This is a genomic window from Bradyrhizobium sp., assembly GCF_016213215.1.
Taxonomy (GTDB): domain Bacteria; phylum Pseudomonadota; class Alphaproteobacteria; order Rhizobiales; family Xanthobacteraceae; genus Bradyrhizobium.
Genome location: NZ_JACRAW010000058.1, coordinates 1 through 44,528 on the forward strand (window position 1 = coordinate 1; position 44,528 = coordinate 44,528).

A 44,528-nucleotide genomic window follows, 5' to 3' on the forward strand; every position below is an offset into this window, starting at 1 on the left:
ACCGCTGCGCGAGGCTCTGGAAGAGCGCTATCTCGCCTACGCGCTGTCCACCATCATGCACCGCGCGCTGCCGGATGCGCGCGATGGGCTCAAGCCGGTGCACCGCCGCATCCTTTACGGCATGCGCCTGTTGCGGCTCGACCCCGGCTCGGGGTTCAAGAAATCGGCCAAGATCGTCGGCGACGTGATGGGTTCGTTCCATCCGCACGGCGATCAGGCGATCTATGACGCCATGGTCCGCCTCGCGCAGGATTTCTCCTCGCGGTATCCGCTCGTCGACGGCCAGGGCAACTTCGGCAATATCGATGGCGATAACGCGGCGGCCTACCGCTACACCGAAGCGCGGATGACCGACGTCGCGCGGCTTCTGCTCGACGGCATCGACGAGGACGGAGTCGAGTTCCGTTCCAATTATGACGGGCAATCCAGGGAGCCGGTTGTCCTGCCCGGCGGATTCCCGAACCTGCTGGCCAACGGCGCCCAGGGCATCGCCGTCGGCATGGCGACCTCCATTCCGCCGCACAATGCCGCCGAACTGTGCGAGGCCGCGCTGCACCTGATCGAGAAGCCGGAAGCGAAGTCGAAGGCGCTCCTGAAATGGGTCAAGGGCCCGGACTTCCCGACCGGCGGCATCGTCGTCGATTCTAAAGAGGCGATCGCGGAGGCCTACACCACCGGCCGCGGCTCGTTCCGCGTCCGCGCCAAATGGAAACAGGAGGAGGGCGCACGGGGCACCTGGGTGGTGGTGATCACGGAGATCCCATGGCTGGTGCAGAAATCGCGGATGGTCGAGAAGATCCACGAGCTCCTCAATGAGAGAAAGTTGCCGCTGGTCGCCGACGTCAGAGATGAATCGGCGGAGGACGTCCGCCTGATTATCGAGCCGAAGTCGCGTTCGGTCGATCCCGGGCTGATGATGGAGTCGCTGTTCCGGCTGACCGAGCTCGAAAGCCGCATTCCCTTGAACCTCAACGTGCTGATGAAGGGCCGCGTGCCCAGGGTGGTGGGGCTTGCCGAGTGCTTGCGCGAATGGCTCGACCATCTGCGCGACGTGCTGGTACGCCGCACCAACTACCGCAAGGCCCAGATCGAGAACCGGCTGGAGGTGCTCGGCGGTTTCCTGATCGCCTATCTGAACATCGATAAGGTGATCAAGATCATCCGGACCGAGGACGAGCCGAAGCCGGCCCTGATGAAGGCGTTCAAGCTCACCGAAGTCCAGACCGAGGCCATCCTCAACATGCGCCTGCGGAGCTTGCGCAAGCTCGAGGAAATGGAGATCCGCACCGAGGACAAGAACCTTCGCAACGAATTGAAGGGCGTCAAGGCGGTGCTCGCCTCCGAGGCGGAGCAGTGGAAGAAGGTCGGCGAGCAGGTCGGCAAGGTGCGCGACATGTTCGGGCCCAAGACGCCGCTCGGCAAACGGCGCACCCAGTTCGCCGACGCGCCCGAGCATGATCTTGCCGCGATCGAGGAGGCCTTCGTCGAGCGCGAGCCGGTCACCGTCGTGGTCTCCGACAAGGGCTGGATTCGAACGCTCAAGGGGCAGGTTGCCGATCTCTCCGGCCTTGCTTTCAAGCAGGATGACAAGCTCGGATTCGCCTTCTTTGCGGAGACGACATCGAAGCTGCTGCTGTTCGCCACCAACGGCAAATTCTATTCGCTGGAGGTCGCCAAGCTGCCGGGCGGCCGTGGCCACGGCGAGCCCATCCGCATGTTCATCGACATGGAGCAGGAGGCTGCGCCCGTCGCGCTGTTCGTCAACAAAGGCGGGCGAAAGTTCCTGGTCGCGAGCCACGAGGGCCAGGGCTTCGTCGTCAACGAGGACGATTGCGTCGCCACGACAAAGAAGGGCAAGCAGGTCCTCAACGTCGAGATGCCGAACGAGGCGCGCGTGATCACGACCGTCGCCGGCGATACCGTCGCGGTGATCGGCGATAACCGCAAGATGCTGGTCTTCTCGCTCGACCAGGTGCCGGAGATGGCGCGAGGCCGCGGCGTGCGTCTGCAGAAATACCGCGATGGAGGACTTTCCGACGTCGCCGTGTTCGACTCCAAGGTCGGCCTGAGCTGGAAGGACTCGGCGGGGCGCGAGTTCAGCGCCACCATGAAGGAACTGGCCGACTGGCGCGGCAACCGCGCCGATGCCGGCCGGCTGCCTCCCAAGGGTTTCCCGAAGTCGAACAAGTTCGGGCGCGTGATCGAGTAGGGGAGTCATTTAGCTGGCGCCCCTTCAGATGGTGGGGATGAACACTGTCATTTCTGCCAACGGGTCGGCGCAAAGCGCCGCCCCCTGCATTCACATCGTCGTTGCGAGCGGAGCGAAAGATCTCGCCACTTCGTCGTTGCGAGCGAAGCGAAGCAATCCAGACTGCATCCGCGGATACGTTCTGGATTGCTTCGTCGCTTCGCTCCTCGCAATGACGTCATGAGACACGACTCCGCATTCTCGCGGCATGTTCTGTCCGAGCTTTGCGTGATCTCCTCACCCTCTTATCTGACAGAGGGTGCAGGGAAGACCGGGTGCCGGCTGGCACCCGTGGCCCGCTGTGCGCAGGCTCTGCGCAAAATGCACAGCGGGAAAACCACAGGGCAGCCGAGACATCCCGGCCTTCCCTGCGCAGTGGCTTTACGGCTTATGCCGAGCTCTCCCCGGAGACGAATTCCTCTTGCCTCCGTCGCTTGCGGATTGACGACGACATCGACCCGGTTGGGCGATGTCGCCTCCGCAAGCTTGACACCAGCAACGGGTGCCAGGACCACACGGTTTTGCCGTACGCTGCAGCGCCGTTCGTCCTGCGCGACGCAGATCGCTCACGGTTTGATCCGCCCTGCGATTGCCATGCGCGCCGACGCCCGCGTCCACCGCATCCCACACCGCGTTTCGTGACGACCGCGAACCGCCCCTTTGACGGGTGAGACACGAGGCCTATACGCCAATTCCGAATTCGGTAAAAGAGAAATATTTTTGCGGCGGGGGCTTGACGGGATTTGGAGCGATTTGCCTGTCGGGCAGAGGGCGGAGGCAACCGGGGCCAAATCGCTTTAGCCGAGGCATGTTCGCTTTCCAGGACAAAGCCGAAGTTCATGCTCAGGCGGAGGACTTCCGTGTTTGATCGGAGGCGGACTTCACCCCTCTGGTACTCCGGCTACGCGCATGCCTGAAGCGATAACGGCGGATCAGGCATTTCGGAATGAGGTCGAAGCGGTCTTGACTCACAGGCTCAAGAGCAAATTCAGGCAAAAATCAGCGGCCGCGCAAGGAGGGCGATGCCACAGACAACGAGGACGACGCCGGCAAACCGGGCGAGAGTAACTCCGCCTGGCAGCACCTTTTGCACAAGCACAATAGTCGCGAGGAACGCCACCCAGATCAGGTTCATGACGCCACCCACGAAAAGCAGGAGCATCAGCGCCCAGCAACAGCCGACGCAGTAGGCGCCGTGCTCCACGCCCATGCGGAACGCTCCCAATTGGCCCGGGCGCATGTGACGCGGGATCCACTCGAGCGGCGACCGGCAATGCACGAGGCAGCGCTCCTTCAGCGGCGTGAACTCGAAGAGCCCCGCCGCGATGAACACTGTGCCACCAAGCACGGCACTCGTCGTCGCCATCTGCATGGATATGAGGCCAGTGTGCGACAGCACCGTCTGCGCCGCCGCCGCGGCGATTGAGAATGCACTCCAGATGGCGAAGTAGCCGGCGACGAAGGAGGCGATCCGGTCCGTCGCAGTCCGCTTACGCTCCAACGCCGAGAAGAGCAGGATTGTCGGCGCCGCGCTCGGCATCATCATGCCGACCATCATCACCACCCACATCAGCGCGACCAGGAAGAAGTTGACTGTTGCATCCGCAAGCGCCGCCGCTCCCGGACTCAGAGCGGCGCCGAGCATCGTCGACGCGGCGTCCCCGACCGGCATCCCCATCATCCGCGCTGCCATACCCTCCATTGTCTCCATCTGCAGCGATAGATGGATCAAGAAGAGCCAAGACAGCAGGCAGAAGCCGGCAAGGCTCGCTGCAACGAGCCTGTCGCGCCTCAGGACGGATTCAAGCGCACTGCCTGTCAAAGCCTGTGCTCAGTGTATGACCCCGTTTGGCCCCATGTGCAGCATGCAGAAATGCGCGTGGCGGCCAGTCCAGTCATTTTCGATCGTGCCCATGGTCTTCGCCGTGCTACTCGCAAATTCCGCCTCGATATATTCGAAGCCGTGCGGCAGCACGACCCTGGCGCGATGCTCTTCGCCGGTGACAGGATTGCGGATCGGCTCGCTTTTGACGTCAATAATTCCGGCGACCGAGAAATGGCCTCTGCGCTTCTCTTGGTCGACTTCGAACTCGATCGGCGCGAACAGCGGCTCGTGGAAGGTCTCGGTCATTGCCGCGACAACGTTGAAGATAGTCGCGAACTGTTCGGTCTCCTGCCCGGTCAGGATCTTCAGGAGGGCTTCGCGCTGTTGTTTGTCGGCCCGCTCGTCGATGATGGCCAAGGCTTCGCCGTGCCCCTCATGGATCGCTCCCGGCCAGGCAAGGATCGTGGCGGTCTTCAGTCCGTCCAGCCGGACCTCGCCGAAATGACCCTCGTCGACGCGCAGGGCTACGACCGCGCGGCAGTTGCCTCTTGTCGGCCGCGCATCGAATTGGCAGGGGCATCCCCAGTCGCAGTTGCAGGTGCCTAGCTCCGGTCCCTTGATCATCCAATCGACGTAGGCCATGGCAATCCTCCAGTTCTGACGATAGCTGATGAAGGAGGTTCGATTTTGCCACAGGCGGTGGAAGTGATCCAGTGCGCGCACCAGCCCGTCGAACAGAGAGCGACAAAGAGTCCGCCACGTGGGCTGAAGTCGTTTTGAGCTTCGCGAAGTACCGCCGAAAACGTCTTGGCAATCTGTTAGGTCAACAATTCTGGCTTATGGTCGTCCGTCGGTCACGTACTTTTCGTGCGACGAACCTAGCATTGCGGCACCCAGTTTCCCACAGGACCGCATTGCGATGTGCATCGGTCATCCTGAAATGTCTGGTCTTGGGCCGATACCGACCAAGACCAATGCTTATCTGCGTGTCGGCTGTCTGAAGTGGACCGGAAGTGACCTGCATCGGCCAAGACCGGAGAGCGTGAGCCGAAGCGGACGAACTTGGAATTGCTGGTCGTCTCGACTTTCCCGAAAGTTTTCGACAGGCGCAGCGTCCGGGCTTCCGACCAACATAGTAGACGAGCGATAATTTCATCCTCCTACGCGGTTATGAGGGGCAATATCGTCGACGGATCAGAGGCTCGCGACATATCGCTCGCGGGCCTCTTTCCCAGCAGTGGAGGCCGGCGTTGCTGCTAGCCGGCACGCTGCTGCCGTCTACCCGACGATCTGGAACGCGTCAGCCGCACGCAACACGGTGCCGTCCTCCCAGTGCCGTCCGATCAGCATCACGCCGACAGGGAGCCCTGCCGACATGCCTGCCGAAAGCGAGACGGCAGGATGGCCGGTGACGTCGAACGGGCAAGTGTTGGAGATCATTTCGAGTGCCCGCGCAACGTACTCCTCGCGGCTTGCGTCCGGGGCCGGGAGCAGCGTGGCTTTCAAAGGTAGAGTGGGCATGAGCAGCAGATCTACGCCGCTTAGCGCCTCATCATAAGCGGCGCGCAGCACCCGCGCGAGGTTTTGAGCCTTGGCGTAGTAGCGCCCCTGGTAGTTGTCCTGCATGTACTGGCCGAGCAGGACAACGAGCTTGACGGTCTCCGAAAGGTCGTTGGCGCGCACCCGCCGGCTCCGGCCGTAGAAGTCCAGGAGCGAAGTTGTGTAGTGTCCCTGCCAGTTGGTTCCCATGCTGTTGCCGGCGACCATCAGCGCCGTGGCTCCCTCGACGGCGATAGCGTTCCAGATGTGGATGCCGTCGCGATGCAGGGGGATCGATACCTCGCTCACGGTCGCCCCCGCTCGCGCCAAGCGCTGCGCCGCCTCGCGTACCATGGCGTCGACGTCGGGCTCGGAATTGGGCCAGCCGAAGCCTTCCTTGACGATCCCGATCCGCAGCCCGCGCGCATGTCCGGTGAGTTGCTTTGTGTACGCCTCCGTACGCAGTCCCGCGGGTTGGCGCGGGTCGAGGCCATCGGCCCCGGCCAGTACCTCGAGAAGCTGGGCGGCATCGCCGGCGGTACGGGCAATGGGCCCGGTATGATCAAGCGTCAATTCAATCGGGAAGACGCCTGTGTATGGCACAAGCCCTCGAGTGGGCTTGTGGCCAACCGCTCCGCAGAAAGAACTGGGAATTCGGATCGACCCTCCCTGGTCGCCCCCGATGGCCATGTCGCACTCACCGGCGACGACGAGCGCGGCGCTGCCGCTGGAGGAGCCTCCGGCAGATCGCTTCGGATCGTGCGGATTGAGCACGGGCCCGGTGTCGGAGGTATGGCTTCCGCCCGAGAAGCAAAGATGCTCACACACGGCCTTGCCGATGATCTCCCCACCGGCGTCAAGGATGCGGGTCACGATGGTCGCGTCCACGTCGGGGACATAGCCCTCCAGCACGTTGGAACCGTTCATCATCGGGATGCCGGCGACGCACACATTGTCTTTGATGGCGATTTTCTTTCCCGCGAGAGGCCCCGACGTTGCGCCTTTGATCGAACACCTCCAGTACCAGGCGTTGAGCCGATTATCCGAGGCGGGTGGACGGAACCCCGCTTCCCGCGGGTACTTCACCGCCAACGTCGGCTCCGCGAACTGGTCCAGGCGACGGTACGACGCGAGCACGCCGTCCATGAGGTTGCGAAACGAGGTCAGATCGTCGCGGCTGAGATTCAAGTGGTAGGATCCGGCGATGCGCTCCAGCTCGGAGAGCGGTGGTTTGCGCAGAATTCGCGGCGCCGTTGCCGCTGGGGGTGGCGCCTGGACGCCCGGCGCGGCCGTCGCACGGACGGGCGTCGTCGCAGCGACGACTGTTGCCGCTACTCCGGTCGTGCCGGCATGAAGGAAGCGACGACGCGAATAGTTAAGCGATGCTCGCATAGCATATCCTCCCTCGACCTATTGGTTGACTTCTTGATCCACCGCTCGCCGTAAGTGTCGTGGACTGTCTGGTGGTCGGCAGCCGCACAATCCTAAGAGGGCCCTCGATGCTGCGGCCGGCGTGCCATGCCGCAAACATCACAATGAGCCCCTGCATCCGGACAAGCTGAAGCGCAGCAGCCGCATGAGGTCGTAAGGCGCGGCCGAACTGACCGATTGCGGCGATTAAGGCCGCTACGGGATGCCTCCGGCATCCTTGCGCGGACTGCGGAGCGACGTGCCGTCCAGCAACCAGATTATCGTGCAGCCACGGGCGATCTTCAAGAGCTTGCGTTGTTGCGGTCGCGCTCTGCGCTCATCAGCCACGTCGCGGAACACCTCGACCGTGGGGACGCACTCACGCTCAAACCACGCGGCTGATGACTCTTCTCGGCCCATCGCGTCAACAAAGCATGTTCACTCTTGCGCTGCCCTCGGGAGGCAAGTGAGCGAGCGCCGCAAGACATAGGGATGCCGCATAACAGCCTTTGTCGGTCATGCTTGCCACAGGGAACCCGCCCGCGCGTCAATAGCCGATCAACTATACCCTTGGAGTTTCGATCCAATTCGGCTCGGCTCGCAACTGCACTGCACCGCAGCCTGCGCGCCTTTATGAAATTCCTATAACTTTGCCGCAGCCACCCTCTCGAAAACCTACGTCATCAGTGGCACCTGAGCGCCGTGAAATCCGAGACGGGCGCTGAATTCACCAATGATCCGTCGCAAGTGGCTTTCCGGAAGTTGAGGAATGGTTGTGCCTCATTGGCGCAACGAGGAGCATCTCATGATGGACATTTTGATGCTGGCGCTTGCCTTCGGCTTCTTTGCGCTAGGGATCGCCTACACCTACGCCTGCGAACGGCTGTGAGGAGCAAGACAATGATGTTCGACTATTCGCTCGCGGGCGCCGTGTCGCTCGGTCTTCTCCTTTACCTGACCTACGCGCTGCTGCGCCCCGAGCGTTTCTGACGAAAGCGATGCTGCTGCTCGGCCAGCTGCTGCTGGCGGACGCGCTGCTCGTCGCGCTCCTGCTCGTAACGCTTCGCGCGGTGCTGCGCGCGGGACGCCGATCCAAGGATTGATGCCAAGGATAGAACAATGACCGTCATCGGCTGGTTCCAAATCATTCTCTATTGCGCCATCATCGTCGCGCTGACCAAGCCGCTCGGCTGGTACATGACGCGCGTCTTCAACGGCGAGCGCACGGTCCTGTCTCCCGTGCTGCGCCCGATCGAGGCAGCGCTGTACTGGATTTCCGGCGTCGACGAGAGGCGCGAGCAGCACTGGCTGACCTATACGATCGCGATGCTGCTGTTCCATGTCGGCGGCTTCGTCATCATCTATGGCTTGATGCGGCTGCAGGCGTTGCTGCCCTTCAACCCGGCCGGCATGTCTGCGGTGGCGGAGGACCTCTCCTTCAACACCGCGATCTCCTTCATCACCAACACCAACTGGCAGAACTACGGCGGCGAGAGCACGCTGTCCTATCTGACGCAGATGGTCGGCCTCACGCACCAGAACTTCCTGTCGGCGGCGACGGGCATCGTGCTGGCGGTGGCGCTGATCCGCGGCTTCGCGCGTGCTTCGATGCGCACCATCGGCAATTTCTGGGTCGACGTCACCCGCTGCACGCTCTACATCCTGCTGCCGATCTGCGTCGTCTATGCGCTGTTCCTCGTCTGGCAGGGCATGCCGCAGACGCTCGGCGACTATGTCGAGGCCACCACGCTCGAAGGCGCCAGGCAGACCATCGCGGTCGGCCCGGTGGCCTCGCAGGTCGCGATCAAGATGTTAGGGACCAATGGCGGCGGCTCCTTCAACGCCAACGCCGCGCATCCCTTCGAGAACCCAACGGCACTGTCGAATTTCGTGCAGATGCTCTCGATCTTCGTGCTGGGTGCTGCGCTGACCAACGTGTTCGGCCGCATGGTCGGCAACCAGCGCCAGGGCTGGGCAGTTCTCGCCGTGATGGGCGTCCTGTTCATCGCCGGCGTCACCGTCGCCTATTGGGCGGAAGCCAACGGCACGTCTACTCTGACGTCGCTCGGGCTCACGGGCGGCAACATGGAAGGCAAGGAAGTCCGCTTTGGCATCGTCGCTTCCTCGCTGTTTGCCGTGATCACCACGGCGGCCTCCTGCGGCGCCGTCAATGCCATGCATGACAGCTTCACCGCGCTCGGCGGCATGATCCCGCTGATCAACATTCAGCTCGGGGAGATCATCGTCGGCGGCGTCGGCGCCGGAATGTTCGGCATGCTGCTGTTCGTGATCCTCGCCATCTTCGTCGCGGGGCTGATGGTCGGCCGCACGCCGGAATACGTCGGCAAGAAGATCGAGGCGCGCGAGGTCAAGATGGCGATGCTCGCCATCCTGGTCCTGCCTCTGATGATCCTGGGCTGGACCGCGGTCGCCGTCGTGCTGCCGCCAGCGGTGGCCTCGATGGCCAATGCCGGCCCGCATGGCTTCTCGGAAGTGCTGTATGCGTATTCCTCGCAGGCCGGTAATAACGGCTCGGCCTTCGCAGGTCTCACCGGCAACATTCCCTTCTACAACGTCACTGGCGGCCTCGCGATGTTCGTCGGCCGCTTCCTCATGATCATTCCGGCGATGGCGATCGCGGGATCGCTGGCGGAGAAGAAGTCCATTCCGCCGTCGATGGGCACCTTCCCGACCACCGGCGGCCTTTTCGTCGGCCTCGTCGTCGGCGTGATCCTGATCATCGGCGGCCTGACATTCTTCCCGGCGCTCGCACTCGGCCCCATCGTCGAGCATCTCGCGATGAACGCCGGCGACCTGTTCTGATCGGGCCCTTTCGGAGTGACCTCCATGGAAATCGTCCATAAAGTCAACAAACGCATGCCGATGTCCGCGATGCTCGACCCCAAGATCGTGATGCCTGCGATCCGCGCGTCCTTCGTCAAGCTCGATCCGCGCCTCATGATCAAGAACCCGGTCATGTTCGTGGTCGAGATCGTGGCCGCGCTGACCACGGTGATCTTCCTGCGCGATCTCGTGACCGGCGGCGCCGGCCTTTTCTTCACCTTCCAGATCATCGTGTGGCTGTGGTTCACGGTGCTGTTCGCCAATTTCGCGGAAGCGGTAGCCGAAGGGCGGGGCAAGGCCCAGGCGGAGTCGCTGCGCAAGACGCGTACGGAAAGCCAGGCCAAGCTGCTCACCGGCTCCGGCCGCCAGTACAGGCTGGTGCCGGGCACCAGCCTCAAGGTTGGCGACGTGGTGCTCGTCGAGGCCGGCGACCTCATTCCGTCCGACGGCGAAGTGATCGAGGGCGTTGCCTCGGTCAACGAGGCGGCGATCACGGGCGAGTCCGCGCCGGTGATCCGCGAGTCCGGCGGCGACCGCTCGGCGGTCACCGGCGGAACGCAGGTGCTGTCCGACTGGATCCGCGTCCGCATCACCGCAGAGCAGGGCTCGACTTTCATCGATCGCATGATCAGGCTGGTCGAGGGCGCCGAGCGGCAGAAGACCCCGAACGAGATCGCGCTCAACATCCTGCTCGCCGGCCTCACCATCATCTTCGTGTTCGCCACTGTGACGATCCCGAGTTACGCGGCCTATGCCGGCGGCTCGATCTCGGTGATCGTGCTGGTCGCGCTGTTCGTGACGCTGATCCCGACCACCATCGGCGCGCTGCTCTCGGCGATCGGTATCGCCGGCATGGACCGCCTGGTGCGTTTCAACGTGCTCGCCATGTCCGGCCGCGCGGTCGAGGCCGCGGGCGACGTTGACACGCTGCTCTTGGACAAGACTGGCACCATCACGCTGGGCAACCGGCAGGCGACCGCATTCCGCCCGGTCCGGGGAGTGAACGAACAGGAACTCGCCGACGCCGCGCAGCTGGCGTCTCTTGCCGACGAGACCCCGGAAGGCCGCTCCATCGTCGTGCTGGCCAAGGAGAAACATGGCATCCGCGGCCGCGACATGGCGGAGCTGAGTGCCACCTTCATTCCATTCACGGCGCAGACCCGCATGAGCGGCGTCGATGCCGGCGGCACCTCGGTGCGCAAGGGCGCGGTCGATGCGATCCTGAACTACATCGCCGGCGGGCTCCCGCAGACGGTCGCGTCCGGCAATGCCGCGCGGACAATGCCGCCGCTTGGAAACTCGGACGTAGCGCGCGAGATCAACGCCATTGCCGACGAGATTGCCAAGGCCGGCGGCACGCCGCTGGCGGTGGCGAAGGATGGCCGGCTGCTCGGCGTCGTGCAGCTCAAGGATATCGTCAAGGGTGGCATCCGCGAGCGCTTCGCCGAACTGCGCCGCATGGGCATCCGCACCATCATGATCACCGGCGACAACCCCATGACCGCAGCGGCGATCGCGGCCGAAGCCGGCGTCGATGATTTCCTGGCGCAGGCCACGCCGGAGGACAAGCTCAAGCTGATCCGCAACGAGCAGGCCAAGGGCAAGCTGGTGGCGATGTGCGGGGACGGCACCAATGACGCCCCTGCGCTCGCCCAGGCCGACGTCGGCGTCGCCATGAACACGGGCACGCAGGCGGCGCGCGAGGCCGGCAATATGGTCGACCTCGATTCCAACCCGACCAAACTGATCGAGGTGGTCGAAATCGGCAAGCAGCTGTTGATGACCCGCGGCGCGCTGACGACGTTCTCGATTGCGAATGACGTCGCGAAGTATTTCGCGATCATCCCGGCGATGTTCCTGGCGTTCTACCCGCAGCTCAACGTCCTCAACATCATGCAGCTCGCGAGCCCGCAGAGCGCCATCCTGTCGGCGATCATCTTCAACGCGTTGATCATCATCGGGTTGATTCCGCTGGCGCTGAAAGGCGTTGCCTATCGCGCCATCGGTGCCGGCGCACTGCTAAGGCGCAACCTTTTGATCTATGGCCTGGGGGGCATCATCATTCCCTTCATCGGCATCAAGGCGATCGACACCGTCGTCACCGCCTTGCACTTGGCTTGAGAACGTCATTGCGAGGAGCGAAGCGACGAAGCAATCCAGTTCTTCTTTGCGGCTCCATGTCTGAAATGCTTCGCTTCGCTCGAAATGACGGGACAGATTAGGAGACACCATCATGCTCAGAGAAATTCGTCCCGCCATCGTGCTGCTGCTGGCGCTCACCGTCATCACTGGCCTGATCTATCCCTTGGCGATGACCGGGATTGCCGGCGTGATCTTTCCGAAGCAGGCACAGGGCAGCTTGATCGAGAGGGACGGCAAGGTCATCGGCTCCGCCCTGATCGGGCAGGAGTTCAAGGACGACAAATATTTCCATGGCCGGCCGTCGGCGACGACCGGGCCGGACCCGGCTGAGTCCGCCAAGACGGTATCCGCGCCCTACAACGCCGCGAACTCGATGGGCTCCAATCTCGGCCCGACCAGCACGGCGCTCAACGACCGCGTGAAGGAGGATGTGCAAAAGCTGAAAGCGGAAAATCCGTCCAGCCCCGTGCCGGTCGATCTCGTTACCACTTCCGCCAGCGGGCTCGATCCCGACATCTCGCCGGAAGCGGCGCTCTTCCAGATGCCGCGGGTGGCAAAGGCCCGGAATCTGCCCGAACAACAGGTCCGGGACCTCGTCACCAGGAACATCCAAGCCCGCTTCCTAGGTCTGCTCGGCGAGCCGCGGGTCAACGTCTTGGCGCTCAACCTTGCGCTCGACGCAGCTTCGAGATGAAGGCGAGCTAGGCGAGGCGGGCTAGCGGAGATTATAATGGATCATGGCAAATCAGCTGCGCGACCTTGAAAAGCGTCCCTCGCCGGAGGCCCTCCTGGAAGCGGCCCGGCGCGAGGAGGGCCACAAGGGCCGGCTGAAGATCTTTGTCGGCGCCGCACCCGGCGTCGGCAAGACCTATGAGATGCTGCAGAGCGCGCATGCCAAGAAGAAGACCGGCGTTGACGTCGTGGTCGGCGTTGTCGAGACCCATGGCCGCGCCGAGACCGAGGCGCTGCTCCGCGGGCTCGAAGTCGTCCCGCGCAAGAAGCTCGAATACCGCGACCAGACCATCGAGGAGATGGACCTCGACGCGCTGATCGCGCGGCGTCCACAGCTTGCTCTCGTGGACGAACTCGCCCACACCAATGCGCCGGGCAGCCGCCACCCGAAGCGCTATCTTGACGTCGAGGAGCTGCTCGACCGCGGCATCGACGTCTATACTGCCGTCAACATCCAGCACATCGAAAGCCTCAACGACGTGGTCGCGCAGATCACGCATGTACGGGTGCGCGAGACCGTGCCGGATTCAATCTTCGATCGCGCCGACGCCATCGAGCTGATCGACCTTACGCCGGACGACCTGATCCAGCGCCTGAAGGAAGGCAAGGTCTATGTGCCCAAGCAGGCCGAGCGGGCGCTGGAGCATTATTTCTCGCCAGGAAACTTGACTGCGCTGCGCGAGCTCGCACTTAGGCGCACCGCCGAGCGGGTCGACGAGCAATTGCTGACGCACATGCAGGCCAATGCAATCGCGGGCCCGTGGGCGGCGGGCGAGCGCATCCTGGTTTGCGTGTCCGAAGATCCGCGCGCAACGGGGCTCGTGCGCTACACCAAGCGGCTCGCCGACCGCCTGCACGCGCCGTGGACCGCGATCAGCATCGAGACGCGGCGCAGCCTGCAATTCTCCGACGAGCAGCGCGATCGGCTGGCCGACACGCTGCGGCTGGCCGAATCCCTCGGTGCGGAGGCACTGACCATTCCCGGCGTCGGTCGCCGCATCGCCGACGACGTCGTCAGTTTCGCGCAAGCCAACAACGTCACGCAGATCGTCCTCGGCAAGTCGACGCGCTCGCGCTGGTTCGAATTGACGCGCGGCTCCGTCGTGCATGACCTGGTGCGCCGGGCGGGCAACATCACCGTGCACGTGATTTCCGGCGACGAGTTGTCTGGCGGGCCGGCTCCGAAGACCGCGCTGCAGACCGCGGCGCGGCCCGAGCCGTTCGACGTGCGGCTCTATCTCAAGGCGCTTGGGATCGTAACGGTCGGTCTCGGCGTCGCCCAACTGATTCAACCTTGGTTCGGCATCGAGAACGTCGATCTCGTGCTCTTGACCGCCGTGGTGGCGGTCGCGGTGCGCTATGGTTTGTGGCCGTCGCTGCTGGCCACGGTCGCGGCATCGCTCTGCTACAACTTCTTCTTCATGCCGCCGATCTACACTTTCACCATCGCCGACCCGACCAATATCGCCGCCTTTGTCTTGTTCATGGTGGTCGCGATGCTGGTTTCGAACGTGGCGGGACGGGTGCGCACCCAGGCCGATACCGCGATCAGCCGCATCCGCACGACCGAGCAGCTCTATGCCTTCAGCCGCAAGCTGGCGGGCACCGCCACGCTGGATGACGTGCTGTGGGCGACGGCCTACCAGATCGCTTTGATGCTGAAGGTGCGCGTCGTGCTGCTGCTGCCGGAAGACGGCGTGCTGACTGTGAAGGCCGGCTACCCGCCGGAGGACCAACTCGACGAGGCCGATCTTGCCGCGGCCAACTGGGCCGGGAACAATGATCGTCCGGCCGGGCGCGGCTCGGATACGCTGCCCGGCGCCAAGCGGCTGTTCCTGCCCATGCGCACCGGCAGAGGCGCCATCGGCGTGATCGGCATCGACAACGACCGCACCGGGCCGCTATTGACGCCGGACCAGCGGCGCCTGCTCGACGCGCTGGTCGACCAGGGCGCGCTTGCGATCGAGCGCGTGCTGCTGGTCGAGGACATGGATCGGGTCAGGCGCACGGTGGAGTCGGAACGGCTGCGCTCGGCGCTCTTGACCTCGATCTCGCACGACCTCAAGACGCCGCTCGCTTCCGTGTTAGGGGCGGCCTCGACCATGCGTGATCTTTCCGGCGCGCTGTCGGATACCGAGAAGCGCGACCTGCTCGCCACCGTGATCGAGGAGTCCGAGCGTCTCAACCGCTTCATCGCCAACCTCCTCGACATGACCAGGCTCGAATCGGGCGCGATCGTGCCGAAGACGGCGCTGCACGATCTGTCCGAGATCGTCGGCAGCGCGCTGCGGCGGGCCGGAAAGATCCTCATCCGCCACAAGATCTCCCTCGAGCTTGCCGCCGACCTGCCGATGCTCGAGGTCGATGCCGTGCTGTCCGAGCAGGTGCTGTTCAACCTTCTGGACAACGCTGCGAAATATTCTCCGCCCGACTCCACGATCTCGATCCGCAGCCTGCGCGATGGCAATCACGTGGTATTGCAGGTGGCGGACGAGGGCGAGGGCATTCCACCGGCGGAGCTGGAAAGCGTGTTCGACAAGTTCTACCGCGTGCAGAAGGGCGACCATGTCCGCCCGGGAACCGGCCTTGGGCTGGCGATCTCGCGCGGGTTCGTCGAGGCGATGGGTGGCACGATCATGGCCGCCAACCGCGTCGACCGCAGTGGCGCGGTGCTGACCATCCGCTTACCGGTGCCAGTGCAAACCAGCGCCTTGGATACCGCCGCATGACCGCAACGCCGATCAAGGTTCTGGTCATCGACGACGAGCCCCCGATCCGCAAACTGCTGCGGATGGGGCTCACCACGCAGGGCTACGAGATCCTCGAAGCGTCGAACGGCAAACTCGCACTGGAAAAGCTCGCCGAGGATCCGGCGCTGATCATCCTCGATCTCGGCCTGCCGGACATTCAGGGGCACGAGCTGTTGCGCATGATCCGGGCGCGGAACGAGAGCGTGCCGATCGTGGTGCTGTCGAGCCGCGGCGACGAGGTCGGCAAGGTCCAGGCGCTCGACTTGGGGGCCGACGATTACCTGACCAAGCCGTTCGGCATGGACGAACTGCTGGCGAGGATGCGCGCGGCGCTGCGGCACCAGCTGCAGGTCAAGGGCGAGCGCCCGGTATTTCGCACTGGCGATCTCTCGGTCGACCTGGTGCGTCGCATCGTCAAAGTTGGCGAGCGCGAAGTGAAATTGTCACCGAAGGAATATGAGCTCTTGCGCGTGCTGGTACAGCACGCCGGCAAGGTGCTGACCCATCGCTTCCTATTGAAGGAACTCTGGGACGAATTGACTGATGCGCAATATCTGCGCGTCTACGTGCGCCAGCTCCGCCAGAAGATCGAAACCGATCCCGAACGACCTCAATTCATCCTGACCGAGACCGGGGTGGGCTACCGTCTGCGCAGCCCAGATTGAGTGCAGTCTCCCCAGCAGAAATTGGCAGACGAGGTGACTCCACCTTTGGCCAATCGGTCGATGCCCGATCTGCTGTTCCGGCGCGACATCCCGCACGAAAAGGATAGCCTGCCGCTTCACAGTTCAGATCAGGCCGAGGAGTCGCAACGCGATGCCGGCCGCGCACGAGCCCGCCAGTACCGTGAGCATGCCGAGCTTGAAGCGGAAGATCGCCGTCGCTGCGGCAACTGCCAGGGCGAGCGCGGCAGCGTCGACACTGGAATAAACGGGCATATCGAACGAGAACGGGAAGGTTCGCACCGGAAACGTCTCGCGGAACAGCGTGTGCAGCGCGAACCAGACCGAGAGATTGAGGATCACGCCGACAACCGCCGCGGTAATGGCCGTCAGAGCGCCCGCCAGTCCCTTGTTGCCGCGCAGCCGCTCGACATAGGGCGCGCCGAGGAAGATCCACAGGAAGCACGGCGTGAACGTCACCCAGGTCGCGAGCAGTCCGCCCAGCGTGCCGGCGAGCATCGGCGACAGTCCGCCAGGGTCGCGGTAGGCAGCCATGAAGCCGACGAACTGCAGGACCATGATCAACGGCCCCGGCGTGGTCTCGGCCATGCCGAGGCCGTCCAGCATCTCGCGCGCGTCGAGCCAATGATAATGCTCGACCGCCTGCTGGGCGACATAGGCCAGCACGGCATAGGCACCGCCGAAGGTCACCATCGCCATCTTGCTGAAGAACAGAGCGATCTGGCTGAAGACGTTGGTGGGACCGAAAGCGACCAGGAGCGCGACGACCGGCACCAGCCAGAGCGTCAGCCACATGGCGCCGACCCGAAACGCGCGCGCCGTATCGGGACGCACATGGGCCGGTACGGCCTCGCCGAGCATGCTGTCGATCGCCGCGGTGTCGTTGCCGCCGTGGCCGACCGCAGCAAATTCGGGCCGGCCGCTCCTGGCGCCGAAATAGCCGATGAGAGCCGCGCCGATGATGATCGCCGGGAAGGGCACGTCGAAGAAGAAGATGCCCACGAAGGCGAGGGCGGCGAGCGCAACCATGAGGCGGTTGCGCAGCGCACGCTTTCCGACCCGCACCACCGCCTCGACAACGATGGCGAGCACGGCCGCCTTGAGGCCGAAGAACAGTGCTTCGACAAAGCTGACATTGCCATAGGCAGCGTAGACGTAGCTCAGGCCCATGATGGCGATGACGCCCGGCAGGATGAAAAGCCCGCCGGCCATCAGCCCGCCTGCGGTCCGGTGCAGGAGCCAGCCGATATAGGTCGCGAGCTGCTGTGCCTCGGGGCCGGGCAGGAGCATGCAGTAGTTCAGCGCATGCAGGAACCGGCCCTCGGAGATCCAGTTTTTCTCCTCGACCAGGATACGGTGCATCACGGCAATCTGGCCGGCCGGACCGCCGAAGCTCAAGGTCGCGACCCGCAGCCAGACCCGAAAAGCCTCGCCGAAGCCGATGCCGTGACCGGCTTCGGTCGTGTCCGTCCTGGTGTCCATCATCCCTTCGCCTTGTTGGTCGGCCAATTGTGAGTCTCGGTCGTGGCGTCGCGGCACCAGCGATAGAAGGCGTCGTATAGCATCATGCCGGCCTCGAGCTGTTCGAGGTCATCATCATACATGCGCGACAGCCCGAGCGAAGCGGCGAGCAGGCCCGGTGCTTCCGGCGACAGGTCGAGCTGCGCGGTATCGGCCCCGCGGACCATGGTCGCGAGCCGCAGCAGTGCCGGAGTCGCCAACCCGAATTCCTCGACCATAACGTCGAAGGTGCAGAGCGCGCCGCGGTGGCTCCAGAACACGTTTTCGATGTCGAACGGCACGGCGCCAAAGCGCTCGCTGACGCCGACGACCTCGGACGGCGCAACGAACAGGAACACCGCATTCGGATCGACGAAGCGGCGGATCAGCCAGGGGCAGGCGATGCGGTCGATCTTGGGCCGTGAGCGCGTCACCCATACCGTGCGGCCCTGGGCATCCCGCGGCGGCAGCTTCGTGGTGTCGAGCAGCGGCAGCTTCGCGGCTCGCCACGCCTCAAAACCGCCCTCCAGCGTTTCGGCGTTCACTCCCATGTGCCGCAGCCAGGCCGCGGTACCCTGGGCGAGCTTTTCGCCGCGCAGGCAAACCACGATCGCCGAGCGTGTTGCGAAATCGCCGCCCCATTCGGGGACGCGTGCGTGGTCGCGCCTCAAGGCGCCAGGGATCAACCGCCGGTCGGCGGCGAAATCCTCATCGGTGCGTACGTCGATCAGGGCAGGGGCGTTTGCCGTGCCGATCAACCGTGCCAGCTTGTCGGAAGATATCGTCGTGAAGGAAGACATGATGCGCCCTCGTGCAAAGAAACGGGACGCGATACTTGGGCATGTCGCCTCGTGGGGAGATCGCTCCAATCCCCATGAACTGTATTACAGCGAAACCGGCCGAGCCTGTCAATCCGCCGCTTTCCTCCTGCGCGGTGGAACTGCGCCACCGCAAGCCTATATTGTGGGCGACGTTGGCGGAGGAACGGGCCGATGCACTCACAGTCGATTGATCCGTGGACGCATGATCACGTGTTCCTGGGTCCCAGGCACGAGCGGAACGAGCGCCGGACCTGGTTCGTCGTCGCCCTGACGCTCGTGATGATGGTGGCTGAGATCATCGCCGGGATGCTGTTCGGCTCGATGGCCTTGCTCGCGGATGGCTGGCACATGGCCACCCATGCCGCTGCACTGGGAATCGCGGCCTTCGCCTATCGCTTTGCGCGCCGGCACATCGGCAATTCGCACTTCACTTTCGGCACCGGCAAGTTCGGCGACCTCGCCGCGTTTTCCAGCGCCATCATCCTGGGGATCATTGCGATCCAGATCGCGTATGAGAGCGTGATGCGACTGATCTCTCCCGTTCCGATCGCCTTTGGCGAGGCGATTGCGGTGGCGACGCTGGGTCTTGCCGTCAATCTCGTCAGTGCCTGGCTGCTGCGCGAAAGCCACGATCACCACCACGGCCATGCGCAGGACCACGATCATGATGAAGAGAAGGGCGATCATCATCACCGCCACCATCATCACCGCGACAACAACCTTCGCGCCGCCTATGTCCATGTGATGTCGGATGCCGCCACCTCGGTGCTCGCGATCGCGGCCCTCCTCCTGGCGATGCATTCGGGCTGGGTCTGGGCCGACCCGGCCGTCGGCCTCGTCGGCAGCGTGCTCATTGCGGGCTGGGCCGTCGGCCTGATCAGGGCGGCCGGCGCCGTTTTGCTCGACGTCAGGGCCGACGAGAAACTGGAAAACGTCATTCGCGCCCGGCTCGAGGCCGGCGAGGAGCGTGTCACCGACCTGCATCTGTGGCAGGTCGGCCCCGGCCACCGCGCCGCGGTGATCTCGCTTGTCTCCGATCACCCGAAGGAACCTGCCGTCTACAAGAGGCGCCTGCGCGGGCTGAAAGGCCTCAGCCACGTCACGGTTGAGGTGGAGAAGTGCTCGGATTAGGGAGTGGGGCTAGTCTGACGTGCTTTCCCCTGCAGCGTGCCAACTACTCTGCGCACAAGAGGAACTCGATAGGAGGCGCCTGGCTGCGGGTAGTCCGACGTTTCTTATGCGCGACCTTATTCGGTCATCGCATCGCTCCAACACTTCAGCGCCTTCAGGACCTCGATCTCGGGTAGATCCTGAATCGCCATACGTGGAGAAATCCCGAGCGGGTCCAATTCAAGCACGTCTCTAAAGAAAAGCGCCGGGACCAACTGTAGTCCCAGCTTGCGCAGACACGCTCCAGCCATATACCGCCCGACCGCACTCGCTGGAGGCCCGAGCATCGCTGCAACCGCATAGGCTTCGGACGCGTCGCGCCACTCTTCCCTCAAGTATCTTACCTGGCCAACCTCGGTCCATGCTTTCGAATCGAAGGGGTCGATTTCCACGAGTTGCAAAGCTCTTGAGAGAGCCAAGTCTCCGTGGCCCACCCATAGGGCCTCCTTGGTTCGGCTCTCAAGGAGGGCATGCATATTCTCCCGGAACAAAACCGATTGAGCGGTGGTCGTCGGCCTCATGCTTCTTGCATGAACCTCGGCGAGGTCCATTAACCGGCCCACTTCGCGCTTGTCGTTCTGCCGCTGCGGCAGAAAACCCATCCCTCGGTAGAAACGACTTGTGTAAAGATGCCGATCAAATTCATCCATTCCGGCCGACGCCGTTGAGATGGCTCTTTCGAATAAAGTCCCCCATTCCATCAGTTCGGAAACCGTCGCGCCCGTCTTGGCCTTTTGAACGAATACCTTTGCGACCGCGTTGAACCCGACAGGAACGACTTCGAGAGCATTGAGGGCGATATGCTGAAACGGCACCATATCCTCCACCTGATAGGTGGAGGCGCGTTTCAGCTGCTTGCCCAGAAAATTGGCTGACGCTCGCCAGAACATCAGGTGAATGTCGTTGGCGTCGGTCGAGTTCGCCGTACCCCCCGACTCGGGAATCAAGGTGAGCAAGAGGGGATACAGGCACATGGAATGCAGAAAAGAGGCGAGGCGAGATTGGCGATCGCGGCCAAGGTCGCGCCAATTGTCAAGTGCTCCGCAGAGCAGCGTCCAGCGGTCGCTGCGAAATCGTCCAGGCAGTTCGCGTGGATCGCTCAGCGCATAAGGTGCGCCAGCCTCTTCGCCCAACTGGATGCGAAATCCCGGTGGCATCGCGCGCTGCGGCAGAAAGTACGGCCTGCCTTCACTGGCAAATGCGCTCCACCCCTCTTCGATGCATTGGACGTGAAGCGGCCCTATCTCGACCGCGGTCAGATCGAGATAGGGACGCAGCATCCACAGCGAGAGACGCGAATCGAGTCTCTTCTCCGACGTCAGCCTATCCGAAGCATGCATACATGCCGTCACAGGCGCCGCTAATGTACTGTGCGCTCTTTTGCTTCTCTAAGAGCCAGTTGTCATAGTCATTGGCCAACTTTGAAAACTTTGCGCCGTAGCCCCCATTGGGGACATTGAACTCATCTGCAGATCTGAGCCTTGCGTGCTTGAGGCCGAGCTCGGAAAACGAATCCTTCAGATTCCTGTGCATGTGGCAGACCGGAGTAACTTCGAAAATCCGGTCCTTGTTTTCGACGCCTTCCAGAATCGTGGCGATCGTCTCCCATGTGCTCACCAGAAGGTGAAGGGCGGCAGCCTCATCCGTGTCGTCCGCAGCCTTGGCCATCGTTGCGGCTCCGCCATCGGTCTTCCGTCGTATTCTCTCTGCCTGCTGGTAGACCGGACTGGTTCGTAGGGTGTGGATCGCGATAAGCGCAGCAGCCTCATCCATGATCAATCTCCCATATTCATTCAGTCAAAATCGCTAAGCCCGCTGCCCCTGTAAAATCTACTCGCTCGTGCTGGAGTCCACAAGCGGCTCCCCCCAGAAGTGCATGCTCATCGCGCGAGCCAACGTCGTCGCCCTTTCGCGAAAAGCCTCGGCAGCTTCGTGCTGCCGTTCTGCTTCGAGAATCTGGCCTAAAGCGCGGTCGCAATGCGCTTCGAGCGGCCGCATCCCCATCTCCCGCGAAAGCCTCAGGGCGGCATCGAACCGCGACCTGGACTCGACCATCCTTCCATTCCGCCTTTCGATCTCGCCAAGAACCCTTAACGCATAAGCCTCGTTGGCGCTTTCCTCATGCGCGCGTGCGAGTGCAAGTGCTCGCGAGCCGGCAGCCAGAGCATCCTCAATTCGGTTTGCAAGAAGGTAAGCCTCGCTGACATACGCGAGTCGAAGCGAATGCCGGGCGGCGAAGCCTCTTGTCTCTGCGATCCTGATGCTTTCCTCAAGAATCGAGATTCCCTCACTCGGTCGGCCGTTAAACGTAAGCGCATAGCCAAGATGAAGGGATACGTAGGCAAACCCCACGGGGCTGTCCGCAAATGCGCCGGCCGCCAATGAGCGTTCAAACGATCGAACTGCACGTCTGAAGCGGCCTTGACGCAAGGCGACCACACCCAGACCAAGGTGCGCGTAGCCGATGCTGAATGGGTGATTGTGGTCTTCCGAAATTTGCAGCGCCTGCTCTCCAACGGTGTAGGCCTCCGCAAATTCACCGGTTTCGGCCAAGCCCCAGGCGATAAAGCTGCGCGCGAAGGCTGATGGCAGGACGAACATGCCGAAGCGCTCGCCAGCCAGTTCACCCTTCAAGTTCTCGGCGTTCCATCCGAAATATCTGTTCGCAGCCGCATAGTTGCCGCGCGTGTGGTACGCCAGTCCCAGGGGCAGATTCGTAACCACATGAAGCGGCACATCGTTGAGCTCCCTTGCGGCGTTTAGTGCTCGCTCGCCGGCCGCAGCGGACTCCGCGTAGCGACCCAACATCCAGAACTGCTCGGTGAAATATGACTGAACCCACCCCATGCGTCGCTTGTCATTGAGCCGGTCCGCCAGTTGTTCGGCGTCGTCCAAGTATCTTGCAATCCGCTTTCGATCTCCCAGTGGTTGAAGGGCGTTCCGTAGATCGAAACGCAGATCAATTGCCTGTTCCAGGTGGGCCTGATCGTCGGGGAGATGCGAGAGGGCCTCCAGGGCCTTTTCAAACAGAACCACGGCTTCAGGGTAGGCTTCACGGTCTGTCGCCTTTGCTCCGGCGCGTCTCAGGTACTGCACGGCCTTGTCGAAGAGATGCCCGCGCAAAGCATGGTCAGCCAGGCGCTCAACCTGCTCGTCGATGCGGTCTCGATAGATTGTTTCCATCTTTTGCACGACGCGTTCGTGCATTTCGCGCCTTCGTGCGTGGCGAAGACCCGAGTACGCCACGTCATGAGTAAGCGAGTGTTTAAAGGTGAGTTGGATGTCGGGAAAGAGCTGTGTGGTATAGAGGAATTCGGAAGCCTGCAGATTGGCGAGCAGACCTCGAACCTCGTCTTCTTTCATTCCACATGTCGCGTGCAGCAGCGCAAAGGGCACGTCATGGCCGATGACGGCGGCATCCTGCAAAAGCCGCTTTTCGGCAGTCGTCAGTGCGTCGATGCGCGCGGCAAGTACAGCCTGCACGGTCGGCGGAACTTCGGTTTCCGAAATCTGCCTCACGAGTTGATACTTGCCGCGGGTGCCTTCCAGAGCGTTGGTTTCGATCAACGCTCGGACGATCTCTTCGACAAAGAACGGGTTGCCGCCGGCGCGGCCAAGGATGAAGTTCTTCAGGGGAATCAGATCGGGTTCAGAGCCGAGCAAACCCTGAAGAAGCTCCGATACGTCTTCTGATGGGAGTGGATTGAGCCTGAGCTGGCGATAGCCCGGACGTCCTTCCCATTGGTCCCGGTATTCGGGTCGGTAGCTCACGATAAGCAGTAAACGAGCGTCGCGGGCGTCGACGACCAGTTCGTTCAACAGCCCGATCGTGAGGGAGTCGTTCCAGTGAAGGTCTTCGAATACGGCGACTACGGGCTGCCTGAGGTTTTCAGTCAGCAACAGTCGAGTGATCGCTTGATACGTGAACTGCCTATGCTGGATCGGATCGAGAGATTGAAATGGATGTTCCGCCTCGAGCGCATCGAGCAAATCCAGCATGGGCGGGATGATGTATTCCAAAGAAGGATCGAGATTCAGTATCTTGGTCGTTACTTTTTCGCGAATTGACCGCGCGTTGTCGCGATGGGTGATCTGAAAGTAAAAATTCCTGAGGAGCTCCGTGACCGGCAGATATGATGCCGAGTGACCATAGGACGCCGAGTTGGTCTCCAGTAGCAAGCAGCCGTCTGTGTCGTTCGAGTGAACAAACTCGTGAATCAGCCGCGACTTGCCGATTCCCGGTTCGCCGACCACCGCGACGACTTGCCCGTGCGCCGCACGTGCCTCCTCCAGCGCCTGCCGCAGTTGGGTCTTCTCAAGGTCACGGCCCACAAATTGAGTGAGGCCTCGGGAGGCGGCAGCCTGCAATCTCGTGCGCTCAGCGCCGCCCCCTGTGACCTCATAGACCTCGATCGGGTGGCCAAGCCCTTTCACCGATACCAGGCCAAGGGGCTTGGCTTCGACATACCCCTCCACCAGCCGGAACGTATTCGCGGTTGTCAGAACCGTTCCCGGAATCGCGAGTTGCTCCATGCGTGCTGCGAGATGGGCTGTTTCACCCACGACTGTGAAATCGACAAAGAGATCATTTCCGATCGACGAGACCACAATCTCGCCAGAGTTGATTCCGACCCGCAAAGTCACCGGGAGCGCATGCAGCCGGCGCGCCTCGATCGCATACTGAGAAATCCTTTCCTGCATGCGCAGTCCGGCGTAGCAGGCCCGCACAGCGTGATCTTCGTGGGCAACGGGTGCGCCAAACAGCGCCATCACGCCGTCTCCCATGACTCTGTTGACCATTCCCTCGTAGTGGTGGACGGCCTCCATCATTCGCTCGATGATGGGATCAAGGATCTGTTGAGCCTCCTCCGGGTCGCGCTCCGCTATCAATTCCATTGAGCTCTTAATGTCGGAAAATAGTATGGTGACTTGTTTCCTTTCGCCCTCGAATTCGCTCTTCGAAGTCAAAATGCGGTCTGCTAGATGTTTTGGAGTGTAGTTTCCTGGTGACGCAAAGCGGGAAAGTTGTGCCTGGTCGCCGAACGCGAGGATGTTACCGCATTCAGAGCAGAACTTCGCAGCAGGCGAGGCTTGCGTTCCGCATCGCGGGCATGCGCGCGTTAGAGGCGTCGCACATTCCTCGCAAAATTTCGCTTCCGAGCGATTTTCGTGCCGACAAATGGGACATCGCATGTGTGTCGCTGGACTCCGATGCGCGGCGATCGGAGGGTATCGCCTGGCAGGCGCGACGACAAGAAGCATGTACTGTTTCGAATGCGCGTAAGGAGATGGTCCGAAAATCCCGTGATGTGCAGAGGTTAGCACGCCTTTCGATGCGGGCTGTCCAGGTCGACTTCTGGACGTCACGATGGCACAGCGGGCTGAAATGCCGCCGGAGTTCTACGACTGGATTGCCAGCGCCCTAATTGCGCGGCGCCGTGACCGGGGGCGGGCCGATGTCGGTCGCCTTCTGCGGCTTCAGTGTGCCGGCATAAAAAGAAAGCAGGTAGACCAGGACGAGGATGACGAGGTACACGCCATAGGCTTGCGGCGGCGTAGTCGCCCACCGCACCAAACGCCTCAAACTGCCGGGATTGGTCTCTTCAGCCATGATGCCCGTTGTGCTCGAAAAGGAGCGCGAAGGGAAGGGCTTAACGATCCTCTCAGCCGCTATGCCCGCCGGTCCTTGGGAATGAAGAACAGGACGGCGAGCGCCGACAGGCTGAGGGCCGACGAGACGATCAGGATTCCGCTGCCCATGACATCAATGAGCAGGCCGAAGATCAACGGAGCGATGGCCTGCGCCATCCGCGCCGGCGCGCCGATGATGCCGAGCCGATAGCCATAGTCCTTCGGGCCGAAGATCGCGAGGGGAAGGGTGCCGCGCGCGATCGTCAGGATGCCGTTGCCCGAGCCGTGGAAGACCGCAAACAGACTGGCGGCGGGGGCGCCGGCGATCGCAACGATTGCAGCGCCAATAGGGTGGGTGATGCACGCTAGCCGGCTCGACAGGAGGGGATGATAGCGGCTCAGGATGGTTGCTTCGAAGACCCGGGCTGCCACCTGCGCCGGGCCGATCAGCGCTCCCGCCGCCACCGCCTGCACGGTGGTCGCGCCGGCAGTCTCCAGAATCCGCGGGAAATGTACCGCCATGGCGCTGGTGACCATCCAGGCGGCCGCGAAGACGAACCCGAGCAACATCATCGTTCGGTCGATCGGGATGTGCGGCTTGACCGCTGCAGTCAGTGCCGCCTTCGCGCCCTTGACCTTCGGCAGCATGAAGTAATTGAGCGGCAGGCCGATGATCAGATGGGCGGCGGCCCAGGCGAAACAGGTGTCACGCCAGCCGATATGGGCAAGGCCCCAGGCGGTGAGCGGCCAGCCCACCGTCGAGGCAAATCCCGCCATCAGCGTAATGCCCGTGATCGAACCGCGCGCATCATCGCCATAGATGCGCCCGAGCGCGGCAAAGGCGGCGTCGTAGAGGCCGGCCGCCATGCCAATTCCGAGCAGCAGCCAGGCGACAGCCATCACCGGCACCGAATAGGAAAAGCCTAATAGCACCAGCCCGGCCGCGATCGTCAGGTTGGAGATCGACAGCACCTGTCGGCCGCCGACCAGATCGATCTGCCGGCCGATGCGCGGGCCCAGTAATGCCGAAATGACCAGCGATGCCGAGAATGCGCCGAAGATCCAGTTCGGGGAGACGCCAAGATCGCGCGCCATGGGATCGGCAAGAATGGCCGGCAGGTAATAGCTGGAAGCCCAGGCCAGCGTTTGCGTCGTGCCCAGCGCCAGAATGATCGATAGCTGCCGCCGGTTCATTTTCTCGCGTTTTCGCCGCTTGTCCGCATTCGGCTCGTGCGGTCCCGTCAATCGCTTTTGCCTCCTTGGCGCGGGCGGCGTCAACAGCGATGGCGCATATTCGACCTGCGAATTGCGGGATGCTATGCCGGGGCTCCCGACAGCGGAGCCGATCATGACCGTGACGATCTACCACAACCCGTCCTGCGGCACCTCGCGCAATACCCTCGCGATGATCCGCCGCAGCGGTGTCGAACCTGAGGTCATCGAGTATCTGAAGCATCCGCCCAGCCGCGCGCGGCTCGTCGAGTTGATCAAGGCGATGGGCGTTTCCGTCCGCGAACTCCTGCGCGAGAAGGGCACACCCTACGCAGAACTCGGGCTTGCCGATCCCAAATGGACCGACGACGAACTGATCGATTTCATGTTGGCGCACCCGATCCTGATCAATCGGCCGATCGTGGTGACGCCGAAAGGCGCGCGGCTGTGCCGGCCGTCGGAGAAGGTGCTGGACCTGCTCGACAACCCGCCGGAGTCCTTCGCGAAGGAGGATGGCGAGATCGTCAGGCGCGACAGATCGTGAAGTCGGCGCCGGTCTTCAGTCTGCCACGAAGGCGCGGCATGATGGCGTATGGAACTGCCGTGCCGCCTGAACCTGATGAACTGGCTGGCCAGCCAGGCGCTCACGGGCCTTCCTGAAACCGATCTGCTCCGCGGGTTCTGCGAGCGCTGCTGCGCCGAGGGACTTGGTCTGTCGCGAGGCCTGGTTTTCATCGACACGCTGCATCCGATCTATGAAGGCCGCGGCTTTCGCTGGAACGATGCGGCGACGAACGAAAGCGACGTTTTCGAATACGGTTCGACCGCCGACGGAGAGGCGGCGCAGAACTGGCGGCGGTCGGTGTTCTTCCACATGCTCGAGCACGGCCACGACGAGATGCTGATCGACCTTTCAGGTTGCGGTGAACTCAACTTTTCCATGATCGGCGAACTGGCCGAGAAGGGCCATCGGCACCTTCTCGCCTTCGTGCACCGGTTCGGCGAAACCGGCGCGCTCGGCCAGATGGATTGTCTGTATTCCTATTGGCTGACCCGGAAGGAGCAGGGCTTCCGGGAGGGGCAATTGGCGGCGCTGCGCGACCTCGTGCCGGTTCTCGGGCTCGCGATCAAATCCGCCCAGCAAGTCGACATTATTCGCACGCTGGGACGCGTCTATCTCGGGCGCGACGCATCCGAGCAGGTGCTGCGCGGGCGCATCTCGCGCGGGGTGACCGAACGCATCAGCGCCGTGCTGTGGTATTCGGACCTGCGCGGTTCGACGGCGATCAGCGAAAGCATCTCACCCTCCGAGATCATTCCCTTCCTCAATGATTACGCGCAGGCCGCCATAGAGGCCATACACGATGCAGGCGGGGACGTCCTGAAGCTGATCGGCGACGGCGTGCTTGCAATCTTTGCCGGCGACGACATCGCGGCTGCGACGCGCGTCGCGTTGCGCGCTGAACATCTGTTCAGGCAGAACATCGCCGTCCTCAACGCCCGCCGCGCTGCCGACGGCCGGCTCACGACCTCGGCCTATGTCGGCCTGCATGTCGGCGAGGTCTTCTACGGCAATATCGGCAGCGAGGACCGGCTCGACTTCACGGTGATGGGGCCTGCGGTCAACGAGGTCAGCCGAATCGCCTCGATGAGCAGGTCGGTGGATCGCGAACTGCTGGTGTCCTCGGAGTTCCACGAAGGGCTTGACGCAGCGGGACGGAAGTATCTGGTTTCGACCGGCCGCTACGCGTTGCGCGGGATTGGACGGGCGCAGGATCTTTTCACGCTCGATCCTGACCTTGCCTCGGACGAGGCGGTGGTCGGCAGCTACGAGAAGTATCTTGCCCGCTGAACGCAGCCATGTTGATGCAGGTCAATGCAATTCCTGATGATCCCGTCTCAGCTTGCGAAGCAAGACGAAATGACCCGGAATGCCTCATGTACAAGCACATTCTGCTTCCCACCGATGGTTCTGATTTGTCGAAGGCGGCCATGAAACATGGCGTCGCCCTGGCGAAGACCATCGATGCCAAGGTCACGGCTCTGGTGGTGTCGACGCCGCTGCACTCGCTGGTGGTCGATCCGGGTTCGGTTTCGAAGGCGTTGGATCAGTACAAGGAACTGGTCGCCGCGCAGACGGCTAAATATCTCGAACATGTGCGCGAGGACGCCGAGCGTTCGGGCGTTCACTGCAACACCTTGTGCATCGAGCACGACAAGCCCTATGAGGCGATTGTCGACGCCGCCAAGAAATACAATTGCGATCTGGTGGTGATGGCCTCTCATGGCTTGCGGGGTGTTTCGGCCCTCCTCGGCAGCGAGACGCTGAAGGTGCTCACGCATAGTTCCGTGCCGATCCTGGTCTATCGCTAGGCCTGTGCGGGCCGGCCGTCGCCCATCATCTGCGGCTGGCGTACCAGCGCCACCGCCGGGGAGATAAGGATCGCGACCGCCTGTGCGGCGAAGATCGCAACCGCGAGATAGAGGCACGTCTCCGCGCCATATAATCCGCCGATGATGGCACCCAGCGCCGAGCCGAGCGGGCGCGCGCCATAGCTCATGATGTTGATGGCTGATACCCGTCCGAGCAGCCCGGGCGGGGTGACCGACTGCCGTAATGTCGTCGTGGAGATGACCCACAGGATCGGTCCGGCGCCGAGCAGGAAAAAGCTGAAGCCGGCGAGCCAGGCGATCGGCAGCAGGCTCGTGAGCGCCATCACGGCCGATGCCGCGAAGCCGGTCACCGGCCCGAGGCCGATCACGATACCAAACGGGATGCGGCGCATGACCCGGGTCGCGAGCAGCGCGCCGACGACCATGCCGATGCCGTACGTCGCCAGCGTGATGCCGACGCCGCTTGCGGACAGTCCGAGGTGCCGGACGGCGTAGGGGACGAAGACCGCAACCAGCATGAAGAAGCCGGTGTTGAAGATGAATTGGGTCACGAACACGGGCCGCAGCAGCGCATGGTGGAACACGAAGGCTGCGCCTTCCCGGATTTCCTGCCGGATTTCCTGGAGGGAAGGCCGGCGTGGGGCCTTCGCCCGTGTCGGTTCATGGATGCCGGCCAGCAGCACGACCGCGAGAGCTGAAAGCGATGCAGCGCAGCCAAAGGCGGGTCCTGCGCCAAGCCAGCCCACCAGCGCGCCGCCGAGCGCAGGGCCACTGGCGAAGGCGAGCGTGCGCGCGAGCTCGATCCGTGCGTTGGCCGCAGGCAGCAATTCCGGACGGACCAGCGAAGGCACCAGTGCCGGTGCCGCGACGCTATAGGCCACCGTGCCGCATACGGCCGCAAAGCCCAGTGCGGCGAGGAGCGGCAGGGTCAATCCGCCCAGCAGGATCAGCAGCAGGATCGCGGCAAGCGCCGTTGCCCGAAGCGCCTCTGCGCCCGCCATCAGCGCGCGCCGCGAGATCCGGTCGGCCAGAAGACCGGCGGGTATGGAGAACAGGACGAAGGGCAAGGTGAGGGCAGTCTGCAGCAGCCCGGTTTCGCCCTCGGCCACGCCGAGCAAAAGCACCGCGACGATGGGGGCGGCCGCGAGAGCGATTTGCTCCGCGGATTGGGCGGCGAGATTGGACCAGGCGAGGCGGCCAAAGGTGGACGGCAGGCTAAAGGTCGCTAACATGGCGAATTCCCGGTTGGTCGTGCAGGCGCCATTGTCCCGGCTTGCGGACGCAAACCCACCCGCTTCCTGACCTAAATCCGGGGGACCGAGGGGGAGTGGGTATCTAGATGCAGTTGCAAATTAGTTGCAAGAAAGGAAGTTTTGCGTCATCCTGACCACATGGACGCCCAATCCACTGATTTTCACCCTGAAATGGCCCGCTCGCCGGATGCCGGTGCTGCCACGCGGGGGTGGCGCAGGGAGCGGACGGTCCCTTCACTCGCCGACGTCTACGGCTCGGTGCGCACGGCGAAGGGTGGGTCGTTGTGGCGCAAGCTCCTGGCGTTCCTCGGCCCGGGCTATCTCGTCGCCGTCGGCTACATGGACCCGGGGAACTGGGCCACGTCTCTCGCGGGCGGCTCGAAGTTCGGCTATTCGCTGCTGACCGTCGCGCTCCTGTCCAACATCATGGCGATCGTGCTGCAGTCGCTGTGCACGCGGCTTGGCGTCGGCGCGGGCCGCGACCTCGCGCAGGCCTGCCGGGATTCGTTTCCGCGCTGGGTAAGCTGGCCGCTGTGGCTGTCAGCGGAAGTCGCCATCACCGCAACCGACCTTGCGGAAGTGATCGGCACGGCGATCGGTCTCAATCTCCTGTTCCACATTCCGCTCGAGATCGGCGTCATCATCACCGCGGCCGACGTATTCCTCGTGCTCGCGCTGCAGGCCTTCGGCTTCCGCTGGATCGAAGCGTTCGTCGTGGCCATGCTGGCCGTGATTGCGGCCTGTTTTGCGGTGCAGATCGCTTTGGCTGATCCCGATTGGGGCGGCGTGCTGCGCGGCTTTGCGCCGACGTCCGAAATCCTCGCCAATCGCGAGATGCTGTATCTGGCGCTCGGCATTCTCGGCGCGACCGTGATGCCGCACAACCTCTACCTCCATTCGGGCCTGGTGCAGACGCGCGGCTACGGCGAGACCGTTCAGGAAAAGCGCGAGGCGATCAAGCTCGCCACCATCGATTCCACGATCGCGCTGTGCTTTGCCCTCATCATCAACGCCTCGATCCTGATCCTGGCGGCGGCGACGTTCCATAATTCCGGTCAGACCGATGTCGCAGAACTTGAGCAGGCACATAGCTTTCTGCAGCCGCTCCTGGGCTCGGCAGTTGCGCCGACGCTGTTCGCGATCGCGCTGCTGTGCTGCGGCCTGAACTCCACCATCACCGCGACGCTGGCGGGCCAGATCGTGATGGAGGGTTTTCTGGATCTGCGGATTTCGCCCTGGCTCCGTCGTCTGACGACGCGAATGATCGCCATTCTGCCGGCCGTGGTCGTGACGATCTGGGCCGGTGAGAAGGCAACCGGTCAGTTGTTGATCCTGAGCCAGGTCGTGCTCAGCCTGCAATTGCCCTTCGCCGTGGTGCCGCTGGTGATGTTTACGGCCAGCCGCAGCAAGATGGGGCAGTTCGTCGCCCCGCGTTGGCTCACCGCTTTCGCCGCAGTGATCGCGGCGGTGATCATCGCGCTGAACGCGAAGCTGGTGTTCGATTTCGTAGCGGGTTGAACAGGATTGACGCGAATGGCGAGGACTTGATCGCCATTTGCTGCTCCTTCAACTAGTCCTGCGGTTCGGAGGCGATGTCGCCCGAGGCGTCGACGCGCAGCCAGCCCGAGGGCGCAAGCCTCTGCTGCGGCAGGAAGCGCGCCTTGTAGTCCATCTTCTTCGAGCCCTCGATCCAGTAGCCGAGATAGACGTATGGCAGGCCCTGTCGCCGGGCCCGGGCGATGTGGTCGAGGATCATGAAAGTGCCGAGGGAGCGGTCGACCAGCGTCGGATCGAAGAACGAATAGACCATCGACAACCCGTCGCTGAGCACGTCGGTCAGCGCCACCCCGACCAGTTCCTCGCCGCGTCCGGTGATGCCGCTGTCGGGGCCGCGACGGCGGTACTCGATGATCCTGGTCTCGACATGGGTGTCCTCGACCATCATCGCGTAGTCGAGCACGGTCATGTCGGCCATGCCGCCGTGACGATGCCGTGCATCGAGATAGCTACGAAACACCGAGTATTGCTCCGAGGTCGGAACCGCGCTGCGCTGCTCGCCGATGATGTCGGCGTTATGCGCCAGGACCTTGCGGAAGCTGCGGGACGGGCGGAACTCGTTGGCGATCACGCGCACCGAAACGCAGGCGCGGCATTGGTCGCACGCAGGACGATAGGCGATCGATTGGCTGCGCCGGAAACCGCCATGGGTGAGAAGGTCGTTGAGGTCTCCGGCGCGATCGCCGACCAGATGCGTGAACACCTTGCGCTCATGCCGCCCGGGCAGATACGGGCAAGGCGAGGGCGCCGTAAGGTAAAACTGTGGGGTGTCGCGCGAGTGTTGGGTCAAGGGATGTCGTCGGCCTCCGGAGCGAAGCAACGAGCAGCATCGCGCTCCGAAGGGTGTTGGTCAATTGGTTCGCTCAATAAGGGCGCGCGGCCTGTGCAATCGTGGAACGGACCGAGTTGTTGACGACGACGGTTCCCACCACAATGTCATGCAGCAGCCGGCGACGCGCGTTGAACAGCCCGACCAGAAGAACGAACGGCGTCAGCACGGATACCGAGATCCAGAACAGCACTGCGTGCATCGCGCCGAGCACGAAGTACCCGGGCGCGCCGTACCAGGTGCGCACTTCCAGGTCCATCAGGCGCATGCCGAGCGTCGCCGAATGAGGCCCGCCGATGCAGGCGCCGTAGTAGACCACGGCCCAGATCACCGACGCCGGTGACACCAGCCAGAACAGTACCCAGCCGAGACCGAGGGTCACCAGGCCAAATACGCCGATGAACAGGACGGCGAGGATCACCGGTACTGCGAGCACGAGCACGTCGATGAAGAAGGCGATCACGCGCCGGGTCACCACGCCGCGAAACAATTCCGGCTGCAGGTAAGGATCGAACGCATGCGGCGGGACGCCGCCGTCGTTGCGCCACGCACCGCCCGTATTACCCTGATCCGAATATGACATCGTTGGTCCTCCCGACCGTTCGGTCGCCAACAGGACATGGGAACCGCCTGAGCGGTTGCAAGAGCCAACGGAGATTACCGAACGGCAACATTGGGGGTGAGCTATCGCGTTGCCGGCTTGCGCCGGGGCGACGAGACTTTACCCCTGCTTCTTCAGCTTCTCCGCCGCCCGCGGCGCAAAATAGCTCAGCACGCCATCGGCGCCGGCGCGCTTGAAGCCGAGGAGGCTTTCCATCATCGCGCGTTCGCCGTCGATCCAGCCGTTGCCGGCGGCGGCTGCGATCATCGCGTATTCGCCGGATACCTGGTAGGCGAAGGTCGGCATCCCAAAAGCATCCTTCACCCGGCGAACCACATCGAGATACGGCATGCCCGGCTTGACCATCACCATGTCGGCGCCTTCGGCGATGTCGAGTTCGACCTCGCGCAAGGCTTCGTCCGAGTTGGCGCTGTCCATCTGGTAGGTGCGCTTGTCGCCGGTCAGCGTCTTGGCCGAACCGATCGCGTCGCGGAACGGCCCGTAGAAGGCCGAAGCATATTTCGCCGCATAGGCCATGATCTGGACGTCGAGGAAGCCGTCGCGATCGAGGCCGGCGCGGATGGCACCGATACGGCCGTCCATCATGTCCGACGGTGCAATGATATCGCAGCCCGCTTCCGCCTGGACCAGCGCTTGGCGGACCAGCACTGCCACCGTCTCGTCGTTCAGGATCTTGCCATCCGCGATCAGGCCGTCATGGCCGTGGCTGGTGAACGGATCGAGCGCGACGTCGCACAGCACACCCAGATCCGGGAACTCCTTCTTGATCGCGCGGACGGCCTGGCAGACGAGGTTGTTGGGGTTAGTGGCCTCCGAGCCAAGCTCGTCGCGCAAGGAAGCTTCGGTATACGGGAACAGCGCAATGCAGGGGATGTCGAGCTTCATCGCGCGCTCGGCGTCGCGAACCGCCTGGTCGACGCTCAGCCGATCCACGCCAGGCATGGAGCCGACAGGCTCGCGCTTGTTGTTGCCATCGATCAGGAACAGCGGCCAGATCAGATCGTCCGTGGTAAGCACGTTTTCGCGCACCAGGCGACGCGCCCACTCGGCCTTGCGGTTGCGGCGCAGGCGAACGGTCAAATCGAGGGGAGGGGCGCCGACCGCGGTCTCCCGGCGCGGCGTATCGCGCATTTCGATCGGACGTCCGAACTTGATCGCCATTTCCCTGTCTCCGGAATTCAAATTTGGCTCTTTGTAACATCTCGCATGGTTCCCGTCACGGCGGCTTGACCTGCCGCAAGCGGTACCTTTGGCGATTGATTTTGCGGCGCGAAGAGGCCAAGAGTCGGCCATGACCGCGCATCAATGCCCAGCGAGCCGCGACGAGCATGTCTGATACCTCCCGCGAGTCCGCCCGGGACGGCGCCATTTCGATGGGTGCCATCGCGTCCGAGCGCACCGAGCTCGACGAGAACGTCTGGACGCGGCGTCTTGTTCTGTTCCTGCGCGTGATGGCCGTGCTTTCCATCGCCAAGGGACTCTATCACTGGGCGCAGGTGACCGGCTTCATCGGCGGCGAGGACGAGGCGTTCGAAAACCAGTCGCTGGCCTGGCAGGCTGCGACGATCTATTTCGCTGTGATCGAACTCGTCGCAGCGGTCGGCCTGTGGCTCGCGACGCCATGGGGCGCGGTGGTGTGGCTGACGACGGTTGTGTCGATGGCTGTCATCGAGCTGATGTTTCCGGGCATCTACGGTGGCAGCCTGATCGTGGTGGTGATCGAGGCGGTGATGCTTGCCGCCTATCTTGGGCTCGCCTGGATGGCAGCACGCGAGCGCCCGCCGTAGCAGGGCGCGCACGGTTCCTAAAATTTTCATCGATTTTCGCGGTAATCCTTTGCACACCGTAAGCGGTTTGCCACATCCCTTACGTGGATGTTTCCAGGCGTGGCGGAGCTGTTTTGGAATGCGACACGGCGCGCGGCCAAAACGTGAACAGCGCGCTCTCACCGTGAAGGAACTATTGCCATAAGTGCTTGCGCTGCAGGCTTAATCAGCGATTCACTGTCTTAAATTCATGATGTCTTTATTGTCTTATTTAAGCTGATCTTCAAACCGCCCCTTTAAGTTGCGGCTATCAGGCGGGACCAAAGTTTCGTCGAATAAGTCGATAAAAACGACAACAGGGGAAGTGTCATGATGAAAGCCGTCGCAACTGCGGCAGAGAGCGCCGAACGCGCCAGCAGCCAGGGTTCGGTGCAGTCGCTTTATCTGGAAGCGTTGACGTTGGTGGAGCGGCTGCATCGCCGCCTGCTCGACGTCATCAAGGACGAATTCGATCGACGCGGCCGCGCCGACATCAACTCGGTGCAGGCGCTGCTGCTGTACAACATCGGCGACAAGGAACTGACGGCCGGCGAATTGCGCACGCGCGGCTACTATCTGGGCTCCAACGTCTCCTACAACCTGAAGAAGCTCGTCGAGCTCGGATTCCTCGATCATCAGCGCTCGCGCGTAGATCGCCGTTCGGTTCGCATCCGCCTGACCCCGCAGGGCCAGGAGATCCGTCGCATCGTCGATGCGCTCTATCAGAAGCACGTCAAGACGGTCGAACAGGTCGGTGGCATTTCGAGCGAGGAATTCTCCACGCTGAACAAGTCGCTGCATCGCCTCGAACGGTTCTGGACCGACCAGATCCTGTACCGGCTGTGAGCGCTTGAATGAACAGGGGCAACCGGCCTGAACAGGGGCCGGTCGCCTCTCAAGAACTGACCTTCCCCGGAGCGCGCACCGGCCGGGTTCCCCGGCTTGGTGCGTTTCCCATCTCGCGCTTGCGAAAATTCGGCTTCGCTTTGGAACTTGATCCTGCGTTCCGGCTTTCTAACGGGCCGTACCGGAGGATCTTGAGCCATGCTCGTCGAGCGCGGAATGCAGGTGATGAATGTGGAAGTGGTGGGCGAAGCCTATGCGATCGCCTCGAATTACTTGCGCCGCACCGGAGCCATCCCAGACAGTCTCGTCACGAGCGAACGGCTGATGGAGATCATCGTGCAGATGTTCCAGCGCGGCGAGTTCAACAAGCTCAGGCTGGCCAACAAGGCCATCGCGAAATACCAGGCCCAGCTTGCCTGATTGCGAGCACGGTCGCTGTCAACCAGAGGGGTGCCATGCAAGCCGCCATCGATCGCATCATGCAGACGTATGACCTCATGGCGAACCGCTCTCAGGCCGCGAGCGACGAAGCGCGCGCCAAGGTGACCGCCTATCTGACGACCTTGGTCGAAGGTGGCGAAAAGGACGTCCATCGCCTGACGATCTGCGGCCTGACCTATCTGCGTCAGCTCGACGGCAGCTACGATCCGGTCAAGGCGGGGTACACGGGGTTGTAAGGCAGGCGCCACCGACGGTCATGTTCCGGCCAGTGCCGAGGTTGCATGGCGGGTACTACCGTGTGGCGCGCACCGGCAATGGTGGGTATCGCCAAGCCGGGTACGGAACGAGGCGCCCATCGCGGGGACTGCTGCGTTTCCCGCCGTCCCCACAACATCTTGAAAAAATCAGCTCTCTACCGCAAATGCTTGGCCGGCGCGGTGCTTTGTGATAAGTCCCGCGGACCGCTTCCGACCGCCACCAAAGACCCCCGTAGCCCACCCAAGAGGCTGCGGCGGTGGAGATATTCGCTGATGACTTCTTCCTCGATCACCAAGACCGCTTCCGCGCCTGATTCCTTTTTCACGGCCTCGCTCGACCAGGCCGACCCGGAAATCGCTGCCGCGATCAAGGGTGAGCTCGGCCGCCAGCGGCATGAGATCGAGCTGATCGCGTCCGAAAACATCGTCAGCCGTGCGGTGCTGGAAGCGCAGGGCTCGGTGATGACCAACAAATACGCCGAGGGCTATCCGGGCAATCGCTACTACGGCGGCTGCGAATGGGTCGATGTCGCCGAAACGCTCGCCATCGAGCGCGCCAAGAAGCTGTTCGGCGCAAATTTCGCCAATGTGCAGCCCAACTCCGGAAGCCAGATGAACCAGGCGGCGTTTCTGGCGCTGCTGCAGCCCGGCGACACCTTCATGGGGCTGGATCTCGCCGCCGGCGGGCATCTCACCCATGGCTCGCCCGTCAACATGTCGGGCAAGTGGTTCAAGGCCCACCATTACACGGTTCGCCGCGAGGACCACATCATCGATATGGACGCTGTGGCCAAGCAGGCGGAGCAGGTCAAGCCGAAGCTGATCATCGCCGGCGGTTCGGCCTATTCGCGGTTCTGGGATTTCAAGCGTTTTCGCGAGATCGCCGACAGCGTCGGTGCCTATCTCCTGGTCGACATGGCGCACTTCGCGGGCCTCGTCGCCGGCGGCGTGCACCCGTCGCCGGTGCCGCACGCCCACGTCACCACGACCACCACGCATAAGTCGCTGCGCGGCCCGCGCGGCGGCCTGATCCTGTGGAACGACGAGCAGCTGACCAAGAAGCTGAATTCGGCCATCTTCCCCGGCCTGCAGGGCGGCCCGCTGATGCACGTGATCGCGGCGAAGGCGGTGGCCTTTGGCGAAGCCCTGCGTCCGGAATTCAAGGTCTACGCCCGGAACGTCGTCGAAAACGCCAAGGCGCTGGCGGAAAGCCTGCGCGCCAACGGGCTCGATATCGTCTCCGGGGGCACCGACAACCATTTGATGCTGGTCGACCTTCGGCCCAAGGGCCTGAAGGGCAACGTCTCGGAAAAGGCCCTGGTGCGCGCCGGCCTGACCTGCAACAAGAACGGCATTCCCTTCGATCCCGAGACGCCGTTCGTCACATCCGGCCTTCGCCTCGGCACACCCGCGACGACGACGCGCGGCTTCGGCGTCGCCGAATTCAAGCAGGTTGCCGCCATGATCGCGGAAGTGCTGAACGCGCTCGCCCAGTCCCCCGACGGCAAGGCGCCGCTGGTCGAGGCCGCGGTCAAGGAGAAGGTCAGGGCGCTTGCCGATCGGTTCCCGATCTATCAATGAGGATTTGAGGGCGGATGCGCTGTCCGAGCTGCAATAGTCTCGATACGCAGGTAAAGGACTCGCGTCCGACCGAGGACTCTTCCGTCATCCGGCGGCGGCGCGTATGCGTCGCCTGTGGTTTCCGCTTCACGACCTTCGAGCGCGTGCAGCTGCGCGAGCTGACCGTGATCAAGCGCAACGGCCGGCGCGTGCCGTTCGACCGCGACAAGCTGATGCGCTCGGTGCAGATTTCCCTGCGCAAGCGCCCGGTGGAGCCGGAGCGCGTGGAGAAGATGGTTTCCGCAATCGTCCGTGAGCTCGAAAGCGCGGGCGAGTCGGAGATCTCGTCGGAAGTGATCGGCGAGACCGTGATGGAGCATCTGCGCGCGCTCGACGATGTCGCCTATGTGCGCTTTGCTTCGGTGTACCGCAATTTCCGTGAGGCCAAGGACTTCGAGGCCGTGCTCGGCGAGCTCTCCGGCGAGGAGGAAGCCCGGCTTGCGGCGTTGCGCAAATGATCTTTCGCATCCTGGAAGATCAGCTCGGGCAGAAGATCCGGGAACAAAAGGAAGCTGATCGCCGCTTCATGGAGCAGGCGTTGATGCTCGGACGGCGCGGCCTTGGCCGAACCTGGCCCAATCCCGCCGTGGGTGCCGTCGTCGTCAAGGACGGCGTGATCCTCGGGCGCGGCTGGACCCAGCCCGGCGGCCGGCCCCACGGCGAGCCGGAGGCCCTGAGGCAGGCAGGTGAGGCGGCGCGCGGCGCCACCCTCTATGTAACGCTGGAGCCCTGTTCCCATTTCGGCAAGACGCCGCCCTGCGCGGACGCGGTGATCGAGGCGGGCATTGCGCGCGTCGTGTCGGCCATCGAGGATCCCAATCCGGAAGTCACAGGTAAGGGCCATGCGCGGCTCCGCGCCGCGGGTATCATCGTCGATGTGGGGCTGTGCGCAACGGAAGCTGCATACGACCATGCCGGTCATTTCCGTCGGGTCCGCGACCGGCGGCCCCATGTGATCCTCAAGCTCGCGGTCTCGACGGACGACAAGATCGCCGGTGCCGGCGGCAAGCCGGTCACGGTGACGGGCGAAGCGGCGCGCAGGCGCGCGCATCTGCTCCGCGCCCAGAGCGATGCTATTCTGATCGGGGTCGGCACCGCGCTCGCCGACGATCCGCTTCTTACGTGTCGCCTGCCGGGCATGGCGGCGCGCTCGCCGGTTCGGGTCGTGCTCGATCCGAGCCTGCGCCTTGTTACCTCCAGCAAGCTGGTTCAGTCGGCGCGGGAGACGCCGTTGTGGCTGGTCGGATCCGAACTCGCCGAAGCGGCCGCTGCGGCGAGGCTCGGCGCGGCCGGCGCGCAGATCATCCGCGTTCCTCCAGGGACTGCGACGGACCTCGATCCGTCCGCGGTGCTGCACGCGCTGGCGGACAAAGGCATTACGCGGCTCATGGTCGAAGGCGGAAGCCGCGTGGCATCCTCTTTCGTGAAGGCCGGCCTTGCCGATGAAGTCTGGCTGTTTCGCGGAAGCGAGGCCATCGGCCCCGACGGCGTCGATGCGCTCGATGCATTGCCGCTGTCGGAAATCACGCAGTCGCCCGCTTTTGCGGTCCGTGCTAGCGAGAGTTTCGGCAAGGATACTCTTACCATCTACGAGCGCACTTGAATGTTCACAGGCATTGTCACCGACATTGGGGAGATCGTCAGCCTGACGCCGACCGCGCAGGGGCAGCTGCACCGTCTGCGCATCGCCTGCCACTATGATCGTGCAACGATTGCGGATGGCGCTTCGATCGCCTGCAACGGCGTCTGCCTGACGGTCGTTGCTTCGGGCGTCGAGGCCGGCCGGACCTGGTTCGAGGTCGATACCGCCGCCGAAACGCTTCGCCTCACCACCGCCAGGCACTGGAAGGTCGGCACCAGGCTCAACCTCGAGCGCGCGCTCAAGATCGGCGACGAGCTCGGCGGCCATATCGTCGCGGGCCATGTCGACGGAATCGCGAACATCCTCAGCCGCGAGGACCTGCCCGACATGGCACGGTTCGAACTGCGAACCAGTCGCGAGCTTGCGCGCTTCATCGCGCCGAAAGGCTCGGTGACGCTGGACGGCGTTTCGCTGACCATCAATGCGGTCGGGGAGGTTACCTTCACGGTTCTGATCATCCCGCACACGCTCAGCGTGACCACCATCGGCAACTGGCGTGCCGCCGACGAGGTCAATATCGAGGTCGACCTGATGGCCCGCTACGCGGCGCGATTGACGGAAATGAAGTAGGAGAGACTGTCATACGCGGGCTTGACCCGCGTATCCATCCTCTTAACAAGAGGGCCGGTTGATCCGATGGATTGCCGGGTCAAGCCCGGCAATGACAAGACAGGTGCTCAATGGCAGACGCGCGGCGCGCTCCCCTGAAAGACCAGACCGACATCTCGGGCGCCCGGGCGCTGGTGGTCGAGGCGCGCTTCTATGACGACATCCAGGATGCGCTCCTGGAAGGCGCGGTCGCCGAATTGAAGGCGGCGGGCGTCAGCCATGACGTCATCACGGTTCCCGGTGCCCTGGAGATTCCCGCCGCCATTGCCATCGCGGTGGATGCGGCGGAGAAGAACGGCAGGCCCTATGATGCTGCAATTGCGCTCGGCTGCGTGATCCGCGGCGACACCATCCATTTCGAGATCGTCTCGATGGAATCCTCGCGCGCGCTGATGGATCTTGCGCTGGCGTGTAAGCTTCCGCTCGGCAACGGCATTCTGACCGTCAATACCGAAGCGCAGGCCTGGGCGCGCGCCCGCGCCAGCGAGCTCAACAAGGGCGGCGACGCCGCGCGCGCGGCACTGGCGATGCTGCGCATCAAGCGCCGGCTGGCGCGGGCTTGATCATGGCGGAAAACCCCAGGAAGCCGGCGAGGGGCCTGGAGAAGAAAGCGAACCGGCGCGGTGCCGCCCGGCTTGCCGCCGTGCAGGCGCTCTATCAGATGGACATCGGCGGCTCGGGGCTCAACGATATCTTCGCCGAATTTGAAAGCCATTGGCTCGGTGGCGAGGTCGAGGGCGAGAAATACCTGCCGGCCGAGGCGGCCTTCTTCCGCGACATCGTTTCCGGCGTGGTGCGCGACCAGAAGAAACTCGATCCGTTGATTGACGAGGCGCTGTCGAAAGGCTGGCCGCTGAAGCGGATCGACGCGATCCTTCGCGCGGTGCTGCGCGCCGGCGCCTATGAACTGGAACATCGCAAGGACGTGCCCGGCCGGGTCGTCGTCTCCGAATATGTCGACGTGGCGAATGCTTTTGTCGATCGCGAGGAGACCGGAATGGTGAATGCGGTTCTCGAGCAGATCGGGCGCCAGTTTCGCGCCGACGAGTTCGGGCGGGGATAGTTTATGCCGTCATTGGGAGGAGCGTAGCGACGAAGCAATCCAGACAGCCTCCGCGGGTCCATTTCTGGATTGCTTCGCTTGCAATGACGCCGGGATATGAGATCGGTCACGATGACGAACGGCAGCAAACCGGTATCGGGCGAGGATGCCCTGATCGCCCGCTATTTCAAGCCGCTGGCGACCGATCCCGGCGCATTTGGGCTCGGGGACGACGCCGCCATCGTGAAGCCCACCGACGAAGACATCGTGGTCAAGACCGACGCGATCGTGGAGGGCGTGCATTTCCTCACCGACGACCCACCCGATACGGTGGCGCGCAAGGCGCTGCGGGTGAATCTGTCCGATCTCGCCTCCAAGGGGGCTATCCCTGCTGGCTTCGTGCTTACGCTGGCATTGCGCAGCGTCGAGGATGCCTGGCTGGCGCCGTTTGCGCGCGCTCTGGGCGAAGACGCAAGCAGCTTTGGCTGTCCGTTGCTTGGCGGTGACACCGTCTCGACACCGGGGCCGCAGATGATCTCCATTGCCGCGCTCGGACGCGTGCCCGCGGGCAGGATGGTTCGCCGCAGCGGCGCGAAACCGGGCGATAGGGTCCTCGTCACAGGGACCATCGGCGATGCGACGCTCGGGCTTTCAGTCCTCAAGGGCGGCAGCATCGCCCAGGCGCTTTCCACAGATCCAGCCGCGCGGGATTCCCTGATCGGGCGATACCGCGTTCCACAGCCGCGCAATGCCCTGGCCCAGGCACTGCGCGAACATGCCAGCGCGGCCATGGACGTTTCCGACGGGCTCGCCGGCGACCTTGCAAAACTCTGTGCGGCTTCGGGCGTGTCGGCCGTGATCCAGGCGCCCAACGTCCCGCTATCGGCTCCCGCTGCCGCCCTGGTGGCTCGTGGCGCTGTCGCGATCGAGGCTCTGTTGTCCGGTGGCGATGATTACGAGATCCTCTGTACCGCCCCGGAGGACCGTTGTGATTTCTTGATTAAGGCCGGGCGGACCGTCGGGATTCCCGTTATTTCGATAGGCACCGTGGTAGCCGGGACCGGTCTGCCCCGTTTCCTGGACAGCGAGGGCAGGGAACTGGCCTTGAAACACCTGTCCTACAGCCATTTCTAGCGCGAGATCCTGACCCGACGGGTCTCCGTGGCGCAATGTGGGCGCCGGTTCTCGAAAAGATCATGCTCGATCAAAAACCTATGGGTGCGATGAGTGATTCTCGTCAGTCGAGCCGGGGAATTTTTTCGAATCTCGGAATTTCGCCGGGGATGGCGGGCCTCCGCCTAAATACTTGCCGAAATCTATGATTTTTGCGCTTCCGACGTTGCACCGCGATTGCGATTTTGGCATGGTCCGGCCGATTTAAGGCCGCCCTTTTGAGCAGGGCGGGCCGTGTTTTTGTGCGCCATCCGTTCCCAGCGGCGGTGGGCGTGGGGCAATACAGGATCTGAGGCAGACTTCACATGACAGCATTATGGTTGATCGTGCTCTGCGGGGCGCTTTCCATCGTCTACGCCATCTGGGCGACGAACTCCGTTCTGAAATCGGATGCCGGCACGCCGCGCATGCAGGAGATTGCGGCTGCGGTGCGTGAGGGCGCACAGGCTTATCTGCGCCGCCAGTACACCACGATCGGCTTCGTCGGCGTCGTGATCTTCTTGCTGCTCGCCTACTTCCTCGGCGTGCTGGTTGCCGTCGGCTTTGCCATCGGCGCCATCCTGTCGGGTGCGGCCGGCTTCATCGGCATGAACGTCTCGGTCCGTGCTAACGTGCGCACCGCGCAGGCTGCGACGACCTCGCTGGCCGGCGGTCTTGAGCTTGCCTTCAAGTCCGGCGCCATTACCGGACTTCTGGTCGCGGGTCTCGCGCTGCTCGGCGTGACCCTCTATTTCGGCTTCCTCACCTATTCGATGCATCTGGCCCCGGACAGCCGCACCGTCATCGACGCCATGGTCGCGCTCGGCTTCGGCGCCTCGCTGATTTCGATCTTCGCCCGTCTCGGCGGCGGCATCTTCACCAAGGGTGCTGACGTCGGCGGCGACCTCGTCGGCAAGGTCGAGGCCGGCATTCCCGAGGACGATCCGCGCAACCCGGCCACCATCGCCGACAACGTCGGCGACAACGTCGGTGACTGCGCCGGCATGGCGGCCGACCTGTTCGAGACGTACGCGGTGACCGCCGTCGCCACCATGGTTCTCGCGGCGATCTACTTCGCCAAGACACCGATCCTCACCAACATGATGACTCTGCCGCTCGCGATCGGCGGCATCTGCATCATCACCTCGATCCTCGGCACGTTCTTCGTGAAGCTCGGTGCCAACCAGTCGATCATGGGCGCGCTCTACAAGGGTCTGATTGCGACCGGCGTCCTGTCGCTGGTCGGCATCGCCGGCGTGATCTATTCCCTGATCGGTTTCGGCAAGCTCGCCGGCGTCGAATACACCGGCCTGGGGCTCTACGAATGCGGCGTGGTCGGCCTCGTCGTCACGGCGCTGATCATCTGGATCACCGAGTACTACACGGGTACCGACTATCGCCCGGTCAAGTCGATCGCGCAGGCCTCGGTCACCGGTCACGGCACCAACGTGATCCAGGGCCTTGCGATCTCGATGGAGGCGACCGCGCTGCCCGCGATCGTCATCATCGCCGGCATCCTCGTGACCTACAGCCTTGCCGGCCTGTTCGGCATCGCCATTGCCACCGCGACCATGCTGTCGCTGGCCGGCATGATCGTGGCGCTCGACGCCTTCGGTCCGGTGACCGACAACGCCGGCGGCATCGCCGAAATGGCCGGCCTGCCGAAGGAAGTTCGCAAGTCGACCGACGCGCTCGACGCCGTCGGCAACACCACCAAGGCGGTCACCAAGGGCTATGCGATCGGCTCGGCCGGTCTCGGTGCCCTGGTGCTGTTTGCGGCCTACAATGAGGACCTCAAGTTCTTCATTGCGGATTCCGCACATCACGCCTACTTCGCCGGTGTCAAACCGGACTTCTCGCTCAGCAACCCGTACGTGGTCGTGGGCCTGTTGTTCGGCGGCCTGCTGCCGTATCTGTTCGGCGCGATGGGCATGACCGCGGTGGGTCGTGCG

At 63.2% G+C, this 44,528-nt stretch carries 38 protein-coding genes; 24 read left to right on the forward strand and 14 right to left on the reverse strand.

What is annotated here, in order from left to right; genetic code table 11:
• Positions 1–2,209 (forward strand): DNA topoisomerase IV subunit A (parC, locus tag HY852_RS10540; RefSeq protein WP_291604570.1); only part of this gene is annotated, 2,209 nt, incomplete at its 5' end.
• A gap of 1,027 nt (positions 2,210–3,236) precedes the next feature.
• On the opposite strand, the gene HY852_RS10545 is transcribed toward parC, so the two are convergent.
• The 3 genes from HY852_RS10545 to HY852_RS10555 all read right to left on the reverse strand — a co-directional run bounded on the left by HY852_RS10545 (position 3,237) and on the right by HY852_RS10555 (position 7,004).
• On the reverse strand, positions 3,237–3,941 hold the full coding sequence (locus HY852_RS10545; RefSeq protein WP_291604571.1) for a DUF2182 domain-containing protein: 705 nt from the start codon (positions 3,939–3,941) through the stop codon (positions 3,237–3,239).
• A 138-nt stretch (positions 3,942–4,079) separates the two neighbouring features.
• The gene (locus HY852_RS10550; protein ID WP_291604572.1) at positions 4,080–4,715 is read right to left on the reverse strand and encodes a DUF1326 domain-containing protein; all 636 of its coding nucleotides are present in this window, start codon (positions 4,713–4,715) and stop codon (positions 4,080–4,082) included.
• Positions 4,716–5,351: 636 nt separating this feature from the next.
• Complete coding sequence (locus HY852_RS10555; protein ID WP_291604574.1) at positions 5,352–7,004, reverse strand: amidase; 1,653 nt, start codon at positions 7,002–7,004, stop codon at positions 5,352–5,354.
• A gap of 918 nt (positions 7,005–7,922) precedes the next feature.
• Between HY852_RS10555 and HY852_RS10560 the strand changes: the two genes are divergently transcribed.
• From HY852_RS10560 to HY852_RS10585, 6 genes are all read left to right on the forward strand, one after another.
• Positions 7,923–8,012, forward strand: a complete 90-nt coding sequence (locus HY852_RS10560; RefSeq protein WP_291604576.1) for a K(+)-transporting ATPase subunit F — start codon at positions 7,923–7,925, stop codon at positions 8,010–8,012.
• Between the two features lie 129 nt (positions 8,013–8,141).
• Positions 8,142–9,845, forward strand: a complete 1,704-nt coding sequence (kdpA, locus tag HY852_RS10565) for a potassium-transporting ATPase subunit KdpA (RefSeq protein ID WP_291604577.1) — start codon at positions 8,142–8,144, stop codon at positions 9,843–9,845.
• A gap of 24 nt (positions 9,846–9,869) precedes the next feature.
• On the forward strand, positions 9,870–11,987 hold the full coding sequence (kdpB, locus tag HY852_RS10570; RefSeq protein ID WP_291604578.1) for a potassium-transporting ATPase subunit KdpB: 2,118 nt from the start codon (positions 9,870–9,872) through the stop codon (positions 11,985–11,987).
• Between the two features lie 112 nt (positions 11,988–12,099).
• Positions 12,100–12,702 (forward strand): K(+)-transporting ATPase subunit C, encoded by a 603-nt coding sequence (locus tag HY852_RS10575; RefSeq protein ID WP_291604579.1) that lies wholly within the window; start codon positions 12,100–12,102, stop codon positions 12,700–12,702.
• A gap of 43 nt (positions 12,703–12,745) precedes the next feature.
• The gene (locus HY852_RS10580) at positions 12,746–15,469 is read left to right on the forward strand and encodes a sensor histidine kinase KdpD (protein WP_291604580.1); all 2,724 of its coding nucleotides are present in this window, start codon (positions 12,746–12,748) and stop codon (positions 15,467–15,469) included.
• Positions 15,466–16,155 carry a response regulator transcription factor gene (locus HY852_RS10585; protein WP_291604581.1) on the forward strand — a complete coding sequence of 230 codons (690 nt, stop codon included), beginning with the start codon at positions 15,466–15,468 and terminating at the stop codon, positions 16,153–16,155. The genes HY852_RS10580 and HY852_RS10585 overlap by 4 nt, the downstream gene beginning before the upstream one ends.
• A gap of 123 nt (positions 16,156–16,278) precedes the next feature.
• Here the strand turns inward: HY852_RS10585 and chrA are convergent, their stop codons facing one another.
• Together chrA and HY852_RS10595 are read right to left on the reverse strand one after the other, a co-directional pair.
• The gene (chrA, locus tag HY852_RS10590; RefSeq protein ID WP_291604583.1) at positions 16,279–17,655 is read right to left on the reverse strand and encodes a chromate efflux transporter; all 1,377 of its coding nucleotides are present in this window, start codon (positions 17,653–17,655) and stop codon (positions 16,279–16,281) included.
• On the reverse strand, positions 17,655–18,473 hold the full coding sequence (locus tag HY852_RS10595; protein WP_291604584.1) for a chromate resistance protein ChrB domain-containing protein: 819 nt from the start codon (positions 18,471–18,473) through the stop codon (positions 17,655–17,657). Before HY852_RS10595 ends, chrA begins: the two co-directional genes overlap by 1 nt.
• A 192-nt stretch (positions 18,474–18,665) precedes the next feature.
• On the opposite strand from HY852_RS10595, the gene dmeF reads away from it, so the two are divergent.
• Positions 18,666–19,625, forward strand: coding sequence for a CDF family Co(II)/Ni(II) efflux transporter DmeF (dmeF, locus tag HY852_RS10600; RefSeq protein WP_291604585.1), 960 nt, complete (start codon positions 18,666–18,668; stop codon positions 19,623–19,625).
• 116 nt (positions 19,626–19,741) lie between these two features.
• Here the strand turns inward: dmeF and HY852_RS10605 are convergent, their stop codons facing one another.
• The 5 genes from HY852_RS10605 to HY852_RS10625 form a co-directional block, all read right to left on the reverse strand.
• Positions 19,742–20,944, reverse strand: a complete 1,203-nt coding sequence (locus HY852_RS10605) for a hypothetical protein (RefSeq protein WP_291604586.1) — start codon at positions 20,942–20,944, stop codon at positions 19,742–19,744.
• Positions 20,945–20,987: 43 nt separating this feature from the next.
• Positions 20,988–21,437, reverse strand: a complete 450-nt coding sequence (locus HY852_RS10610; protein ID WP_291604587.1) for a hypothetical protein — start codon at positions 21,435–21,437, stop codon at positions 20,988–20,990.
• A 57-nt stretch (positions 21,438–21,494) separates the two neighbouring features.
• Positions 21,495–24,926: an adenylate/guanylate cyclase domain-containing protein gene (locus tag HY852_RS10615; RefSeq protein ID WP_367116357.1), complete on the reverse strand. Its 3,432-nt coding sequence runs from the start codon at positions 24,924–24,926 to the stop codon at positions 21,495–21,497.
• Between the two features lie 160 nt (positions 24,927–25,086).
• Entirely contained in the window at positions 25,087–25,236 is a 150-nt protein-coding gene (locus HY852_RS10620; RefSeq protein ID WP_367116358.1) for a hypothetical protein, read from the reverse strand.
• A gap of 98 nt (positions 25,237–25,334) precedes the next feature.
• Positions 25,335–26,489 carry an MFS transporter gene (locus HY852_RS10625; protein WP_291604589.1) on the reverse strand — a complete coding sequence of 385 codons (1,155 nt, stop codon included), beginning with the start codon at positions 26,487–26,489 and terminating at the stop codon, positions 25,335–25,337.
• 154 nt (positions 26,490–26,643) lie between these two features.
• Here HY852_RS10625 and arsC point away from each other — a divergent pair, with 154 nt between their 5' ends.
• The 3 genes from arsC to HY852_RS10640 all read left to right on the forward strand — a co-directional run bounded on the left by arsC (position 26,644) and on the right by HY852_RS10640 (position 28,880).
• On the forward strand, positions 26,644–27,051 hold the full coding sequence (gene arsC, locus HY852_RS10630) for an arsenate reductase (glutaredoxin) (protein WP_291604591.1): 408 nt from the start codon (positions 26,644–26,646) through the stop codon (positions 27,049–27,051).
• A gap of 48 nt (positions 27,052–27,099) precedes the next feature.
• On the forward strand, positions 27,100–28,359 hold the full coding sequence (locus HY852_RS10635) for an adenylate/guanylate cyclase domain-containing protein (protein ID WP_291604592.1): 1,260 nt from the start codon (positions 27,100–27,102) through the stop codon (positions 28,357–28,359).
• Positions 28,360–28,445: 86 nt separating this feature from the next.
• On the forward strand, positions 28,446–28,880 hold the full coding sequence (locus HY852_RS10640; protein WP_291604593.1) for a universal stress protein: 435 nt from the start codon (positions 28,446–28,448) through the stop codon (positions 28,878–28,880).
• On the opposite strand, the gene HY852_RS10645 is transcribed toward HY852_RS10640, so the two are convergent.
• On the reverse strand, positions 28,877–30,133 hold the full coding sequence (locus HY852_RS10645) for an MFS transporter (RefSeq protein WP_291604595.1): 1,257 nt from the start codon (positions 30,131–30,133) through the stop codon (positions 28,877–28,879). The genes HY852_RS10640 and HY852_RS10645 overlap by 4 nt on opposite strands.
• Before the next feature lie 192 nt (positions 30,134–30,325).
• Here HY852_RS10645 and HY852_RS10650 point away from each other — a divergent pair, with 192 nt between their 5' ends.
• Complete coding sequence (locus HY852_RS10650; RefSeq protein ID WP_291604597.1) at positions 30,326–31,672, forward strand: Nramp family divalent metal transporter; 1,347 nt, start codon at positions 30,326–30,328, stop codon at positions 31,670–31,672.
• Positions 31,673–31,724: 52 nt separating this feature from the next.
• Here HY852_RS10650 and HY852_RS10655 read toward each other — a convergent pair whose 3' ends face one another.
• The 3 genes from HY852_RS10655 to hemB all read right to left on the reverse strand — a co-directional run bounded on the left by HY852_RS10655 (position 31,725) and on the right by hemB (position 34,323).
• Complete coding sequence (locus tag HY852_RS10655; protein ID WP_291604599.1) at positions 31,725–32,501, reverse strand: arginyltransferase; 777 nt, start codon at positions 32,499–32,501, stop codon at positions 31,725–31,727.
• Between the two features lie 73 nt (positions 32,502–32,574).
• A complete protein-coding gene (locus HY852_RS10660) occupies positions 32,575–33,123 on the reverse strand; it encodes an RDD family protein (protein ID WP_291604601.1) in 549 nt (182 codons plus the stop codon).
• A gap of 138 nt (positions 33,124–33,261) precedes the next feature.
• Positions 33,262–34,323: a porphobilinogen synthase gene (gene hemB / locus HY852_RS10665; RefSeq protein WP_291604603.1), complete on the reverse strand. Its 1,062-nt coding sequence runs from the start codon at positions 34,321–34,323 to the stop codon at positions 33,262–33,264.
• A gap of 167 nt (positions 34,324–34,490) precedes the next feature.
• Between hemB and HY852_RS10670 the strand changes: the two genes are divergently transcribed.
• The 12 genes from HY852_RS10670 to HY852_RS10725 form a co-directional block, all read left to right on the forward strand.
• A complete protein-coding gene (locus HY852_RS10670) occupies positions 34,491–34,949 on the forward strand; it encodes a DUF6163 family protein (protein ID WP_291604605.1) in 459 nt (152 codons plus the stop codon).
• Between the two features lie 348 nt (positions 34,950–35,297).
• Positions 35,298–35,813 carry a MarR family winged helix-turn-helix transcriptional regulator gene (locus HY852_RS10675; protein ID WP_291604606.1) on the forward strand — a complete coding sequence of 172 codons (516 nt, stop codon included), beginning with the start codon at positions 35,298–35,300 and terminating at the stop codon, positions 35,811–35,813.
• 198 nt (positions 35,814–36,011) lie between these two features.
• Positions 36,012–36,233, forward strand: a complete 222-nt coding sequence (locus HY852_RS10680; protein ID WP_291604607.1) for a hypothetical protein — start codon at positions 36,012–36,014, stop codon at positions 36,231–36,233.
• A gap of 35 nt (positions 36,234–36,268) precedes the next feature.
• Positions 36,269–36,490 (forward strand): hypothetical protein, encoded by a 222-nt coding sequence (locus HY852_RS10685; protein ID WP_291604608.1) that lies wholly within the window; start codon positions 36,269–36,271, stop codon positions 36,488–36,490.
• Positions 36,491–36,784: 294 nt separating this feature from the next.
• The gene (gene glyA / locus HY852_RS10690; protein WP_291604609.1) at positions 36,785–38,092 is read left to right on the forward strand and encodes a serine hydroxymethyltransferase; all 1,308 of its coding nucleotides are present in this window, start codon (positions 36,785–36,787) and stop codon (positions 38,090–38,092) included.
• 14 nt (positions 38,093–38,106) lie between these two features.
• Entirely contained in the window at positions 38,107–38,589 is a 483-nt protein-coding gene (gene nrdR, locus HY852_RS10695; RefSeq protein ID WP_291604611.1) for a transcriptional regulator NrdR, read from the forward strand.
• Positions 38,586–39,734 (forward strand): bifunctional diaminohydroxyphosphoribosylaminopyrimidine deaminase/5-amino-6-(5-phosphoribosylamino)uracil reductase RibD, encoded by a 1,149-nt coding sequence (ribD, locus tag HY852_RS10700; RefSeq protein WP_291604612.1) that lies wholly within the window; start codon positions 38,586–38,588, stop codon positions 39,732–39,734. The genes nrdR and ribD overlap by 4 nt, the downstream gene beginning before the upstream one ends.
• The gene (locus HY852_RS10705) at positions 39,735–40,343 is read left to right on the forward strand and encodes a riboflavin synthase (protein WP_291604613.1); all 609 of its coding nucleotides are present in this window, start codon (positions 39,735–39,737) and stop codon (positions 40,341–40,343) included.
• 110 nt (positions 40,344–40,453) lie between these two features.
• Entirely contained in the window at positions 40,454–40,945 is a 492-nt protein-coding gene (ribH, locus tag HY852_RS10710; protein ID WP_291604615.1) for a 6,7-dimethyl-8-ribityllumazine synthase, read from the forward strand.
• A gap of 2 nt (positions 40,946–40,947) precedes the next feature.
• Positions 40,948–41,445: a transcription antitermination factor NusB gene (gene nusB / locus HY852_RS10715; RefSeq protein ID WP_291604616.1), complete on the forward strand. Its 498-nt coding sequence runs from the start codon at positions 40,948–40,950 to the stop codon at positions 41,443–41,445.
• A 111-nt stretch (positions 41,446–41,556) separates the two neighbouring features.
• Positions 41,557–42,558 (forward strand): thiamine-phosphate kinase, encoded by a 1,002-nt coding sequence (thiL, locus tag HY852_RS10720; protein WP_291604617.1) that lies wholly within the window; start codon positions 41,557–41,559, stop codon positions 42,556–42,558.
• Between the two features lie 344 nt (positions 42,559–42,902).
• On the forward strand, positions 42,903–44,528 hold a 1,626-nt coding region (locus HY852_RS10725), incomplete at its 3' end, for a sodium-translocating pyrophosphatase (RefSeq protein ID WP_291604619.1).

Coding starts and splice junctions, on each gene's coding strand:
- HY852_RS10585 (WP_291604581.1), top strand. CDS start 15,466: ATGACCGCAACGCCGATCAAGGTTCTGGTCATCGACGACGAGCCCCCG.
- HY852_RS10680 (WP_291604607.1), top strand. CDS start 36,012: ATGCTCGTCGAGCGCGGAATGCAGGTGATGAATGTGGAAGTGGTGGGC.
- HY852_RS10675 (WP_291604606.1), top strand. CDS start 35,298: ATGATGAAAGCCGTCGCAACTGCGGCAGAGAGCGCCGAACGCGCCAGC.
- HY852_RS10685 (WP_291604608.1), top strand. CDS start 36,269: ATGCAAGCCGCCATCGATCGCATCATGCAGACGTATGACCTCATGGCG.
- nusB (WP_291604616.1), top strand. CDS start 40,948: ATGGCGGAAAACCCCAGGAAGCCGGCGAGGGGCCTGGAGAAGAAAGCG.
- HY852_RS10605 (WP_291604586.1), bottom strand. CDS start 20,944: ATGCTGCGTCCCTATCTCGATCTGACCGCGGTCGAGATAGGGCCGCTT.
- HY852_RS10670 (WP_291604605.1), top strand. CDS start 34,491: ATGTCTGATACCTCCCGCGAGTCCGCCCGGGACGGCGCCATTTCGATG.
- HY852_RS10555 (WP_291604574.1), bottom strand. CDS start 7,004: ATGCGAGCATCGCTTAACTATTCGCGTCGTCGCTTCCTTCATGCCGGC.
- HY852_RS10705 (WP_291604613.1), top strand. CDS start 39,735: ATGTTCACAGGCATTGTCACCGACATTGGGGAGATCGTCAGCCTGACG.
- HY852_RS10650 (WP_291604597.1), top strand. CDS start 30,326: ATGGCCCGCTCGCCGGATGCCGGTGCTGCCACGCGGGGGTGGCGCAGG.
- HY852_RS10645 (WP_291604595.1), bottom strand. CDS start 30,133: ATGTTAGCGACCTTTAGCCTGCCGTCCACCTTTGGCCGCCTCGCCTGG.
- HY852_RS10545 (WP_291604571.1), bottom strand. CDS start 3,941: ATGGCAGCGCGGATGATGGGGATGCCGGTCGGGGACGCCGCGTCGACG.
- HY852_RS10550 (WP_291604572.1), bottom strand. CDS start 4,715: ATGGCCTACGTCGATTGGATGATCAAGGGACCGGAGCTAGGCACCTGC.
- HY852_RS10640 (WP_291604593.1), top strand. CDS start 28,446: ATGTACAAGCACATTCTGCTTCCCACCGATGGTTCTGATTTGTCGAAG.
- HY852_RS10635 (WP_291604592.1), top strand. CDS start 27,100: ATGGAACTGCCGTGCCGCCTGAACCTGATGAACTGGCTGGCCAGCCAG.
- nrdR (WP_291604611.1), top strand. CDS start 38,107: ATGCGCTGTCCGAGCTGCAATAGTCTCGATACGCAGGTAAAGGACTCG.
- HY852_RS10595 (WP_291604584.1), bottom strand. CDS start 18,473: ATGTCTTCCTTCACGACGATATCTTCCGACAAGCTGGCACGGTTGATC.
- HY852_RS10610 (WP_291604587.1), bottom strand. CDS start 21,437: ATGGATGAGGCTGCTGCGCTTATCGCGATCCACACCCTACGAACCAGT.
- HY852_RS10580 (WP_291604580.1), top strand. CDS start 12,746: ATGGCAAATCAGCTGCGCGACCTTGAAAAGCGTCCCTCGCCGGAGGCC.
- HY852_RS10615 (WP_367116357.1), bottom strand. CDS start 24,926: ATGCTTCTTGTCGTCGCGCCTGCCAGGCGATACCCTCCGATCGCCGCG.
- ribD (WP_291604612.1), top strand. CDS start 38,586: ATGATCTTTCGCATCCTGGAAGATCAGCTCGGGCAGAAGATCCGGGAA.
- arsC (WP_291604591.1), top strand. CDS start 26,644: ATGACCGTGACGATCTACCACAACCCGTCCTGCGGCACCTCGCGCAAT.
- chrA (WP_291604583.1), bottom strand. CDS start 17,655: ATGGACACCAGGACGGACACGACCGAAGCCGGTCACGGCATCGGCTTC.
- kdpB (WP_291604578.1), top strand. CDS start 9,870: ATGGAAATCGTCCATAAAGTCAACAAACGCATGCCGATGTCCGCGATG.
- HY852_RS10560 (WP_291604576.1), top strand. CDS start 7,923: ATGATGTTCGACTATTCGCTCGCGGGCGCCGTGTCGCTCGGTCTTCTC.
- HY852_RS10660 (WP_291604601.1), bottom strand. CDS start 33,123: ATGTCATATTCGGATCAGGGTAATACGGGCGGTGCGTGGCGCAACGAC.
- thiL (WP_291604617.1), top strand. CDS start 41,557: ATGACGAACGGCAGCAAACCGGTATCGGGCGAGGATGCCCTGATCGCC.
- hemB (WP_291604603.1), bottom strand. CDS start 34,323: ATGGCGATCAAGTTCGGACGTCCGATCGAAATGCGCGATACGCCGCGC.
- dmeF (WP_291604585.1), top strand. CDS start 18,666: ATGCACTCACAGTCGATTGATCCGTGGACGCATGATCACGTGTTCCTG.
- glyA (WP_291604609.1), top strand. CDS start 36,785: ATGACTTCTTCCTCGATCACCAAGACCGCTTCCGCGCCTGATTCCTTT.
- ribH (WP_291604615.1), top strand. CDS start 40,454: ATGGCAGACGCGCGGCGCGCTCCCCTGAAAGACCAGACCGACATCTCG.
- HY852_RS10575 (WP_291604579.1), top strand. CDS start 12,100: ATGCTCAGAGAAATTCGTCCCGCCATCGTGCTGCTGCTGGCGCTCACC.
- kdpA (WP_291604577.1), top strand. CDS start 8,142: ATGACCGTCATCGGCTGGTTCCAAATCATTCTCTATTGCGCCATCATC.
- HY852_RS10625 (WP_291604589.1), bottom strand. CDS start 26,489: ATGAACCGGCGGCAGCTATCGATCATTCTGGCGCTGGGCACGACGCAA.